The sequence below is a fragment of the Nitrosovibrio tenuis genome (assembly GCF_900109785.1).
Lineage (GTDB): Bacteria > Pseudomonadota > Gammaproteobacteria > Burkholderiales > Nitrosomonadaceae > Nitrosospira > Nitrosospira tenuis_A.
This window is the reverse complement of record NZ_FOBH01000017.1, coordinates 1-44410: the sequence shown is the minus strand read 5'-3', so window position 1 is coordinate 44410 and position 44410 is coordinate 1. Positions and strand designations below refer to the sequence as shown.

Below are 44410 nucleotides of genomic sequence, written 5' to 3'. Positions count from 1 at the left end.
GAGAAGCACCGGAGCCTTAAGTTCTTAAGTTAGCTGCTCTTAAGTTAAGCTCTCTTAAGTTGCGCTTAAGTTCTCTGAGATTCTCTTAAGCTCTGCATCAGGCTCCAACCCTGCATCACTTCAATACAGCGCGGCTTCAACGAAAGTTGAAGCCGCTTTTTTTTAGCCCTGCTTCTCGAAGCGCAAGTTTATTTTCCGGCCCCGAAGCAGGGACAGTTCCCTGAAATTTGTTCCCTCCCATCGTTAATGATATGATGTTATCGAAGTTGGCCAGACAATCGCTGCCTGTCTCTCAGCAATGAAGGGCGGGGAGAGGAAAGTCCGGGCTCCACAGAGCAGGATGCCGGTTAATGGCCGGCCGCCGAAAGGTGAGGAATAGGGCCACAGAGACGAGCGTATTAAGTTACGGTGAAACGCGGTAACCTCCATCCGGAGCAAGACCAAATAGGCAGGCGATGACGCTGCTCGCAGAGCCTGTGGGTAGGTCGCTCGAGCGCATGGGCAACTGTGCGCCTAGAGGAATGATTGTCCACGACAGAACCCGGCTTATCGGCCAGCTTCTTCTCTTTTGAACCTTCCAATAATCCTCATTTTGCCGGACTGGCCGTAAGGCAGCCGTGGAAAGGGCTTGTTCGAATGCCGATTCATAACAATTCGGGATGATTCCGGGTTACAGGTAAAACCAGTCCACAGTATGAATCTCCGCAGGGTGCTGATCTCAGGATTGGTATACATCCTTTTCGGATGTGCGACCTTTACACTGCAAGATCCGCTCCGCATCTCCGTAGCCGGAATGGAGCCGTTGGAGGGGAAGGGCCTGGAGGCGCGTTTCGCGGTCCAGCTCAGGATCCAGAATCATAGTGACCAATCGGTGGACTATGATGGCGTCGCCCTTGATCTGGATTTGCGCGGAATGAGCTTCGCCAGCGGGGTAAGCGATCAGCGCGGTACCATACCGCGCTATGGAGAAACCATAATTACCGTGCCGGTCACAGTTCCCGCGACCGCCATCATTCGTCATGTATTCGGCTTTGCCACCGGGGACCGTACCAGAGCCGATTATCGGCTGCGTGGTCAACTTGGAGGATCAGGATTTGGTGGGGGAAGGAACTTCGACTCGAAGGGAGAAATTACGTTGCCGCCGCTACCGCCAGAGGACAGGCGGATAGAACCATTAACCTTGTAAAATACGCGCCTACGCCTAACGAAGATCACCTGCTTCACTGTGTGAATTCCCTGTACTAACCGATTCCATATCGTTCGCGATAATTCTGCATGGCGCGCAGATTGTGTCCCAGGTCTTCGCTGTCTCGCAGATAATTCATGATGTCGTCAAGATTGACAATACTGATGACCTGAATGCCATACGCATGATGAACTTCTTGCGTCGCCGAAAGTGCCCCATTCCCTCGTTCCATCCGGTCAAGCGCAATACCGACCCCGCAAGGTGTAGCACCCGAAGCATGAATATGGTTAACCGATTCCCGCACTGATGTACCAGCGGAAATGACATCGTCAACGATCAGCACTCTCCCCGCAAGCGGAGCGCCCACGAGGTTTCCTCCTTCACCATGATCCTTCACTTCCTTGCGATTGAAACAGAAAGGGAAGTTATGGCCGCTCTCGGCCAGGGCAATAGCGATAGCGCTCACCAATGGGATGCCTTTATAGGCGGGGCCAAAAAGCATATCAAATGGAAGCTCGGCAGCCTGGATAGCTTTGGCGTAAAATTGTCCGAGCTTTCTGAGAGAGTCGCCATCATTGAATAGCCCTGCATTGAAAAAGTAAGGCGACATCCGCCCTGCCTTGGTCTTGAATTCGCCAAAACACAGCACATGGCGGCTGATGGCGAACTTTATGAACTCCTTCCGGAAATCGGACATCTATATATATGACAAACGGAAAAATTGTTTATGCGAATTATAACGCTTAACGTGAATGGCGTGCGTTCCGCCGCGAGCAAGGGTTTTTTCCGATGGCTTTCGATACAAAACGCAGAGATTGTTTGTGTACAGGAGCTGAAAGCTCAGGTCTGCGATATTGCCGGTGAAATATCATCACCGGGGGGCTATCATGGCTACTTCCACTGTGCTCAGAAGAAGGGCTACAGCGGGGTAGGAATTTATAGCAGGCATAAGCCCGACAATGTAATCGAAGGCATCGGCAATTCAGAGATTGATGTCGAGGGGCGTTATCTGTGTATGAACTTCGGCCGTTTAAGCGTGGTATCGATCTACCTGCCTTCCGGCTCCAGCGGCGAACATCGCCAGGCCGCCAAATTCCATTTCATGGAACAATTTTTTCCCTTCCTCAAAAAACTCGCGGATTGCGGCAGGGACATTGTTTTATGCGGTGACTGGAATATCGCCCACAAGGAGATCGATCTGAAAAACTGGCGCTCCAACCAAAAAAATTCCGGTTTTCTGCCCGAAGAACGGGTATGGCTTACCCGCGTGTTCGATGAGCTTGGATTTGTTGATGTGTTCAGACGGATCAACCAAGAGCCTGAGCAATATACGTGGTGGTCCAATCGGGGGCAGGCCTGGGCCAAAAATGTGGGCTGGCGCATAGATTATCAGATTGCTACGCCGGAAATTGCCGGCAAAGCAACCGGCGTCTCGGTATACAAGACGGATCGCTTCTCTGATCACTCACCGCTCATTATCGACTACGACTATACCTTATGAGTCCGAGCCGGTGGTGGTTGATTTCGTGTCCTTCGCACTACGCGAACCGCCATATTGGCGCTCGAACAGCCACTTCAGAATAAATGTCATCCGCCCTGTCCGGCTGGCTCCATGCTTTTCGCATTTACACGCATCCAAGGGTTCTGGGAATGCTGTCGCTGGGCTTCTCCGCGGGGTTGCCGCTGCTGCTGGTGCTGGGCACACTTTCGTTCTGGTTACGAGAAGCAGGAATCGATCGTGCCACTATCGGCCACTTGAGCTGGATCGGGCTTGCTTATGGTTTCAAATGGATGTGGTCGCCGCTGGTGGATCGTCTGCCCCTGCCGCTACTGACGCCATTGCTGGGCCGCCGGCGTGCCTGGCTGCTGCTGTCGCAAATCCTCATTGCAGTCGCCCTGGTTGGCATGGCGAACAACGATCCGCTTGAGAATCTTACCTATACGGTTTTTTTTGCGTTGACTGTCGCATTTGCCTCGGCTACTCAGGATATCGCGCTCGACGCTTATCGAATCGAAGCCGTAGCACCAAGACTCCAGGGAGCCATGGCTGCCACTTATCAGGCGGGCTATCGCATGGCGATGATCCTGGCCTCCGCGGGAGCCTTATGGATTGCTGCCGCGGTTGATCCGTCGGAGGCTACCTATGACTATGCGCCATGGCGCATTGCCTATTTGACGATGGCCGCATGCATGGCGGTTGGCATCGTTACCACCCTCATCATTCGCGAGCCCGAGGTTCCCCTCGCAGATCTGATCTCGGAGAATGAGACCCGTGCCAGGACAGCCATTGCACACTGGCATCTGAATGAGAAGCTCGAGCAAATAGCGGCCTGGCTGTACGGTGCCATGATAGCCCCCTTTAGAGATTTTATTGTGCGTCATGGAGGGCATGCTTTGCTGATCCTGGCTTTGATTGCGCTTTATCGCATTTCGGATGTTGTAATGGGCGTGATGAGTAACCCCTTTTACGTGGACATGGGTTACACCAAGGACGAGGTGGCAACAGTCTCAAAAGTTTACGGCGTCATCATGACGATTGCCGGCGCAGCCATAGGCGGAGTACTCACCGCAAAACTCGGCATCATGCGAACGCTATTTCTGGGAGCAGTTCTCTCCGCCGCGACCAACCTGCTATTCGTCTGGCTGGCAGGACGCGGTCATGACCTAATGGGGTTGGTATTCACCATTTCTGCCGATAATCTGTCAGCCGGCATCGCCTCTTCCGCGTTCATTGCCTACCTTTCCGGGCTGACCAACTCGGCTTATTCCGCCACTCAGTACGCACTGTTCAGTTCGGTGATGCTGCTGCTGCCCAAATTCATCGCCGGGTTCAGCGGCGAATTCGTCGATGCTTACGGCTATGCGAGCTTTTTTACCGGTACTGCATTACTCGGCCTGCCGGTACTGATTTTAGTATGGCTGGCTGGACGGGCGAAATTTGAAAAGGTGGATTTTCCTCCACCTCATAAGTAACGCGCTGCGTCACTTCTGTTGTTCGAATCGATAAAAGGCAAGCATACCCAGCAGGTTGGGCATAAAAGTGATTGGATGATCTCTATTCATTACCCTGCGTTCGAGAATGCGTGCGCCGTGCTGATGGCAGAACTCTTCAAAGTCGCCCAGCGTACAGTTGTGGATATTAGGAGTGTCGAACCACTGGTAAGGCAGGGTTTCTGAAATGGGCATATGGCCGGCCATAACCTGTAAGCGATTTTTCCAGTAACCAAAATTAGGGAATGACACAATACCTTCGCTACTTACCCGCAGCATCTCCTTGATGATTCTCTCGGTGTTTTTTACGGCCTGCAGGGTTTGTGATAGAACCACGTAATCGAACGATGCCGATTCAAAACTTTGGAGTCCGGATTCCAAGTCGCTCTGAATCACGTTTACGCCGTTATTGAAACACGCCAGAACGTTGACGTCGTCAATTTCTACGCCATAGCCGCGGGTATTCCTGGCGTCGCGCAAGAAACACAATAGTGAGCCATCGCCGCAGCCAAGATCGAGCACCTTGGCGCCTGGCTTCACCCATGCGGCAATGACGGCAAAATCGGGCCGGGAAACGTTTGATGAGGTAGTCATATCAATATGTCACAACGTACGGCTCGTTATCTGTTGGAGTAATGATTGATACAGCGCCAGTTGGTCACGATGATAGCCATCGGTGACAAATAACTTGCAAGAGCAACGTACAAGAGCAAATTACATGAGTCACTGCCACAGCCTGTTTGCCCCGCCGAGAAAGCGTCAATAGCGCAGGCAGCCGATATCCTCATATACCAATATTGTCCATGTAGGCCCGCACCAGCTTATGATAATGGCGATCTTCCATCAGGAAGGAATCATGCCCATGGCTGGAAGTGATTTCCGCATAGCTGACGTTCAGCTCGTTGTCCAGCAGTGCTTTGACAATGGCACGCGAGCGCTCAGGCGAAAAGCGCCAGTCCGTAGTAAAGGACAGCACCAGGTAATTCGCCTTGGCGGCCCGGAACGCGGCGCTTAAATCATTGCTGTGCTGGAATGCGGGATCAAAATAATCCAGCGCCTTGGTCATCAGCAGATAGGTATTGGCGTCGAATTGGTCGGCAAATTTATCCCCCTGATAGCGCAAATATGATTCGATTTCGAACTCGACATCGAAACCGAATGCGAGCGCACCGTTACGCAACTCCCGTCCAAACTTTGCGGCCATCGCGTCATCCGACAAGTAGGTGATGTGCCCAAGCATGCGGGCAAGGCGTAAACCTCGCCGAGGTACCATTCCATGCGAATAGTAATCTCCACCGTAAAAATCCGGGTCGGTAATGATGGCTTGGCGTGCAACGTCGTTGAATGCGATATTCTGCGCGGTTAACTTGGCGGCCGCGGCGATCACCAGCGCATGCCGTACCCTTTCGGGAAAATCGAGCGTCCATTGCAGAGCCTGCATGCCGCCCAGACTGCCGCCAGCCACTGCGGCAAACTGGTCAATGCCTAGGTGGTCCGCCAGCCGTACTTGCGTTTTGACCCAATCTTCCACGGTCACGACTGGGAAGCCCGCACCATAGTATTTACCCGTCCTGGGATTCATGCTGGCAGGCCCGGTAGAACCATGGCAGCCACCAAGATTATTTACGCCGACTACAAAAAACTTTTTGGTATCGATGGACTTGCCGGGGCCGATCATATTGTTCCACCAGCCTCCGCTCTTTGGGTTGTCGTCGTAATACCCCGCGAGATGATGGTTCCCGGACAGCGCATGGCATATCAGTACGCCATTGGATCTGGCCGCGTTGAGTTCGCCATATGTTTCATAGACCAGTTCGTAACTGTCGAGCACCGCTCCACTTTTTAAATGTAGAGGCACATCGAAGCGCGCAACCTGCGGTGTAATGATGCCAAGGGAACCGGAGTCTTGCATCAGGTAACAGCGTTCAGGAATAACTTACAGTCGAACGGGCTGCCACTATGAAGCCCGCCCGTGCGGAAGCGCCCGGCAGAATAAATACCGATTTTGATTCCCTGCATATGGGAAAACGCCTATGGTAGTGACAAGGTTAGCAGAATTACTGTCGCGATCCGTAACCAGTGATTATATTCAAATACGCATCTAAAAATCCAACCTGAACGGTTGCCTGGTTTGCATCTGTTCGTCGCGCATTATTCGACTGAAGAAAATATAATCGGTTTGACAAATCAGCTATTGAGCTTGGTCAATAAGGCGTGGATCTTGTCCGGATCATCGGATTTGAGAATTTTCCGCGTGAACGGCATGATGTCAGGCAGACTGCTCCTCAAAACTTCTCGCTTTACAGTCAGCAGTTGTGCTGGGTGCATGGAAAACAGACGCAGCCCAAAACCCAATAGCAATCGAGTAAATATTATATCGCCGGCAATTTCGCCGCAAACCGCGACAGGTATACCGGTTCGATTGGCGCTGCGGATAATGTGCGCCACTAGCCGCAACACTGCCGGATGCAATGAATCGTAGAGGTGTGCAACAGAATCATCGGCACGGTCTATCGCGAGCGTGTACTGAATCAGATCATTCGTACCGATCGACAGGAAATCCAGCTTGCGCATGAAAACATCGAGGGATAGCGCCGCAGCCGGAATTTCAACCATACCGCCTATCTGTATGCTTTCATCGAAGGAAATTTTTTCCTGGCGCAAGCTCTGCTTGGCGTTTTCAATCAAATGTAATGTCTGAGTGATCTCGGCAACACTGGAGAGCATTGGTACCAGGATTCGAATTTGACCATAACGTGAGGCCCGAAGGATGGCGCGCAATTGCGTATTGAACATTTGTGGTTCAGCCAGACTCAGGCGGATGGCGCGTAGCCCCAACGCCGGGTTGGCGGCCACCCGCTTTGCGCTGTCGAGGTTTTTGTCCGCTCCCAGGTCAAACGTACGTATGGTGACGGGCAGACCCCGCATTTTTCGTGCCACGGTGCGATAAGCTTCGAATTGTTCATCCTCATCAGGCAGGGTACTGCGATTAAGAAACAGAAACTCACTGCGAAACAGACCTATACCTGTAGCGCCATTTTCCTTCACCTGTTCGACGTCCGACGGCAGCTCAATATTTGCGTATAGTTCCACCATCGTCCCATCGAGCGTCGCGGCAACGGTCGTCTTGATGCGTTTGAGCTTTTGCTTTTCCAGTTCAAGCTGACTCTGACGCAACCGGTATTCCGCCAGCACGTGCTCATCAGGATCGACAATTACCACGCCCTGTGTGCCATCTACAATCAGGACGTCATTGTCGCGGATCAACCGGCGCGCATGATGTAGCGCTACGATAGAGGGAATGTTGAGGCTGCGCGCCACGATAGCGGTGTGTGAAGTCAAGCCGCCCAGATCAGTCAGAAACGCGGTAAAGGAATGCTGCCGGTACTGGATCACGTCGGCGGGACTTAAATCATGGGCGACAAGGACGCTGTCGCCATCCCGCTTGAGTATCGGCGGAATATATCCGGGATGACCCAGCAATACTTTCAGCACGCGCTCCACCACTTGAATCACATCAGTTTTGCGCTCTCGAAGATAGACGTCTTCGATTTCCTCAAATTGCGCCATCAGTACATCCATCTGCTGGGTAATAGCCCATTCGGCGTTGCACTGATTTTGCGCAATATAGGCCTTGGCCGCGGTGGAAAGCGTGGGATCGTCCAGAATCATCCGGTGTAAATCCAGAAATGCACCGTATTCCGCGGCTGCAGGGCCGCTGACAACGGATGCATGCAGCGCCTCAAGCTCCTCTCGCACCGCCGTAAACGCGGTATCCAGCCGGGATATCTCATTGCTGACCTGGCCCGGGGGTACGATGTGATGGGCCACCTCCAGCGCGGCGTGCGAAGCAAGATGAGCATGTCCTATGGCGATGCCACTGGAAACGCCCACACCGTGCAGTACGAAGCTCACTCGCTTTCTCCGAAACGCTCGTCGATCAGGTTTACCAGCGCTTGCATTGCTTCGATTTCATCCACGCCAGTTGTTTCGATGCCCAAGATGACGCCTTGACTGGCGGCAAGCATCATGACGCCCATAATGCTCTTCGCATTGACCTTGCGACCGTTACGGGATATCCATACTTCGCTGCGAAATTGTCCTGCCAACTGGGTAAGCTTTGCGGAAGCCCGCGCATGCAATCCCAATTTGTTCAGGATCTTGATCTCTCTCTGTTGCATGATGTTATGGTGAGAAAAGACGAATAACGCCATCTCTACCACCCATCAATGCCTTCTCCGCTGCGACCGCAAGCGACTCGGTGCGGTAAGTGAGCGCTCGCACCAGCATGGGCAGATTGACGCCCGCGAGACATTCCACTCTGCCGGGACTGATCAAGCGACTGGCTATATTGCATGGCGTTGCACCGCATATATCGCACAGTATCAGCACTCCATCCCCCTGATCGAGCTGTTTGATCAATCCCAGCGCTTTGCCAACGGCTTTATCGGGGTCATCTTGAGTGGTGATGCTCAATCCTGTCAGATGTCGCGAGTTGTCGCCCATGACATGGTTGGCGCAATGGATCAGGCTGTCACCCAGATTGCCGTGAGAAACAATTAAAATCCCGATCATGTTTTTTAAATTATTTACGCTGGTTGATATTAATTTTCAGGAACATGTGTTTTCAAGCGCATCCATCATCATTCCAGCTACATTGAAGCCGGTCTGATCCGAGATTTCTCGCATGCAGGTGGGACTGGTGACATTGATCTCGGTGAGATAGTCGCCAATAACGTCCAAACCCACCAGCATTAAGCCATTATCATAGAGTGCGGGCCCGAGTGCTTCGGCGATTTCACGGTCGCGTCTGGTTAGCGGCCTCGCAACGCCCGTACCCCCCGCGGTAAGATTACCACGCGATTCTCCCGGCCTGGGAATGCGTGCGAGCGAGTATGGCACAGCGCTGCCTGCTATCAGCAGAATGCGCTTATCCCCTTCGGAAATCTCGGGAATATATCGCTGAGCCATTACCGTACGGGTACCGTAATGTGTAAGAGTCTCGATGATGACACCTATATTGTGATCATCACGGTGAACGCGAAAAATACTTGCTCCGCCCATGCCATCCAAAGGTTTGAGCACGATATCGTGGTATTCGGCAAGAAATTCCCGGATTAAATGTTCCTGCCTTGTCACCAGCGTAGGTGGGGTATATTGAGCAAACTTCGCTATCGCAAGCTTCTCGTTATGGTCCCGCACAGCGCGCGGACTATTGATAACAGGGGCGCCATGGCTTTCCGCCAACTCCAGCAAATAAGTACTATAGATATATTCCATGTCGAACGGCGGATCCTTGCGCATCATCACCGCATCGAATTCCCGCAATGATACTTCCTCCGGCTCACCTGCACGATACCAGCGATGCGCTTCCCCTTCCTCACCGGTTAACTCCAACGCACGCGCAAACCCGGTGGTCTCGCTTCTCCTCCATACCAGGTCCCCCTGTTGTAAGGAGAATAGTTGATGACCGCGAAAAGCCGCTTCGCGCATCATGGCAAAGCTTGAGTCTTTAGATGTCTTAATTGAATCGAGTTGATCGAGAATAAAGGCAAGTTTCATTAAGAAATCTCTGAATAAGTCCCACGCGGGTGCGACAACGGCTTTCCGGGATGAGACGCGTAAGGCGACGAAGCGAATGGCGCGACTTCGCAGGGCGAAGCAGTGCCATCCGAAGGAAGGTGCGACCTCAAGTACACTGGCCGGCATAAGAGACTTGACAAATACGATCGCGGGCTCAACTGCGACCTCTGCGTCGTGTGCGCCTTGTGATCGTTCCCATTTTACCAGCCATGCCGCTCCGCGAGGGCTTGTCCAGAGATTCCTTAAACCGTAGAGCCAGTGCGTTCACCAGTCTTTTCCAGCTCTTGCGCCGCCGCAAGCAGCGCCAGGCGCGCTATTACCCCATACGCATAAAACCGGTTGGCGCTGCAGCCCGGTCGCGCTTCACGGTCCGGCAACAGACAGGTATCTTCAAAGGCCAGCGGCACAAACTGCATACCCGGAGCATTCAGATTTTCATCGATGCCCCGTCCCGTATGCACACGGTAGAAGCCGCCTACGACATAATGGTCGATCATGTAAATCACCGGTTCCGCCACTGCTTCATTGATACTTTCAAACGTATAAACCCCTTCCTGCACCATGACTTCCGTGACCTGCAAACCTTCCTTCACCACCGCCATCTTGTTGCGCTGCCTGCGGTTAAGGGCTCGAACTTCCGAGCCGTCCTTCACCGTCATGATGCCCATCCCATAAGTACCGGCATCGGCTTTGACAATGACGAACGGATCTTCCCTGACCCCGTATTCAGCATATTTTTCCCGAATGTCATGCAGGATTTCGTCTACGGTGCTTGCGACGCAGTCTTCCCCTTTCTTCTCGCGAAAATTAATTTTCCCGCAGGACGCGAAATATGGATTGATGAGCCACGGGTCGATGCCAATCAGGCCGGCAAATTGTAGCGCGACGTTATCGTAAGCCGCGAAATGCTGAGATTTGCGCCGCGTCGCCCATCCTGCACGAAGAGGCGGAATGATAATCTGCTCAAGATTTTGCAGGATCGGAGGAACACCTGTGGAGAGGTCATTATTCAGGAGCACGGCGCAAGGGTCGAAGTCTTCTGTAACCAACCGATTACCCTTGCGCTGAACTGGCTCGAGGATGAGCTTGACGCCGTCCGGAAGATCAATTGTGGTCGGGGTCGTGATTTCTGGCAGCAGGGTGCCAATGCGAATATTCAGGCCCGCGTGCCGCATGATGGCCTGCAACGTAGCGAGGTTTTGCAGGTAAAAAATGTTGCGTGTATGGCTTTCGGGGATCAGTAGTACGTTGCGCGCGTCGGCGCATATTTTCTCAACGGCCGCCATCATTGCCTGCACGCATAATGGCATGAATTCGGGATTGAGATTATTGAACCCCCCGGGGAACAAATTAGTATCTACCGGCGCGAGCTTGAAGCCGCTGTTGCGTAAATCCACAGAGCAGTAGAAAGGCACAGTATGCGTTTGCCATTGATTTCGCAACCAATGCTCGATAGAGGGCATGGCATTGATGATGCATCGCTCCAGATCGATGATCGGTCCGCTGCGGGCAGCAGCAAGATGGGGTACTGGCATAGAATACTGATCGTATTTATTTAATGTAACAGCATCATTGTAGCATTATGCGTTGCTCACCCCGACATCGGAAGTGCCGTACGAAATAGTGTATGCGGTTACGGAAGCTATCGATAACCGCCGGACATCCCAGCGGTGGATTTGTTCAGATACACCCTAACGACTCAGGTCGCCCCAGGTAGACGGCTCGGGGTGAAAAGAGCTTTGATACTTTTGCGGAAGTTCGTTTATTGCCGCAGCGGCCTGATTGCGATCGGGATAGATGCCGTATGTGACCCTGAATTTCGCTTTTTCTCCGTCGTTTACCGTATGCACATAAAGATCGGATAAATCGACCAGTTTCTGAGCTCGAACCAAAAATCTTTCCATGCGGTCGGGCTGAACGTTATCTGTTGAAAACAGCTGAATCGTATATTGATTTTTATCCACTGTCGCCATGCTCTTCGTCGTTGCCTCGACCCGCTGCTCGAGCAGTGCATAGCCTTCCAGCTTGACTCCGCCAATATAAGACTTGCCAGACCGCTGTTGCATGGCCGCAGTGGCCGGCTGATCCTGCGTGTTTCTCGTTGCCGCAGCAGTTTCGGGAGATGCATGGGGTGAGGATCCAGCCGTTGAAGCTGGGGAAGGAGTGTTCCCGGGCATCGATGCGGCGGTGGGTGGATAAGCCGGCACAGGCGCAGGTACGGGCGCGGGGACGAGTGCCGGTATAGGCGCCGGGGCAGGCGCCATGATGGGAACTTGCGCCGATGGGGCTGCTTCAGACGGCGCTGAAGCGACGACAGAGGAAACCTCCGCAGAAGGAGAGCGAAGGGCAAACCAACCCAGCAGGCCCAGCACTGTCACGGTAATCACAGCGCTCGCGCCGACTGCGCGATGGTTCAGATCGAACCAATCAGACCAGTTCCGCCAGTTGAAACTGTACTGGATTCCGCTATCCTTGATGGCCGCCTTAACGTGGTCCGCAGTTACATCAGGTGAACCCGTGGAAGAGGCTGTCTCGAGCGACCTGTCAGCGAGAATGTTAAGTGAATGGATAAGGCCGCCAGAGGCCATGCTGATCAACTTTATCGCTGGCGGAGTAAACACGACTGGCCCGCGATGGCCGGCTGCGCGCATGCGCGATATCAGATACTCCTCCACCGCTTTGCGATTGAACGGCTTCAACTCAAAATGATGAGTAACGCAACCCTTAAGCTTGCGCATCTGTGGCAAGGTCAGAGTGTGCCCAAGCTCGTTCTGTCCAAGCAAGACAATTTGCAGCAGCTTGTGGTGGGGCGACTCGACCTCATAAAGGGCTCTCAACTCGTCCAGTATCTCGGCTGATAACTCTTGCGTCTCATCGATCAGCAATACTATCCGTTTGCCTGCGGCATATTTTTCGTTCAGCAAACATTGTAGTTCTGCCGCCAAGGCGTCGCGAGGTGCACAGGTACAGTTTTCTTCGACGCCTTTCCCTGCCAGTCCGGCCAGGTCAGACTTTAGCTGACGGCTTATCAAGTTGAGGAATTCTTCCAGCGTTGAAACTGGCTGGGTGAGGTAAATCGTTTGCATCTGCGCAGGCAACCGCTTCATCAACGAGTGACACAATGTTGTTTTGCCGCTGCCACATTCTCCAGTTACCGTGATAATCCCCTCCGCACCCTCACCATGCGTAAGCACATAAATAAGTGCGTCCAGCATCAAGCCCCGGTTAGCTCCTCCGTAAAAAAAATCATTACCCATCGGATCCTGATGGGGGAACGGCTGTTCAGATAACCCGAAGTGGCTCAGATACATATTGCTTAATATTTTTACGAAACGCTGAAGGGGGCAGGCTATAAAGGACCCTATCTCCAAGGGGTCTGAATAAATGATGTGTCAAGCTTCTGCAAGGCTCGACCTGGATGGATGGAATAAGATACCACCATAATTCCGAATCCGGCCGCCGATCGCTTGGGATTGCATGGTAAGCAATGATGTTATTGAAGAAAACACAATTTTACCTTTCAAACTTTTCGTGGCCTACTGTACGTCCAATACTGGAACCGGAATATCGGGAATTCCTTGGCAAATATCCTTTTTTTTAAAAACGGAGACAGGAGCAGCCGCCGCGGCGGCCATGGAACATAGTTATACCTTGTATTGAACCGGTTTGCTGGAGTATAGTTCGAGTTCTGCCATTTATAGTTCAAGCGGAAGAGCGCGTCGATTTCGTCGTCGCGGCCGAAGGCGCAACCCCCCGGAATCGCTTAGGCGTAGATCAAGTTGATTGATCGGTTAAAACCGCTTGCAACAGGCAATCTGGAGAGTGCCGGCGCGCCCGTATCGGGTCTTCGGCCACCGAAGGGGCAATACGGACGATATTCCGTAATCTCTCAGGTAAAAAGGACAGAGGGGTGAGGTCACTAACGTGACTTCACCCCTTTTTTTGAGGTAGCGATCTGTGAAAACAACCTCTCTTAATCAGACCCACCACGACATGAACGCCAAGATGGTCGACTTTGGCGGCTGGGATATGCCTCTGCATTACGGTTCTCAGCTTGACGAGCATCATAAGGTGCGCCGTGATGCGGGCATGTTTGACGTGTCGCATATGTTGGCCGTAGATATAAAAGGCGATGGCGCGCGCGATTTCTTGCGGCGGCTGGTTGCCAACAATGTGGACAAACTTCTGCAGTCGGGTAAAGCACTCTATTCCTGCATGCTTAATCCCCGGGGCGGCGTAATAGATGATCTCATCATTTATTATCTTTCGGAATCGCACTTCCGCATGGTCGTCAATGCTGGTACCGCTGATAAGGACATGGCGTGGATGCTGGCAAAACGCGATGAGCTCGCTCCAGGATTGGAAATTATTCCGCGCCGCGATCTGGCAATGATTGCGGTACAAGGACCTAACGCCCGCGCCAGGGTTTGGGAAGTCATTGCGGGGTCTCAGGCTGTAACCGAGGGGCTGAAGCTGTTCCAGGCCGTACTGTTCGACCAATACTTTATCGCGCGGACCGGCTATACCGGTGAGGACGGCTTTGAAATCATGCTGCCCTCGAGCGATGCCGTAGAGTTCTGGAATGCGCTCTTGGCCGCTGGTGTTGCGCCCGCGGGGCTGGGGGCGCGTGATACGTTACGGCTTGAGGCCGGTATGAATCTTTATGGCCAGGACATGGATGAAACCACTAGCCCGCTGGAATCCGGGCTGGGCTGGACGGTTGATCTGAAAACCGATCGTGAGTTTATCGGCAAGCAGGCGCTTCTTGCGGCACCCGCAAGGCAACAGCTCATAGGTTTGGTCTTGCTGGATCGAGGCGTGCTGCGCAGTCATCAGAAAATTGCCATTCCGGGCGATACGAGCGACGGCGAAATCACCAGCGGAGGCTTTTCTCCGACGCTCAATCAGTCCATCGCGCTCGCGCGTGTGCCGTTGTCAATCAATGCTGGCGATGAAGTTCAGGTAATCGTACGGGACAAGCCGCTGCGAGCAAAAGCGGTGAAATATCCATTCGTCAGAAACGGCAAAATTTTGGTTTGATTTGGACAGCAGAATAATGTCATTCAATTCCGGAGCAAAAACATGAGTATTCCAAGCGATTTAAGATATACCAAATCCCACGAGTGGGTAAGGCTGGAAAACGACGGCACCGCGATGATCGGTATAACCCAGCATGCCCAAGAGCTGCTGGGAGATATGGTATTCGTGGAAACCCCGGCTATAGGACGCAAACTCAAACAGGGGGAAGAATGTGCTGTCGTCGAGTCCGTCAAAGCGGCGGCTGACGTATACTCGCCCATCGCAGGGGAAGTCACTGCGGTTAACCCCGATCTCGAACTGGCCCCTGAGAAAATCAACCAGGACGCCTACGCTGCATGGCTTTTCAAACTAAAACCGGTCAATGCCGCCGATCTGAATCATCTTATGGATGCCGCAGGCTACCAGAAAATGTTGGAAAGCGAGGATCACTGAGTCAACTGGAATAAATAAGGCCCGATGGTATTTCAAGTCTTATTTCTTCCTGCCGTTCAGTATTCGTATTTGTAGAAACCACGGAACAAACCATGCCGTTCATTCCCCATACTGAAGAAGATGTACAGGCGATGCTTGCGAGCATCGGCGCCAATTCTATTGATGATCTGTTCGATGAAATTCCGCCCGCGCTGAAAAGCGCCGGCTTGAAGGGGGTACCGCCCGGCTTAAATGAAATGGAAGTCTCAAGGCTGATGCTGGAGCGGGCCGAGACGGACGGACGCTATCTCAATTTCATCGGGGCGGGTGCCTATGAGCACCACATCCCTGCAGCAGTGTGGCAGATCACTACGCGCGGCGAGTTTTATTCCTCTTATACGCCCTATCAGGCGGAAGCAAGCCAGGGGACGCTGCAACTGTTATATGAATATCAAACCATCATGGCCTCGCTGACCGGAATGGACGTATCCAATGCGAGCATGTACGACGGCGCGTCTGCTCTGGCTGAGGCGGCATTAATGGCCGTGCGCTCGCATAAGTCCTCCCGGCGTATATTAATGCCTGCAACGGTCCATCCTGTATATCGTAGCGTCGTGCGCGCCATTGTTCGGAATCAGGGTATTGAGGTGGTTGAACTCCCCTACTGCCCAAAGTCTGGCCGGACGTTAATGGAAAGCCTGGATGAGTTCGGCAACGAGGAATTCGCTGCACTGGTCATTCCGCAGCCCAACTTTTTTGGGGTACTCGAAGAGGTTGACAGCCTTACCGATTGGGCTCACGGTAAAAACGCACTGGCTATCGGTGTGGTCAATCCCATGGCACTTGCACTCCTCACCCCGCCTGGCGAATGGGGAGAAACGGGCGCGGATGTGGCCGTAGGTGAAGGTCAGCCTTTAGGAATCCCGCTTTCGAGCGGCGGCCCCTATTTCGGCTTCATGGCTTGCAAGCAGGCGCTGGTACGTCAAATGCCGGGGCGTATTATTGGCCGTACGACGGACCAGGATGGCAAATCCGGCTTTGTACTTACGCTTCAGGCGCGCGAACAGCATATCCGCCGCTCCAAGGCGACCTCCAATATCTGCACGAACCAAGGACTGATGGTCACAGCGGCTACCATTTACTTGTCCCTGATGGGCCCGGAGGGCCTGCGTCGGACCGCCGTGCAATCCCATGCAAATACACTGGCATTGTTGGACAAGCTAGAAAGCTTGAAGGGAGTGAGGAGAATTTTTGATGGACCGCTGTTCCACGAAGCAGCGATTTCTCTTCCGATGCCGGTCAAAGATGTGTTGGACAAGCTTAAATCCCGGCGAATTCTCGGTGGGCTGAACCTGGAAGAATATTATCCTGAACTTGGCAGCGCAATGCTGATATGCGCCACCGAAACCAAGACTTCGGCGGATTTGGCGAGCTATGCCGAGCATTTAGGCCAGACGCTCGATCAGCTTTAATTGTTTGATTGATTTTAGTTACTTCGACTACACCCTCAACTTAAGGAGAACGGCATGGTCACTCTCGCAGGCAACCCCATCAAAATCGAAGGAACGTTCCCGAAGGTAGGCGATACGGCGCCCGATTTTTCGCTTGTGAACAGGGATTTAAAAGACGTCACGCTGGCCGATTTTACGGGCAAGAAGAAAGTACTCAACATCGTCCCCAGCCTCGACACACCCGTCTGCGCCCTCTCCACCCGAAAGTTCAATGAGAAAGCGAGCAATATGGAGAATACCGCAGTATTGATAATCGCTGCGGATCTGCCTTTCGCAATGAGCCGCTTCTGCGATATGGAAGGTCTGGATAAGGTGGTGCCGCTTTCAACCATGCGTGGGTCTGAATTCATGAAAAATTATGGCGTTGCCATCACTGATAGCCCGCTGGCAGGCATCACAGCTCGCGCCGTCGTAGTATTGGATGAAAATGATAAAGTAACGTACGCTGAGCTGGTGCCGGAGATCAAGGACGAGCCCAACTACGATGCAGCTTTGGCGGCTCTGGAACGAGCCCATGCTTGAGTTCGATGCGACGGATGTCATTGAAACGGGTATCGTTGAAATCGCAAGCTAAAGTGGTGCGCGTCGTCGCGTAGGCAATTTCCCCGCACAGGTCCCTGAAACCCTTCAATAAATACTGGCAAAGATTCGAATTTATCATGTTGATATTTGAACACTCCCGCCCCGGGCGGCGCAATCATTCCCAATTACCCCCGCAAGCTCCAGAAGTACGGGATATCCCGCCCAATCTGATACGAAAAAAACTGCCGCTTCTGCCGGAAGTATCCGAAATGGATGCGGTGCGCCATTACACGCGGCTGTCGCAAAAGAATTTTTCAATAGACACGCACTTCTATCCGCTGGGCTCATGCACGATGAAGTACAACCCGCGGGCATGCAATTCGCTCGCCATGCTGCCTCAATTTCTGGCTCGGCATCCCCGCGCACCGGAAAGCACAGGACAAGGCTTTCTTGCCTGTATGTATGAGTTGCAGGAGATATTGAAAGATGTAACCGGGATGGCGGGAGTCAGCCTTACGCCAATGGCCGGGGCGCAGGGTGAATTGGTGGGAATATCGATGATACGCGCGTACCATGAGTCGCGCGGCGATACCGCTCGGACCGAAATAATCGTTCCCGATGCGGCTCACGGAACCAACCCGGCCACAGCGGTTATGTGCGGCTATAAAGTCGTGGAAATAGCCACTGACAAAGAAGGTGATGTGGATATGGATGCGCTGAAAGCTGCGGTTGGACCGCAAACGGCGGGGTTGATGCTGACCAATCCCTCGACGCTCGGCGTGTTTGAAAAGAATGTAGCCGAAATGAGCAAAATCGTCCATCAGGCAGGCGGATTGTTATATTACGACGGGGCCAACCTGAACGCTATATTGGGCAAAGTGAAGCCTGGCGATATGGGGTTCGACGTCATTCACATCAATCTGCATAAGACATTTTCGACGCCTCATGGCGGAGGGGGTCCGGGCTCAGCACCGGTGGGTGTGGCGCAGCGCCTGCTGCCGTTCATGCCTGTACCGGTGGTGACGTTCGAAAACGGATCTTACAGCTGGCTGACGGAGAAGGACATACCGCAATCCATCGGCAGACTTTCAGCCCATATGGGAAACGCGGGCGTATTGCTCAGAGCATATGTCTATGTCCGCCTGCTGGGGGCGGAAGGCATGCACCGGGTAGCGGAGTTTGCTGCGCTTAACGCCAACTATTTGATGGCGGAACTCAGCAAAATGGGTTTTGAAATTGCGTATCCGACACGCCGCGCCAGTCATGAGTTTATTGTCACGCTGAAAGATCTGAAGGAAAAGACAGGGGTCACGGCCATGAATGTAGCCAAGCGGCTGCTTGACAAGGGGTACCATGCTCCCACCACCTATTTTCCACTCCTGGTGCCTGAATGTTTGCTGATCGAACCCGCTGAAACCGAATCCAAGGAAACGCTCGACGCATTTGCCGCGGCCATGAAGGAAATTCTGGACGAAGCTTATGCGCAGCCGGAAATGGTTAAAGGCGCACCTCATACGACACCGGTACGCAGGCTTGATGACGTGAAAGCCGCACGTGAACTGGATCTGGTCTGGAAACAGAAGCCAGCCTGACTTAATGGATACGGCGACCATGAATATACTCATCTGCGGCTCGATTGCATACGACACGATCATGGTGTTTAACGATCATTTCAAGAATCACATCCTGCCTGAAAAGATTCATATTCTAAACGTCGCGTTTCTGGTACCGGATATGCGCAGGGAGTTTGGCGGTTGCGCCGGCAATATCGCTTACAATTTGCAGATGATAGGTGGCCAACCGCTCATCATGGCTACCGTTGGCGATGACTACCAGCCATACGCCAACCGGCTGGACAAGCTCAACCTGGCACAAACTCATGTACGTCCGGTTCAGAATACGTTCACGGCGCAAGCTTTTATCACTACTGATCTAACCGATAATCAGATCACCGCCTTTCATCCTGGCGCAATGAACCATTCGCATGAAAACCACGTAGCCGATGCGAAAAACATAAGCCTTGGTATCATTGCTCCGGATGGACGCGATGGTATGGTGCAGCACGCGCACGAGTTCCGTGAAGCTGGTATTCCATTTATATTCGATCCAGGCCAGGGTTTACCCATGTTCGACGGTCAAGAACTGCTGGATTTTATCAATAAAGCGGATTATGTGGCTGTCAACGACTACGAAGGTCAGTTGCTGTGTGAACGTACGAAGCTTGCTCTGGAAGAGCTTGCCAAGCGCGTAAAGGCATTGGTTGTCACAAAAGGCTCGGAAGGGTCAATCATCTATGCTGATGGCCGGCAGATCAATATCCCCAGTGTTAAGGCTGATAAGCTGACTGATCCGACCGGCTGCGGCGATGCGTACCGGGCTGGGCTGCTCTTTGGAATCGCCAATGGCATGGATTGGCAGAGCACCGGACAGCTTGGTGCGTTGATGGGGTCGTTGAAGATCGCGCATCGGGGCGGCCAGAATCATGTTTTTACCCGAGATGAAATCGATCAGCGGTATTTCGACAACTTCGGCTGCCGCATTTTATAGGATATTTGAATAGATCCCCTCTGGCTTTTCTGTTTAGACCTCTTGCCACTTTGAATGTAATAATAGTGGCATGGAACACCCCACCACCAGTCGATTGACACGAACTCTTCGCATTGTACGTTTGGTGCTGCATGTCATTTCCGGCCTGATTCAATCCGCGATTTATCCGCATCTTGATCAGCCTGCACAAAGACGCATGGCACAGAACTGGTCAGCAGGCCTTCTGTCAATTTTATGCATCAGGCTGCGCTACCGCGGTGTTGTGCCCTCCTCCGAGACGGCTCGGGCGATGCTGGCGGCCAATCATGTCTCATGGCTGGATGTCTACTCCATCATTTCGGTTTGCCCCGCGCGTTTCGTAGCCAAGTCTGAAATTCGGGGGTGGCCGCTTTTGGGCTGGTTAAGCCGCAATGCCGGAACGCTTTTTATCGAGCGCTCCAAGCGTAGCGACACCGCGCGAATTAATCAGCATATTGCCGAGGCGTTGATGATCGGGGATCGGGTTGCGGTATTTCCGGAAGGTACTACCAGCGATGGCACCGAACTAAGGCACTTTCATGCATCGCTCTTACAACCAGCGGTATCGGTTGCAGCCATTCTGTATCCGGTCGCAATACGTTATACAGATGTAACAGGACAGATCAGCCGGGCAACGCCATACGTTAATATCTCGCTCATGGAATCGTTACGGCGGATATTAGGCCAGACATGGATTGACGTGGAACTGATCTTTGCTGAACCCATCAGCAGTGGTGGAAAAAACCGCCGGGAACTGGCACGACATGCTGAACAGGCTATTGCCCACGCTTTGTCGCTTCCGCTGCCGCACAAGGCACCTGAAAAACCTTCCGATCCTTCAAACGAACGGCAGTAAGGCACCCGCCCCACAAGCAACCCGTGTCCAGGGCTATCAGGTTAGGTTGAATTCGCAGGCCCAGCGCGGACCAATGTCCACAAATAATGGTCGCTTCCCGGCTGGCGCGGTTTGGTATCTCGAACCATGGCATGTACCCGGATGGCGTGTCCTTCACCAGTCCCTTATGGGTGAAATCCATTTTTCCATCGGGCGTACACACCCGCATGCGTGTCATTGCATTGATCACCACGCGCAAGCGCTCATAACCCTCAAGTCTTTCGTCCCAACGGTCTGGCTGATTGCCATACATATGCAAGCAAAGCTTACTGAAATGCTTGCTGCGCAGTGCATTTTCGACTGCTTCCGCCAGCGTCGAGGCTTTTTCCACCGACCAGGACGGCAACAAGCCCGCATGCACCATCACATAATTCCCATCCACATGCAACAGCTTCCGATGCCGCAACCAATCTAGCAACTCGCTCCTGTCAGGCGCAGCGAGTATATCCTCAAGCGTATCATTGCGATGCATTCTGGCGCAGCCTTCGGCAACCATGAGCAGGTGCAGATCATGGTTTCCCAACACCATTACAGCAGCTTTCCCCAGTTCTTTGACGAAACGAAGGGTCGAAAGAGAATCGGGACCGCGATTGACAATGTCACCCACGAGCCACAGTCTGTCCTTTGTACGATCAAAACAAATCAGCTCAAGGAGCTGCCTGAACTCGCTATAGCAGCCCTGCAAGTCGCCGATTGCGAAAGTGGCCATATTTTTAACCGGCGCTGTTTTTAGAAGTCACCTATTCGCGACACCTGCCAGCGCAAACCGTTTTCCGGTAGCGTCGCTTATCCACATTGCCAGTTTTTATAACGTCACTTTGATTGGCTCACCATATAATCCACGAGCGCTTTGACATCGGTATCAGAGAGGCTGGCATTCCCCCCCTTGGGCGGCATGGCATTCTTCCCCTTGAGAGCGCTGTTATAGAGCGATTCGGCCCCAGCCTTGATGCGCGGCGCCCACGCTGCCTTGTCTCCCAGCTTGGGTGCGCCCGCCGCGCCGGTGGCATGGCATGCGGCACAGCTGGACGTATAGATCGCCGTTATTTTATCGCCCTGGCCAGAGGCCGCCATTGAGGTGGCTGGCGCGGTCATCGCCTGGCCGGCCATTGGCGCCGATTTCACTTCAGCCTGGGGGGAATCCGTTGCGAGCACCAGTGAACCCACCGGCCTCAAGCGTTTCGCCACCGCCTGGTCCGAAAACGCGGGATTATCGCGATCTATCGGCGGATTGCCTGTGGCGAAATGCCCCAGAAGCATAATTATCAGTACTGGAAATACAAAAGCAGCGACAAGGACCGTAATCAACTGTTTCGGCGTTTTGATGGCCGATGAGTGCTCTTCATCTTCTGTGCCGCTCACAATAACCCCCCAAGAAAAAAATGGTTATTGTATAGATTCGTTCCAGTTGAGGCAAAAGAGTCAGCTCATTTCTGTTGGACGGAGGATATAAAAAAAGCTATGCTATGAGCCCTGTTTACCCGGCTAATGTAAACGTTGATGTAAACCGATGTAACGCAAACCCGGAAAACTGGCGCCCATAGCTCAGATGGATAGAGTACCGCCCTCCGAAGGCGGGGGTCACACGTTCGAATCGTGTTGGGCGCGCCAATTGTAAAATAAACTCAACTGCGGCATTTATTTCCAAGATTCCCAAGTATTTGCTGAGCCAAACCCTTCCATCCTAGACAGGGTCGGATCAGATCTCCACCCGCGCGCCCAGCTCCAGAACGCGGTTGGCGGGCAGTTTGAAATATTCAGCTGCATTGCTGGCATTTCGGGCCATGGTGGCAAATAAACGTTCCCTCCATTGTGCCATACCGGTGCCCGGACTCGGGACCACGATTTCGCGGCTAAGAAAATAAGATGTGTTGAGCGGCTCAAACACAAGCCCGTATGGCTTGCATAACTCGAGCGCATAAGGCAGGTTGGGTTGATCCTTGAAGCCGTACCGGACAGTGATCTGGTAGCAATTTTCAATCAATGGCGTTACCGATAGACGCTGGTCTACCGGGATCCGTGGAATTTCCCGATAATCCACGGTTAAAAATACGACGCGTTCATGCAAGACCTGATTATGAGCCAGATTATGCAACAACGCATGGGGCACGCCAGCGGGGTCAGCAGTCAGAAAGACGGAGGTGCCGGACACACGTGCGGGTGGATTCTTGATCAGGGACTCAAGAAAAGGGTGAAGCGGTATCGCCGCGGAGCGCAAATGCTCGAGCAGAAGTAGACGCCCACGATTCCAGGTAATCATGATGAAGAAAATGACTGTGCCAATTGCAAGCGGGAACCAGCCTCCCTCGGCAAGTTTCAGGGTGGTGGCGGCAAAAAAACTGGTATCGATCGCTAAAAAAAACCCAGTTGCGAGCAAGCATAGAAATAACGGGTAGTTCCACGCATAACGAATTACGAAGAAGGTGAGCAGGGTTTCAATCACCATCGTCGCGGTCACGGCAAATCCGTATGCGGACGCCAGGCTGGACGACGAGCCGAATCCCAACACTGCCATGACCACCACTGCCAGCAAGGTCCAGTTGACGAAGGGCATATAGATCTGGCCAATCTTCCGGTCGGATGTGTATTTGATTTGCATGCGCGGCAAAAGTCCCAGCTGAATAGCCTGTTTGGTCATGGAAAAAACACCGGCTATAACGGACTGCGATGCGATGACAGTAGCGACGGTCGCGAGGCCTACAGCTGGATATAGCGCCCAGGCAGGAAACAAGAGATAAAAAGGATTGGAAATTGCTGCCGGGTTAGAGAGAAGCAGAGCGCCCTGCCCGAGATAGTTCAATGTAAGCGCGGGCAGCACACAGGCATACCACGCCAATCGGATCGGTTTCGCACCAAAGTGTCCCATGTCCGCGTAGAGTGCTTCTCCGCCCGTGACGGCCAATACCACAGCGCCCAAGGCAACGAACGCCAGCCAGCCGTTGCTTACGCAAAAGCCAAGGGCATGGATAGGATTGAGGGCTGCCAATATCTGGGGTGCGGCAGTAATATTAATAATGCCGACAAACCCGAGTGTACTGAACCATATCAGCATGACGGGCCCGAATATGGCGCCTATTCCCCCTGTCCCCCGCTGCTGTAGCAGGAAAAGCGCAATCAGTACAATCAACGTGATAGGCACCACATAGGGCTTGAGCAGCGGCGTTGCGACTTCCAACCCTTCCACTGCACTCAATACGGAGATGGCCGGGGTAATAACGCCGTCACCGTAGAATAGTGCCGCGCCAAATGCACCGATGAGAAACAGGATATTGCGCAGTTGGGGGTGGCTTATAACCGAAGAGCTGGCGAGCGACAACAGCGCCATAATTCCCCCCTCGCCGTGATTATCGGCGCGCAGGATCAACGTGATGTACTTCACCGACACCACCATCATGAGCGCCCAGAAAATGAGTGAGATGATGCCGACCACGTTCCCCTCGTTGACTGTGAGCCCATGGACGGGATCAAAAATGGTCTTCATGACATATAACGGACTCGTGCCGATATCTCCGTAGACGACTCCCAGCGCTGCCAGGCTCACTAAGGCCAGAGGCTGGCCGGCGGGGTGGTCTAGTTCAATGTCTGGTCTATCCATGTCGCTCACTTTTGATGATATCGGAGAGTATTTTTCTTACGGATGACTATAAGCGATGTGTCCCTTTGTGAGTTACCGTACCGATGAGGACACTCTCGTCTCTTATGCTTAATGTGTTGTGCTATCGGGAAAATAGCTGATACTCGGACCAATCAGGAAAACCACCAGGAGGTAAACATGAAATGTGAAGATCCCCACGCCCACGACGAGCCTAAAGCTTCCAACGAGGAGGCGCCCACGCCCCCGTTAATGCGCGCCGCTACGCTCATCGGAGAAAATGTCTATAATCTTGAGGGAATCGAGCTCGGCGAGATAAAGGATATCATGCTCGATGCACATGCCGGGAGGATTGCTTATGCGGTCTTGTCTTTTGGCGGATTTCTTGGTATCGCCGACAAACTTTTCGCAGTTCCATGGAAAGCTCTGAAGCCGGATGCCGTACATAAACAATTCTTACTCGATGTGGACAAGAAACAACTTGAATCTGCCCCTGGGTTTGATAAGGATCACTGGCCGGACATGGCGGACCCAACGTGGCAAAATAAGGTGCACTCATACTATCGGATAAAACCCTTTAGGGAACCGGGAGACTCACCGGATATACCCTATGATGATACCCCTTATACCAACCCACCTGTCGAGAAGGAGACACAAGCAAGCAATCCTCATCCGGGACGGGGACGCTGAGCGATGAACCCCGGCCCTTTCCGGCATTGTCAATAAGGGCGGATGACCAAACGGTGGTGTGGTATACCGCTCGTGCCGGTTTTGCGAACTCTCGAATGCAGAATGACTCCCGTGAGTGTTTCTTTTCCCTATGATGTTTTGGGGTTGACAGCTCAGCCGGCCGGTTGGACTCTTGTCTGGCAAGCTCGTCTAGGCCATGTCGGGCGAAATCGCGGCATGTAAAAATATCTCCTCGACCCCGTTCTTTGTCTTATGGGTGAACCACCAAGCAGCGCCCTTCCGGATATCCCACCCGGAGATTTTATTAGACATAATCAACGCCGCTGTTTCTCCTAGCGTAGGCTGATGGCCTACCACGACTACAGTGCCTTTACCGTCGGGCCAATCCGCGGCAACCAGAATTGCTTTTGCAGAGACCCCGGGCCCTATTTCCTCAACGATTTCGAAGTCGTCAGCAAGTGCAGCGGCGGTTTGCTGGGTGCGCCTGGTAGGGCTCACCAGGATGAGCGTATTTTTGGGCAATCTTGGCTTGAGCCATTCCGCCATGGTCTTCGCTTGTTTTTGCCCTTTCTCAGTAAGTTTGCGCTCGCTATCGGGTGCGCCGTCCTCAGCTTCGGCGTGTCGCCATAGTATGAGTTCCATGATCTCCTCCTGCGTGAGTTGCTGGCCCCATGCATCTAAACTGTGTTTAGTATAGTAGATAATGATTAGCCGTGTTCCGCTGGCGCTGCATCGGCATGAGGGGCGCTTCTGCTGTGCTGTGGCGGATGGACTGATGAGCCTCGCCACCTTGATGAATATAAGGCTGAAGCAAGGAGTTGAGCTTAAAGTTCCATAACGAGGCTAAGAGATGGGGCAATTCAAGGCTTGAAATTCAGGTGTCAAATTCAGGTTTGAATTTCGGCTGTCAAATTCGGGTGTCAATTCAGGTTTGAGAAATTCGAAGTTTAAAAATTCGAAGGTGAATAACTTGCGGCCGGGAATTAATTATTGGTAAAACGGCGGGCTATCACCCGCCATTTCAGGGAATTACGATTTCAATGCAGACATCGGAGCACCGAAGTTGATGTGGAAAGGTGCGCCGTTGATTACGAGTGCTGGGACGGACTTAACGCCAGCTGCTTCGGCAGCTGCTATCCGATCCGCATGCTCACCAAGATGCACCAGCTCAACCTCATAACGGTTGGGGTCCAACGCTTCAGCGATCTGGCGCTCGGCATCCACACATACAGGGCAGCCGGCATGGTAAAAGGTAGCAGGTGTTTTCATAGTCGATCTCTCCAATAAATTGATTGTCTGTAGGGGCTTCCCACGTTCGCATTAGCCAGGCAACCTCTGAATGGTTTCGTGGCTTCATGCGACGGGGTATTATAATAGCTACCCCATCCTTATGCTACCCTCTCACCCGTCCCCATGAAGGTTTTACGGTCGCGACCCGCGGAACGCGTGGTTATATATTATGGATTGGCATTGCCATATTTTATGCATCGTCAGGGCTTGTCGTTTCGTTCCTGAGAGACAGCGCGAATGTATAAAGTAGATTTCTGCTTTCGCCAGTTATATCAGCGGCCAGCTTTACCGCCTGCTTTAACGGTAAGGCGTCCATTAACAGCTTCAGTACATGTTGAGCTTCATCACCCAGTTCAGCCTCATTCCGTGTTTTGAAGCCCGTCAACATCAGTACGAATTCGCCCCGCTGGCGATTTGGGTCCTCTTCAAGCCACACCACGGCGTCCTTGAGCGGGCAGACATGAATGGTCTCGAACAACTTGGTCAATTCTCTGGCAATAGTAAGCTCGCGATGATCGCGCATTACCTCGACCAGATCCGTCACGCATTCCAGAATGCGGTGCGGCGCTTCATAAAATATCAGCGTGTATGGAAACAATTTCAGGTTTTGCAGTTCACGCCGCCTTGCGCCAGGATTGGCTGGAAGAAATCCATAAAATAGAAAGTGGGGCGTGATAATACCCGCTGCGGAGAGAGCGCATACCGCGGCGTTCGCGCCCGGTATGGGAATTACTTTATAGCCCATATTCCGGATGTGTTTAACCAGGAGTGCTCCCGGGTCGGATATTCCTGGGGTGCCTGCATCCGTAAGAAGCGCAACCGAATTTCCGTCCGCGAGAGAGCGCTCGATCCTTTTCACCGTAGAGGCTTCGTTATGCCGGTGCATGGATATCATCTTCTTCGTTATCGAATGATACTCAAGCAGGCGAGCGGTCACACGGGTATCCTCGGCTGCGATAAAGTCTACTGCCGCGAGAATGTCCAGCGCTCTGAAGCTGATATCACGCAAGTTTCCTATCGGTGTTCCGACGACGTATAAGCTGCCCGGTAGTGTTGATGTTCCTGCTTGCATTCGTGAAATTCGAGTAACGATCCAGGAAAACGGTATAGCCCGACATCGGCGCCAGGATTATCCGAGGTGATGCATAATGAAAGGATTTTAGTTGCATTGTAGAATATATCACTTACGCCTTCCGTCACGGTCTTCATTCGGGCGAATTGATCGATGGAACACATCGAATATGGATATCAATTGAAAGGTAGTGAAGCTGAGCGATATGTCGAAGGGTATCTTCAGGGTAAGGGCCTTGCTTTAATAGAGAGAAATTATCGCTGTCGCTTTGGCGAGATTGATCTCATCATGCAAGACCAGATGGTAGTGGTATTCGTTGAGGTACGCATGCGTTGCAGTCAGGTTTTTGGAGGCGCGGGGAGTAGCATTACCTTAGTGAAGCAGGGGCGGTTGATACGGACGGCGAAGCATTATCTTGCTTCGTTGAAGTCGATACCACCGTGTCGATTCGACGCGGTATTGCTATCGGGCGTTAAGGGGGAGGGGATGGAATGGATAAAAGATGCCTTTTGTGAATAGCGGAACAGGAATTGGAGGGGCTCAGGGAGCCTGGGGATTGGCGGTGTAAAGTGCCCGGTTGGCTTGTCGGTGTGTATTGCGGTTATTCCGATAGGTGCCTGTTCCTGGAGGCGTTCGGTGGATCCCAGCGGATGTTTAATGATTGTCATATATGCCATATATGCGTTTTAATTTTCGAGGTTATTGATGAAAAGTTTGAGTGTAAATTTGAGTGTAAGGGGCCTATTGCTAGTCATCTTCTGTATTCCGTTTCTCTCCGGCTGCGCCCTGCTGGTTGCGGCCGGCGTTGCAACGGGCGTCGGGGCCGGCGTCGCGATGTCTAATGATCGGCGCACAAGCGGCATGTTCGTTGAAGACGAGGGGATCGAGTTGAAAAGCAGTCGGCGTATTAGTGAAAGATATGGCGATAATGTTCATGTCAATGTTACAAGCTATAACCGGAACGTCCTGCTTACCGGAGAGGCGCCTTCCGAGAGTGCTAAAGCAGAGATTGGGAATCTGGTAAGAAACCTGGATCACGTGCGGACGGTCATCAATGAAATAGACATTGGGCCGCCCAGTACGTATGCTTCACGTAGTAGCGATACGCTGATTACCTCCAAGGTTAAAGGTAGGTTTATGGATGGCGGCAAATTTCAGGTTAACCATGTCAAGGTAGTGACCGAAAACAGCACCGTCTATCTCCTCGGTCTGGTCAACCGCAAGGAGGCGGAGAGCGCGGTGGAGATTGCAGGTTCGACCAATGGGGTGCGCAAGGTCGTGAAGGTATTTGAATATACCAGCTAATATTCAGGCAGGGCTTATTCCCGGCTGGCCTGCGGTAATGCGTGGTCTTTTTGAGGGGGCCCGAACTGATGAGAACCGGGTAACCCGGAGCTCGTTATAGTGACGTCCCATTTTCTTGCTCAGCTCGGCACGCTTCTTCCGCCCGGACGTATTTTGACGGATCCGGTGGATTGTTATGCTTATGCCTATGACAATAGCCGGAAGATTTTTCCGCCGGAGGCGGTGGCGTTTCCGTTGGATGCGGAAGAGATCAAGGCGATTGTCTTGCTTTGTAATGCGCATAACGTTCCGCTCACGCCGCGGGGGCGCGGAACGGGTACCTCAGGCGGAAGCCTCCCTGAGCGAGGCGGCGTGGCGCTTTCGCTTGAGCGCATGACCCGTATCGTCACGATGGACGCGGCGAATCGCGTGGCTGTTGCGGAACCGGGTGTAATTAACCAGTCCCTGCAGGATTCAGCGAAGAGCCATGGTTTTTTTTGGGCGCCTGATCCGTCCAGCGCGGCATACTCGAGTATTGGGGGAAATCTGGCCACCTCTGCGGGAGGGCCTCACGCGGTAAAATATGGGACCACCCGAGACCATGTGTTGGGCCTCAAGGCGGTCACGGGTGAGGGCAGCATGATTACGACCGGCTGCTATACCACCAAAGGAGTGGTGGGTTATGACCTCACGCGTCTCTTGGTAGGCTCGGAGGGGACGCTTGCTGTCATTACCGAAGCAACGCTTAAGCTTACTCCGCTTCCAGAGGCGGTTGGCGGACTTACGGCGCATTATCGCGACATCGCAAGTTGCGCAGAGGCAATAGTGGCGGTTATGGCGCTCCCGCAAACGCCCAGTGCGCTTGAGTTTTTGGATTCGGGGTCGCTCGATCTGATCCGGAGCAGATTTCCTGAGATGGTGCCGGCAGATGCCACGGCGATGCTAATGATCGAGGTGGATGGATCAGAGCGTTATATCTCCGAATCGTGCAATGCGATTCTTTCGGCGTGTCGGAACGACGGACTGATCAATGCGGAAAGAACGGCGGATGCGGCCGCTTTATGGCGGGCCCGCAAAACGTTGTCCCCATTGCTGCGCGACATAGCACCGAAAAAGATCAATGAAGATGTGGTGGTACCGGTGAGTGCGTTACCCGGATTTTTGCAAGAACTCGGCCGGTTAAGTGATAAGTACCGAATAGCCAACGTCAATTTCGGTCATGCGGGAAATGGTAATATTCATGTGAATCTGCTGGTAAATCCCGACAATTTCCCTGAAATGGCGCGCGCGGAACAATGCCTGAATGAGATATTCGATCTGGTCATCCGGTTGAGGGGCACTTTGTCAGGCGAACATGGAGTCGGCAGCGAAAAAAGGGCTTATGTTGGCAAAGAGATTGATATGTCAACAATGGCGCTGATGAAAGGAATCAAGCGAGTCTTCGACCCGAACAACATTCTTAATCCCGGAAAATTGTTTTTGTAGCCATTAATGTGGCTCCACGCCGGGCTTCTTGCTAACCTTTTTGCTTAGCCTGTAGTTCTTAATAATTCCCCGATGTCTCGCGCAAGGATATCTGCACTATTGCCGTTACCGCTTGCATACAGGCGAAGCTGCCCCTTAGTGTCAAAAATGTAGACTCCGGCGGAATGATCCATGGTGTCGTGATCCGATGAATTTCCTGCATGCTTCTGATAAACGATTTTGAATTCATCAGCAATTATTTTCGTAGCTCCGGCGTCTCCGTGCAAACCCAGGAACGCTGGATCGAATGCTGATAAATACTGCTTGAGGGTTTCAGGGGTATCGCGTTCCGGATCAATCGTAACGAACAGTACTTGCACGCGTGCGGCATCCTTACCGAGTTTCTGCACGGCGCTGGCTATCTCCCCCATGGTGGCCGGGCATACATCCGGGCAATGCGTGTAGCCAAAAAACAATACTATGGCCTTTCCCTTGAAGTCAGCAAGCGTGCGAGTGACGCCGTCGTGACCGACGAGCTTGAGCTCCTTACCGAATGTTGCGCCCGTGATGTCTGTCGATAGAAATGTTGGCTTGGCGGTATTACCGCAAGCGGCAAGAGCAAGCATTGCTACCCATGCCGCTACCGCGCAGTAATATCGGTACCGAGGCCGAAACACTTAAAAGCGGATATAGTGATCTATCAGGAGTACCGCAAACAGTGCCGCTAAATACAGGATGGAATAACGAAATGCCTTTTTCGCAAGCTGATCGCTATAATCCAGGTAAATTTTCACCGCGTAATAGAGAAATACGGCATCCAGCACTGCTGCGCCAATCAAATAGATCAGCCCGCTCATTTGGGTGGCATACGGCATCAAAGTCACCGCGATGAGTATCAGGGTGTAGAGCAATACATGCAGGCGGGTAAATTTGTCACCATGCGTGACCGGCAGCATTGGCATACCCACCTTGGCATATTCCAGCTTGCGGTAAAGTGCGAGCGCCCAGAAGTGTGGAGGCGTCCATGCGAAGATGATGAGAAACAGCAAAAGTGCATCGGCGGTGACTTCCCCGGTAACTGCCGCCCAGCCCAGAACGGGAGGCATTGCGCCCGAAGCGCCGCCAATGACAATGTTCTGAGGGGTCATGGGCTTTAAAAGTACGGTATAGATAATCGCATATCCGACGAAAGTGCCAAGAGTAAGCCACATCGTCAAGGGGTTGACCAGCTGATGAAGCATCAACAAACCGCTCCCGCCGATCAACGCGAGGAAGAATAGCGTCTCGGGTGACGTTACGGTGCCCCGTGGTAGCGGTCTGCCGCGCGTCCGTGCCATGACGGCGTCGATCTTTTGTTCAACCAGGCAATTTACCGCCGCAGCGGCGCCGGCCACCAAGGCGATGCCCAATGTGCCGAATACCAACGCATTCAATGGAACGGCACCAGGCACAGCAAGGAACATGCCGATAACCGCCGTGAAAACAATAAGCGATACGACCCTGGGTTTGGTCAACCGGTAGAATTGCTGCAGACGCGACGCGGTTTGCTGCCAAGCGATACTTGTCGTAGCCATAACTTTCATCTCCTTGTTCATTGCAGGCTATTACGCCCACAATTACCGATTTGCCAATTCAAACTATCGTATCTAATCACCGAGAGCCGGCGTCTTAAACAGCCACAGAGCCGGAATCCATCAGTGTTTTTTATCGGTTCCTATTGCATGTTCCAACTGTGACACCTTGAGCAGCCGCTTGATGTCCTTCGCCATCTTTGCTGGATCCGGATTTTTTGGAAAGCGCATCATGAGATTTCCGATTGGATCGATGAGATAAATATGATCGCGGTTAGATTCTTTTGCTGGTATCGCCTTAAGCAAGTCGCTATCTTTCGCATTGATGAGCCAGATACCTTCAACCTCGCTCACGACTTCAGGGGAAGGCGCCTCACCATCATCGATCAACCAAACCCGCTCGATGCGTTCCTTTTCCGTGTTTTGTATCAAACGTACCTGCCGCATGTAATAAAGCTTTTTGCGGCACTGCTCATCACACTTGCCTGCATCTACGGATATAAGCGCCCATTTACCCCGTAACTGGCGCATCCGGAAAATAGTATTGTCGGACTGATTCAGTGCACTGCCCGCCAGGGGCTTAACCTCTAACAACTCACCGTAATTAACGCTTGAAGGTCTTACATTCCAAAAGTAAAGCGTATAAGAAGCGATGATCGGCGCGCACATCAATATCAGCAGTAAAATCAGCGTGCGCCTGCTTGTTCCCTTACTGGGTATGCTCTCGTTTGACACTTAACACCAAATAAATAATCAATACCGCCAGCGCCATAGCAAACCATTGAAGCGCGTAACCAAGGTTCTTACCGATGCCCAGATCCGGCCGCGCCCATTCACGCACCAAACCGTCTTTCACATCGTTCTGCTGCAAGATCATGAGTGGCTGAAGCTGAAGGCCCGTGGTGCTGCGATAACGCTCGAGATCAAGATTTTCCCAAACCTGGCCCGAGACCATTTCTTTTGAAAGTTCCAGCGTTTTCTGCACCGCATTCGCTGCAATGCCTGAGACAACCACGGGGCCATCAGGTGTAATTACGCCCGGTAACTTGCTACGGTCGCGATCCGCAGCCACCCACCCTCGATTTACCAGGACGTGCATGGAACTCGTGCCAATCCTCAACGGTGTGATGATGTGGTAACCCACCATCCCTTTATAAATCTTGTTGTCAAGGTAAACCGTATGCTCCGGCAGATACAAACCGTGCACTTCGATCTTACGATATTGAAAATCTTCAAGCTTGACCGGATCGGCAGGTAACGATACGGGCGACTGCTGCGAAAGCGTATCAAGCTTTTCCTGCCGCGATTCCTTTTCCCGCGCTCGGGAAAGTTGCCAGTTGCCAAGCTGCACCATTATCGCTATGACCACCACCGCGACGACTGTTGACCATAATCGCGGCGTAAATCGCCAGCCTGAAATAGTCATTGGATAGTTATGCAGAACTCAGCTAAACTTTGTTCAGACCTCAATAATTGCTGAATAAAATGTTAAAAATTGCCGCGGTACTATTTCTGTTCTTCATTCTCTCAAGCCTGGCGTCCGCCTTGTATTATATGATCAAGGACAAAGGTCAGGGCACACGCGCCGTGAAATCCCTGACGCTTCGCATCAGCTTATCGGTCCTGCTTTTCATCCTGCTCATGGCGGGAACTTATTTCGGATTCATACCACTCGGCCATTAGCATGATGCACGGATGCTATATCAGCCAATATACGAAAATGAACAGTCCCAGCCAGACCACGTCCACAAAGTGCCAGTACCAGGCCACGCCTTCGAAGCCAAAATGATTCTCGGGTGTGAAGTGACCAGCAAGCACACGGCAATAAATAACCAGTAACATGATGGAACCCAGCGTCACGTGGAAACCGTGAAAGCCGGTCAGCATGAAAAATGATGCGCCGTAAGCTCCAGTCGTGAGCTTGAGGTTGAGATCTGAATAAGCATGACCATATTCGTATGCCTGGAGACCAACAAAGAGAAACCCCAATGCAAAGGTAAGGAACAATCCCAGCTTGAGCTGACCGCGCTTATTCAGCTTGAGCGCCCAGTGAGCCCAGGTTACCGTCACACCCGAGGTAAGCAGTATCAGCGTGTTGATGGCCGGAAGACCCCATGGCCCCATGGGCATGAATTTTTCGGTGATCCCGGGGCCCGCCGTTGGCCAAATGCCTGTGAAATCCGGCCATAAGATCTTATGCTCCAGGTCGGAAAGCCAGGGAATCGAGTAGACCCGCATGTAGAATAGCGCACCGAAAAAGGCGGCAAAAAACATGACTTCTGAAAAAATGAACCAGCTCATCCCCCAGCGAAACGATGTATCCACCTGTTTGTTGAACTTGCCGCTCTCGCTTTCCCGGGCCACCGTGCGGAACCAGACAAAGATCATGTAGAAGAGAATGGCGAAGCCAATTGTCAGCAACCCATAACCAAGCGGGAGTCTGTTGACTGAAAACGCCGCGCCAAAACCCATGAACAACAGCGCTATCGACCCAGTGATGGGGTAAGTCGATGGGGCCGGAACGTAATAGTGACCGTGACCTGCTTCTTGGCTCATGCTCTTTCTCCCGCGTATAATTTAATCAATTTTAACTTGTTACAAATCTGACCAGCAATAATACACCCGCTACAAACAGTGCGGCGCCGAGGATGCCCGCAATTATTACCTGCCCCATCGTCAACGTTTCCGCGTCATGGTCGTGATCGGTATGTTTCCTTACTCCGAAAAAAGCCCAGGATACCGCTTTCATCGCCTGAATAAATGTCCCTTTAGCTGGTTTTTCGCTGTTGTCCTTCAACTCCGGCTCGCGTTGTTATCTATAATTGCAGCGTTGTTACCCAGCTCAAAGAATGTATACGATATCGTCACGGTGTCATAATCAATCGGCAGACCGGGTTCAATCATAAATTGAACGGGCATCTGCCTGGTTTCATTCGGCTTTAAAACCTGTTTACTGAAACAGAAACATTCCAGTTTTTTCAGGTGCTTGGCCAGGAGCTGCGGACTATAGCTCGGTATTGCCTGGCCGTTGACCTCTCTGTCCGAATTGTTCCTGACTTCATACATAACCTGCACCAACTCACCGGGGCGAACGCGCAGGCTGGATTGGAGAGGCTTGAACTGCCAAGGCAGCCCGCGCGTATTTGCATCCAGCTCTACTGTTACCCAGCGACTGGTGTCCACCTGAGTATTAGTCGTCAGAGTATCTGCCTGCAGCAAATTATTAATACCTGCAATCTCGCAGATCTTTTCATAAAACGGTACTAACGCAAAGCCGAAGCCAAACATCACTACGGTAAAAATCAGTAGCTTTCGCATTACTACCGAATTTGCCTGAACTACGCTCATTACCAGTTTTTTATGATAACCGCTAAAAAAAGTGCTACGACGATTGCCAGCAGAATAAGCCCGGTCCTGATTGCTCCGCGCCTTCTTTCGGAATCTTCTGCTGGCATATTGAACCTTCGGTTATTATCTGACGACCGGAGGTGTCTCAAAACTATGATATGGCGCTGGCGATGGCAATGTCCACTCCAGCGTCTTGGCCCCTTCCCAAGGGCTAGCCGGCGCTTTCACTCCGCCACGAATACACTTCAGCACCACGTAGAGGAATAACAACTGGGTAAACCCAAAGCCGAATGCGCCAATGCTGGAAATCATGTTGAAATCTGCAAACTGCAGCGCATAATCGGGAATTCGCCGGGGCATACCCGCTAACCCCAGGAAATGCTGAACGAAGAAGGTGAGGTTGAAGAAGAACATCGACAACCAAAAATGCCACTTGCCCAGCGTCTCGTCATACATGTGACCGGTCCATTTCGGCAGCCAGTAGTAAGCCCCACCGAATATGCCGAACAATGCTCCAGATACAAGCACATAGTGGAAGTGCGCAATCACATAGTACGTATCCTGTACCTGAATATCTATCGGCACGATCGCACAGATGACGCCGCTGAAGCCGCCAACGGTAAATAGAAAAATGAAGCCGATGGCGAACAGCATGGGTGTTTCAAATGTCATTGAGCCGCGCCACATGGTGGCGGTCCAGTTGAAAACCTTCACGCCGGTCGGTATGGCGATCAGCATCGTCGCATACATGAAGAACAACTGACCGGTTACAGGCATGCCCGCCGTGAACATGTGATGCGCCCAGACGATGCAGGAAAGGATGGCAATGGAAGCGGTGGCATATACCATCGACGAATACCCAAACAGCGGCTTACGCGCAAAAGTCGGGATGATTTCCGACACGATGCCGAACGCCGGCAAAATCATGATGTAGACTTCCGGATGCCCGAAGAACCAGAAAATGTGCTGGAACATCACCGGGTCACCGCCCCCCGCCGCATTGAAGAAGTTGGTGCCGAAGTTGCGATCGGTCAGCAGCATGGTCACAGCGCCTGCCAAAACGGGCATCACCATGACCAGCAGGTAGGCGGTAATCAGCCAGGTCCATACGAACAGCGGCATCTTCATCAGCGTCATGCCCGGCGCACGCATGTTGAGTATGGTGGTGATAATGTTGATCGATCCCATGATGGAGGATGCACCCATGATGTGGAGCGCGAATATCGCCATATCCATGCCCATGCCCATCTGTACCGATAGCGGCGGATAAATCGTCCAGCCGCCAGCAGGGGCTCCACCGGGCACGAAGAATGATGCGGTCAGCAGCAGCGCCGCCGGGGGCAGCAGCCAGAAACTCCAATTGTTCATGCGGGCAAACGCCATGTCCGGGGCACCGATCATCATCGGTATCTGCCAATTGGCAAAACCAACAAAGGCGGGCATGATGGCGCCAAACACCATCACCAAACCATGCATCGTGGTCAGTTGATTAAAGAACTCAGGTTGGACGATCTGTATGCCCGGCTGAAACAGTTCGGCGCGGATCGTCAGCGCCATCACACCCCCGGTCAGGAACATAATAAAGCTGAACCAGAGATACATTGAGCCAATGTCTTTATGGTTAGTGGTCATCATCCAGCGCATCATGCCGCTGGGATGATGGTCGTGCGCGTGCCCTACATCGTGATCGTGTACTGCTGCCATGATTTCCTCCTTGATGCTATTTTCTGAATTCGTTGATTTCGGATGGCTGTACTACGTCTCCCGCCGTGTTGCCCCAGGAATTGCGCTCGTAGGTGACCACCGCCGCGATTTGTATGTCCGACAGATGCTTGAATGCAGCCATTGCAGTGCCGTTCTTGCCATTTATTACGATATTGATATGGTCGGCCTTGGGACCTGTGGCGATCTTTGATCCGTCAAGCGCAGCAAACGTCCCGGGAATGCCCTTGCCATTGGCCTGATGGCAGGCAACACAGTTGGCGGTGTAGACTTTCTCGCCCTCGGCTTTCAGCTCTTCCGCCGTGAACACCTTGTTGGCATCCACAGCCGTCGCAGCGGATTTTTTCTTCTGCTCGGCCACCCACTGGGTATATTTCGCCGGCTCCACCGCCTCCACAACGATCGGCATGAATCCGTGTTCCTTGCCGCATAGCTCGGCACACTGACCACGATAGGTGCCGGGCTTGTCCGCGGTGAACCATGTATCGCGTATAAATCCGGGAATGGCGTCCTGCTTGGACCCTAAGGCCGGTACCCACCAGGCGTGGATCACGTCGTTGGCGGTAAGCAGTATCCGCACCTTCTTGCCCACGGGCACTACGAGGGGATTGTCCACTTCCAGAAGGTAGTTCTCGCCCTTGGGCTGCGCATTCTCGATCTGCGCCTTGGGCGTGGCCAATGCGCTCAGGAAACTGATCCCTTCGCCTTCGCCGGTCAGGTAGTCGTAACCCCATTTCCACTGGTAACCCGTCGTCTTGACGGTGATATCGGGACTGGAGGTGTCCTTCATCGCGATGATGGTCTTGGTGGCAGGATAGGCCATGCCGGCCAGAATGAAGAACGGAATGATGGTCCAGATAATCTCGACCGTGGTGCTGTGATGAAAGTTTGCCGCCTTGTAACCCTGAGACTTGCGGTGCTTGAGCACGGAATAAAACATGACGCCAAACACGCCTATGAAAATCGCCAGACAGATCCATAACAGCATCGTGTGCTGATCATATATCTGCCGGGCAATGATCGACTGCGGCTCGGGCAAATTCAACTGGTGTGGATCCGCCGCCGCCATCCCCAACCCGGAATACAAAGCGGCCGTCAGACCCCACACTATGGTTGATGCTGCTTTACTGCTCATATCTCCCCCCCACTTGATTACTGATTACAGTACGACCCATTGATTACAAAATTACGCATTATAGTTGACCCGTTCTGGCGGGCCGCCGCGAATTATTTTTGCTTGCGCCGGCACTATCGATATTCGACTGCAACACCGTTATCGCCAGATTCGGATACGCGAAATAACCCTATTGCTAATGTCAGTAATTGTGTTATTCTTATGGGCTTATATGAACTCCAGACACTAAGAATAACAGCATTTCTATAAGTTCAAAGTCTCAACCAAAAAAATTTTTAATGCGAGACCTGTTTTTCAGGTCAAAACAATAAAATTTCCGGCCAATACCCCCCATCACACAAGAGAGAATAGCGCGGAATCGACAGATCAGTCACATACCAATATCATAATCATGATATGTATTTCGCTTATAAATTTTACGCAAAATACGTTGGATAACCGGTAACCCTATGCGCTGTGATCCAGGCCCGGCGTGGGCCTTCCGGTTTTCGTTGTTGTTCCCCCCCTCGACTAGGCTGATCGGATTTTTTGCAAACCTTCAGATATTCTTCTTATTCATTTCAAATATTTGCGGCATCTGTCGCTACTGAAACGGAGCAAAATTCTACCACAGCAAAATTAGGCGTACAAGGAAGAAACGCGAACTTGTTAATCAAATTTAAATATGACCCTATTCTAAAAAGAGTTATTTTTCCCTCTTTAAAACAGGGTAATTTTACCCTAATGGAATCATGGTAATGATGGCCCGTAAAGATGAAAATCACGCTTCCTTTTTTGGCTCTTTTCCCCTCCCTGCTGATCAGCTCTTTGATCGGCGCTATTGATCAGTTCCGGGGGTAATCCGTAATCCTTTTGTAACCTGTTAATAGACATCGCGACTGGCCGGGATCAATGCGAGTGTTGAAACGGGGGCTGTAAATCCGCCAAAAGCCCCGCAGCCTGCCCGGCTTGGCACGCTTTTTCGAGCGGGGCGGTTAACTCCTCTACCGGCCAGGCGCAGCGAGGAACACGGTCCAGCCGTTTCTGAAATTCACCCTTGACGAAGCAGCCGGGTCTATCTATGATTGCCGCGGTAAGTAAGTGTAACGCGGGTTTTCCTCAATAATTTAAGGAGTTGACATGTCAAAACTACGAACCAAAAAAACATTGCTAAGCGGGCTTCCGGTTTTGCTGCTGTCTGGGGTATTGGGCATGCAAGTTGCGCCAGCCAGTGCGTCAGATCATAGTCATCACAATAAAGAGTACGCCAAATTCAACAAAGCCGGAGAACTGGTGCGTCCAACCGATTACAGAGAATGGATTTTCGTGGGTTCGCCTCTCACTCCCAAAGACATGAATGACGGCAAACCAGCGTTCCCGGAATTTCATAATGTTTATATCGACCCCGCCAGCTGGGCTCACTATAAGAAAACGGGAGAGTTTCGTAGCGGCACGATTATCGTGAAGGAGCTGGTCAGTGTAGGCACGAAGAAGTCAGCGAGCGGGAATGGTTACTTCCAGGGGGATTTTCTCGGTATCGCGGCTACAGTCAAGGACAAGAAGCGGTTCGCAGACAGACCCAACAATTGGGCGTACTTCGGCTTTGGCGATAAAGCCAGCGCGGCGGCGGAACCTGATGAGGCATGCTCGGCTTGTCATAAAGCCAACGCTGCGCAAGACATGGTCTTCACTCAGCACTACCCGGTATTGCGCGCAGCAAAATCGAAGTAAAGAAGGATATACTACAAAATCGGTTTCTTAAGTAGAAGGCACCTGAGCTTGAGAGCGCAAATCGCCTCGAGTCAAGGTGCCATTTTTCTTCCAGGTTTTATAAAATGCAACGACAATGGCGGGATGAGCAGGCCATATTCAAATTCTCATCCTATCGGCCGAGTCAATATTTGGAGGTGCGACAATGGCAGAAACCGGCAACACCAGAGCAATAGTAGCTCCTGAACTTCAAACGTCGGGATGGCTCAACACGCCTCAACCCCTGACGCTGGCCGCGTTGAAAGGAAAAGTGGTTGTGCTGCACACCTTTCAGATTTTCTGCCCAGGTTGTGTTCAGGTGGGAATACCGCAGGCACAAAGAATATACCAGGAGTTCGATCCGAACCGGGTTGCGGTCATAGGCCTGCACACCGTGTTCGAGCATCACCCAGTCATGGGTCCCGATGCACTTGAAGTATTTGTGCACGAGTACCGGCTGCGCTTTCCGATTGGTATTGACAAGTATGACGGCCAGCCGCAAGGCGTACCGTTAACTATGCGGGCTTATCAAATGCAAGGCACTCCGACCCTTATCCTCATCGATAAGAACGGGTATATCCGTCTGCATAAGTTTGGCCACGTCAGTGATCTCACCGTTGGTTTCTCCATCGGGGCTTTACTTTCGGAAGAAACCGACGAATCTGCGCGAGTGCCGGAAGTGGGATCAAATGCTGAAAACGCCGCCTGCAATGCGGACGGATGCAGCGTCTGATCATATTTATTGCTGAGCTCCTGCCTTTGACGCCACCCCAGGCATGCCTACGCGGGTGCTGAATATCCCGCTCCGAGAGGTCAAGCAATAGCCATCACAGATTTATCGTCCTGCTTAACGCGCCCCCGCAACGCAATAATGATGACGGTGCGCTTCGCATGGCTCCTTGATCAGATCGAGCCGTTAGGCTACATTGGACTCCCTCCATTAAATTACCTTAGACTACTTACGCCGTAAGCAGGCGAGGCCTCCCATATAGGGTTGCAGAACTTCAGGAATCGATATGCTACCGTCGGCATTTTGAAAATTTTCCAGAATTGCAACGAGCGTTCGTCCAACCGCCAACCCTGAGCCATTCAAAGTATGCAATAGTTCCGGTTTGCCTTTTTCATTGCGAAAGCGGGCCTGCATGCGCCGCGCTTGAAATGATTCGCAGTTACTGCATGAAGAAACCTCTCGATAGGCTTTTTGCTCCGGCAGCCACACTTCGATGTCATACGTCTTCGCCGCTGAAAAGCCCATATCCCCAGTGCAGAGCAGCATGACGCGATAAGGCAATTCCAGTTTCTGAAGGATCTTCTCGGCGTGCCCGGTAAGCGCTTCCAATGCGTCATAGGAGTGATGTGGGTGCACGATTTGCACTAATTCTACTTTCTCGAACTGGTGCTGGCGAATGATACCGCGTGTATCTCTGCCATAACTACCCGCCTCGGAGCGAAAACAGGGCGTGTGGGCGGTGAGCTTTATGGGAAGTGATTCAAGCGGGACGATCCGATCTTGCACCACATTCGTAAGGGGTACCTCTCCGGTAGGGATCAGGTACAGGCTGTCGTCCTCCAGCTCGAATGCGATATTCCCGGGATGAGGCGCAGCCTCATTTTTTTTTCGCAGAACTTCAAACAAGTCTTCTTTGAATTTGGGCAACTGACCAGTGCCCCGCAAGCTTTCCGCATTGACCAGATAAGGCACGTACGTCTCGTCATAGCCATGCTTACGCGTATGTATGTCCAGCATGAACTGTGAGAGGGCGCGATGCAGCAGTGCGAGTCCGCCTTTCAAAAGGCTGAAACGAGTGCCACTGATTTTTGCCGCGGTTTGAAGGTCAAGGAGCCCGAGCCCCTCGCCAATGGTCACATGGTCTCTCACTGGAAAATCGAACGAGCGCGGGGCTCCCCAACGGCGGACTTCGACATTATCGGCTTCGCTCTTGCCCCTGGGAACGCTATCGTGCGGCAGATTGGGTGTCTGCAGCAATATGTGTTGCAATGCAGTTTGTATTTGATCGAGCTGAGCTTCCGCTTGCTTGAGTTCATCACCAAGATTGGCGACCTCCTCCAGAAGAGCGGAAACATTCTCTCCCCGGCTCTTCGCATTACCAATCTGTTTCGACGCGGCGTTGCGTCGCGCCTGCAGCTCCTGCGTAAGGGTCTGAAGAATCTTGCGTTCCGCTTCCAATGCGGTGAATTCCGCCATGGGAAACGCATAGCCGCGCGTAGCAAGAAGCCGGGCAACATGCTCTACATCGCTACGTAATAACTGAATATCTAACATTCAAACTCCCATAATGTCGCATACGGAAACTGGAGCCAGCTCAGGTCCTTGAATAAGGATGCGACAAATTAAAATGAGTCAGCGCTTTTTTCCCGCCTGCGCCTGCTGGTCCAATTCGCGCAGTTGCTCCAGTCTTTCGGATATTTCAGCCTCAAGTCCACGCCGGGTAGGCTCATAAAATGTCACCTCCGGCATTCCGTCCGGGAAATAATTTTCTCCCGCGGCATAAGCCTCAGGATCATCATGAGCGTATCGGTAGTTACGTCCGAAGCCCAGTTCCTTCATCAGTCTGGTGGGCGCATTGCGTAAATGCTCAGGTACGCGGCGTGACTTGTCGTTGCCGATAAATGACCGAGTTTTATTATAGGCAACGTAGGCGGCGTTGCTTTTGGGCGCGCAGGCAAGATAGAGCGCCGCTTGTGCCAGTGCCAGTTCTCCTTCGGGACTTCCAAGGCGTTCATATGTCTCGGACGCATCCAGTGCTATTCTCAGTGCGCGCGGATCGGCCAGTCCCACATCCTCCACCGATGCACGGATCAGGCGCCGTGCAATATAAAGGGGATCGGCTCCTCCATCCAGCATGCGGCACATCCAATAAAGCGTGGCGTCCGGGTTGGAACCGCGCAGCGATTTGTGAAGTGCGGAAATCTGATCGTAAAACTCATCACCACCCTTGTCGAACCGACGCATTCCGCGGGAAAGTGCGCTGTGCACGTACTCGGCACTGATTTCCACGGTTCCTTCGACGGTCGCCGCGGTTCTTATTTGCTCCAGAAAATTGAGCAACCGCCGCGCATCACCGTCCGCATATCCCACCAACAGCGATCTGGCGCCTTCGGTAAAATTCAGTCCTTGCAATGCCAGTTTTTTTGCCCGCTCGAACAGGACAACAAGCTCATCTTCGGACAAGGCTGTCAATACATAAACCTGCGCCCGTGACAGGAGTGCGCTGTTGACCTCGAACGAAGGATTTTCAGTCGTGGCGCCGATAAACGTAACCAAGCCCTGTTCAACATAAGGCAGGAATGCATCCTGTTGCGACTTGTTGAATCGATGTACTTCGTCGACAAATAGAATGGTGTGGCGACCCGATTGCTGCAGCACAGCCTGTGCACGTTCAATCGCTTCACGGATATCCTTGACCCCCGACAATACCGCTGACAGCGCGATAAATTCTGCGTCAGACGCCGCTGCCATCAACCGCGCCAAAGTCGTCTTGCCCGTGCCCGGGGGCCCCCACAGTATCATCGAGTGAGGCTTGCCGGATTCGAAGGCGAGGCGCAACGGCCTTCCTTCACCGAGCAAATGTGACTGCCCCACCAAGTCTTTCAGCGTCTTCGGACGCAACTGTTCCGCAAGCGGCGCCTGGGGTCGCCGCGGTTTGAAAAGATCACTCACTGATCACATCCGCACCTTCCGGCGGGCTGAATTTAAATAATTCCGGCGCAATTCTGGGGTTTCGTTCCAGCCGGGAAAATGTCAGTACTGTAGTCTGACCAAAATTATCATGCAGCTCCATCGCCTTGAGTATGCCCTCTCGGCTAAATCCCAGGCGCACCCACTCGAACGTGCTTTCCCTGGCTTTGGGTTTCGCTTCGAGCCACTCCGTATCCCCTTCCGAGCCCATTTCACTCAGTTCAAAACTGTTTTCAATATCACTGCTTCCCGCAAGTAATGCGGCGGGGCTGCTGCCAATCGCGACATCGAGATTGCGCATAGTTACCTGATTAAGATCATTATCATAAAACCACACTTTGAGGCCGTCTCCGACTATGAGCTGCTTGTACGGCTTTTCATATACCCATCGGAATTTGCCCGGACGTTCGAATTGCATCGTACCGCCGCCCTTTTGAACCACCTGCATATTTCTATCGAGAACAGTTTGTGAGAATACCGAACGAACAGTGCGCGTTTCGCGGATGAAGTTTTTGAGACTACCGATCGCGGAAGCCTCGGCAGTGGAAGCCATCGAACAGAGCAGCAAGAAAAAACAGGATGAACGTAAAAAATTCATGAGATGCTTCTCAAAAAGCAACACCAGGTGCAATTCATTCGATACAAGTGGAGTTTATTCGACACAAGTGGAGTTTAGATCTATGCTTAATTTCAGCGGAAGCTGCTTCCAGGCCATAAACCGAAATATTACTACGGTTGTGATTCTACCGGCTTCTGCTTCTGCCGGGGAAAAGGAGACGTCTTGCCTGCATCAATTCGATATTAAGTTACGGAGCTGATTTGGTGCGGGGCGTCTAATCACACATCAGGCGATGTCGCATTCTTTTGCGTGATTCTACCGGAGCGTTTTTCGGAACTGACGTTCATGGAGATAGTCTAATTTGCGCTGGCGGAGGTATTCACTACCAAAATGAGTGGTGGTTATTGTCAACTATCTAATATATCTGTAATAGGAGGTAAAGACATGGCAACAACACTAGGAACGTCAAGCCAGGCGAAGTCTGGTGGCCGCGACTATGACATGTCGCTGTGGTACGACTCGAGGTGGTACAAATTCGGACTCATCACCAT

44 protein-coding genes, 1 tRNA gene, 1 other RNA gene and 2 riboswitches are annotated in these 44410 nt (G+C 52.3%); of the genes, 19 read left to right on the top strand and 27 right to left on the bottom strand.

Going from position 1 to position 44410, the window contains the following annotated elements:
• Window positions 1-262 precede the first annotated feature (262 nt).
• Both rnpB and BMX00_RS13605 read left to right on the top strand, forming a co-directional pair.
• Window positions 263-565: RNase P RNA component class A (rnpB, locus tag BMX00_RS13610), an RNA gene on the top strand.
• A gap of 129 nt (window positions 566-694) precedes the next feature.
• The gene (locus BMX00_RS13605) at window positions 695-1186 is read left to right on the top strand and encodes an LEA/WHy family protein (protein ID WP_090829560.1); all 492 of its coding nucleotides are present in this window, start codon (window positions 695-697) and stop codon (window positions 1184-1186) included.
• Between the two features lie 55 nt (window positions 1187-1241).
• On the opposite strand, the gene pyrE is transcribed toward BMX00_RS13605, so the two are convergent.
• Window positions 1242-1883 carry an orotate phosphoribosyltransferase gene (gene pyrE / locus BMX00_RS13600; protein WP_090829559.1) on the bottom strand — a complete coding sequence of 214 codons (642 nt, stop codon included), beginning with the start codon at window positions 1881-1883 and terminating at the stop codon, window positions 1242-1244.
• Between the two features lie 30 nt (window positions 1884-1913).
• Here pyrE and BMX00_RS13595 point away from each other — a divergent pair, with 30 nt between their 5' ends.
• Together BMX00_RS13595 and BMX00_RS13590 are read left to right on the top strand one after the other, a co-directional pair.
• Window positions 1914-2687: an exodeoxyribonuclease III gene (locus tag BMX00_RS13595; protein WP_090829558.1), complete on the top strand. Its 774-nt coding sequence runs from the start codon at window positions 1914-1916 to the stop codon at window positions 2685-2687.
• Window positions 2688-2770: 83 nt separating this feature from the next.
• Window positions 2771-4159, top strand: a complete 1389-nt coding sequence (locus BMX00_RS13590; RefSeq protein ID WP_090829557.1) for an AmpG family muropeptide MFS transporter — start codon at window positions 2771-2773, stop codon at window positions 4157-4159.
• A 9-nt stretch (window positions 4160-4168) separates the two neighbouring features.
• On the opposite strand, the gene metW is transcribed toward BMX00_RS13590, so the two are convergent.
• From metW to BMX00_RS13550, 8 genes are all read right to left on the bottom strand, one after another.
• Window positions 4169-4771: a methionine biosynthesis protein MetW gene (gene metW / locus BMX00_RS13585; protein ID WP_090829556.1), complete on the bottom strand. Its 603-nt coding sequence runs from the start codon at window positions 4769-4771 to the stop codon at window positions 4169-4171.
• Between the two features lie 190 nt (window positions 4772-4961).
• Window positions 4962-6089 (bottom strand): homoserine O-succinyltransferase MetX, encoded by a 1128-nt coding sequence (gene metX / locus BMX00_RS13580; RefSeq protein ID WP_090829555.1) that lies wholly within the window; start codon window positions 6087-6089, stop codon window positions 4962-4964.
• 275 nt (window positions 6090-6364) lie between these two features.
• On the bottom strand, window positions 6365-8092 hold the full coding sequence (ptsP, locus tag BMX00_RS13575) for a phosphoenolpyruvate--protein phosphotransferase (protein ID WP_090829554.1): 1728 nt from the start codon (window positions 8090-8092) through the stop codon (window positions 6365-6367).
• Entirely contained in the window at window positions 8089-8358 is a 270-nt protein-coding gene (locus BMX00_RS13570; protein WP_090829568.1) for an HPr family phosphocarrier protein, read from the bottom strand. Before BMX00_RS13570 ends, ptsP begins: the two co-directional genes overlap by 4 nt.
• 4 nt (window positions 8359-8362) lie before the next feature.
• Window positions 8363-8752, bottom strand: coding sequence for a PTS sugar transporter subunit IIA (locus BMX00_RS13565; RefSeq protein ID WP_090829553.1), 390 nt, complete (start codon window positions 8750-8752; stop codon window positions 8363-8365).
• 36 nt (window positions 8753-8788) lie between these two features.
• Complete coding sequence (gene gshB / locus BMX00_RS13560; protein ID WP_090829552.1) at window positions 8789-9739, bottom strand: glutathione synthase; 951 nt, start codon at window positions 9737-9739, stop codon at window positions 8789-8791.
• A gap of 263 nt (window positions 9740-10002) precedes the next feature.
• A complete protein-coding gene (gene gshA / locus BMX00_RS13555; protein ID WP_090829551.1) occupies window positions 10003-11295 on the bottom strand; it encodes a glutamate--cysteine ligase in 1293 nt (430 codons plus the stop codon).
• Between the two features lie 156 nt (window positions 11296-11451).
• The gene (locus BMX00_RS13550) at window positions 11452-13017 is read right to left on the bottom strand and encodes an AAA family ATPase (RefSeq protein WP_177171871.1); all 1566 of its coding nucleotides are present in this window, start codon (window positions 13015-13017) and stop codon (window positions 11452-11454) included.
• A 440-nt stretch (window positions 13018-13457) separates the two neighbouring features.
• A riboswitch (glycine riboswitch) is annotated at window positions 13458-13556 on the top strand.
• A 9-nt stretch (window positions 13557-13565) separates the two neighbouring features.
• Window positions 13566-13676: riboswitch (glycine riboswitch) on the top strand.
• A gap of 41 nt (window positions 13677-13717) precedes the next feature.
• Here BMX00_RS13550 and gcvT point away from each other — a divergent pair.
• The 7 genes from gcvT to BMX00_RS13510 all read left to right on the top strand — a co-directional run bounded on the left by gcvT (window position 13718) and on the right by BMX00_RS13510 (window position 20665).
• The gene (gcvT, locus tag BMX00_RS13540; RefSeq protein ID WP_090829548.1) at window positions 13718-14800 is read left to right on the top strand and encodes a glycine cleavage system aminomethyltransferase GcvT; all 1083 of its coding nucleotides are present in this window, start codon (window positions 13718-13720) and stop codon (window positions 14798-14800) included.
• A 42-nt stretch (window positions 14801-14842) separates the two neighbouring features.
• Window positions 14843-15232, top strand: a complete 390-nt coding sequence (gcvH, locus tag BMX00_RS13535) for a glycine cleavage system protein GcvH (RefSeq protein ID WP_090829547.1) — start codon at window positions 14843-14845, stop codon at window positions 15230-15232.
• Between the two features lie 92 nt (window positions 15233-15324).
• Window positions 15325-16683, top strand: coding sequence for an aminomethyl-transferring glycine dehydrogenase subunit GcvPA (gcvPA, locus tag BMX00_RS13530; protein ID WP_090829546.1), 1359 nt, complete (start codon window positions 15325-15327; stop codon window positions 16681-16683).
• 54 nt (window positions 16684-16737) lie between these two features.
• A complete protein-coding gene (gene tpx, locus BMX00_RS13525) occupies window positions 16738-17244 on the top strand; it encodes a thiol peroxidase (protein ID WP_090829545.1) in 507 nt (168 codons plus the stop codon).
• 137 nt (window positions 17245-17381) lie between these two features.
• Window positions 17382-18836, top strand: coding sequence for an aminomethyl-transferring glycine dehydrogenase subunit GcvPB (gene gcvPB / locus BMX00_RS13520; RefSeq protein ID WP_090829544.1), 1455 nt, complete (start codon window positions 17382-17384; stop codon window positions 18834-18836).
• A 19-nt stretch (window positions 18837-18855) separates the two neighbouring features.
• Window positions 18856-19791 carry a carbohydrate kinase family protein gene (locus tag BMX00_RS13515; RefSeq protein ID WP_090829567.1) on the top strand — a complete coding sequence of 312 codons (936 nt, stop codon included), beginning with the start codon at window positions 18856-18858 and terminating at the stop codon, window positions 19789-19791.
• A gap of 94 nt (window positions 19792-19885) precedes the next feature.
• A complete protein-coding gene (locus tag BMX00_RS13510; RefSeq protein WP_245728093.1) occupies window positions 19886-20665 on the top strand; it encodes a lysophospholipid acyltransferase family protein in 780 nt (259 codons plus the stop codon).
• On the opposite strand, the gene BMX00_RS13505 is transcribed toward BMX00_RS13510, so the two are convergent.
• Together BMX00_RS13505 and BMX00_RS13500 are read right to left on the bottom strand one after the other, a co-directional pair.
• Window positions 20586-21413 carry a symmetrical bis(5'-nucleosyl)-tetraphosphatase gene (locus BMX00_RS13505; protein WP_090829542.1) on the bottom strand — a complete coding sequence of 276 codons (828 nt, stop codon included), beginning with the start codon at window positions 21411-21413 and terminating at the stop codon, window positions 20586-20588. The genes BMX00_RS13510 and BMX00_RS13505 overlap by 80 nt on opposite strands.
• A 104-nt stretch (window positions 21414-21517) precedes the next feature.
• Window positions 21518-22066 (bottom strand): c-type cytochrome, encoded by a 549-nt coding sequence (locus tag BMX00_RS13500; protein WP_090829541.1) that lies wholly within the window; start codon window positions 22064-22066, stop codon window positions 21518-21520.
• A gap of 172 nt (window positions 22067-22238) precedes the next feature.
• Here BMX00_RS13500 and BMX00_RS13495 point away from each other — a divergent pair.
• Window positions 22239-22315 (top strand) — tRNA-Arg (locus BMX00_RS13495).
• Window positions 22316-22403: 88 nt separating this feature from the next.
• On the opposite strand, the gene BMX00_RS13490 is transcribed toward BMX00_RS13495, so the two are convergent.
• The gene (locus BMX00_RS13490; protein ID WP_090829540.1) at window positions 22404-24299 is read right to left on the bottom strand and encodes a potassium transporter Kup; all 1896 of its coding nucleotides are present in this window, start codon (window positions 24297-24299) and stop codon (window positions 22404-22406) included.
• Window positions 24300-24476: 177 nt separating this feature from the next.
• On the opposite strand from BMX00_RS13490, the gene BMX00_RS13485 reads away from it, so the two are divergent.
• Window positions 24477-24986: a PRC-barrel domain-containing protein gene (locus BMX00_RS13485; RefSeq protein WP_090829566.1), complete on the top strand. Its 510-nt coding sequence runs from the start codon at window positions 24477-24479 to the stop codon at window positions 24984-24986.
• A 189-nt stretch (window positions 24987-25175) separates the two neighbouring features.
• On the opposite strand, the gene sixA is transcribed toward BMX00_RS13485, so the two are convergent.
• From sixA to rsmI, 3 genes are all read right to left on the bottom strand, one after another.
• Entirely contained in the window at window positions 25176-25628 is a 453-nt protein-coding gene (gene sixA / locus BMX00_RS13480; RefSeq protein ID WP_090829539.1) for a phosphohistidine phosphatase SixA, read from the bottom strand.
• A gap of 387 nt (window positions 25629-26015) precedes the next feature.
• On the bottom strand, window positions 26016-26255 hold the full coding sequence (locus tag BMX00_RS13475; RefSeq protein ID WP_090829538.1) for a thioredoxin family protein: 240 nt from the start codon (window positions 26253-26255) through the stop codon (window positions 26016-26018).
• 211 nt (window positions 26256-26466) lie between these two features.
• Complete coding sequence (gene rsmI, locus BMX00_RS13470; RefSeq protein WP_090829537.1) at window positions 26467-27348, bottom strand: 16S rRNA (cytidine(1402)-2'-O)-methyltransferase; 882 nt, start codon at window positions 27346-27348, stop codon at window positions 26467-26469.
• A 153-nt stretch (window positions 27349-27501) separates the two neighbouring features.
• Between rsmI and BMX00_RS13465 the strand changes: the two genes are divergently transcribed.
• The 3 genes from BMX00_RS13465 (at window position 27502) to BMX00_RS13455 (ending at window position 30117) form a co-directional block, all read left to right on the top strand.
• The gene (locus BMX00_RS13465; protein WP_090829536.1) at window positions 27502-27867 is read left to right on the top strand and encodes a YraN family protein; all 366 of its coding nucleotides are present in this window, start codon (window positions 27502-27504) and stop codon (window positions 27865-27867) included.
• A gap of 186 nt (window positions 27868-28053) precedes the next feature.
• Window positions 28054-28653, top strand: coding sequence for a BON domain-containing protein (locus tag BMX00_RS13460; protein WP_090829535.1), 600 nt, complete (start codon window positions 28054-28056; stop codon window positions 28651-28653).
• 96 nt (window positions 28654-28749) lie between these two features.
• Entirely contained in the window at window positions 28750-30117 is a 1368-nt protein-coding gene (locus tag BMX00_RS13455) for an FAD-binding oxidoreductase (protein WP_090829534.1), read from the top strand.
• Window positions 30118-30161: 44 nt separating this feature from the next.
• Here the strand turns inward: BMX00_RS13455 and BMX00_RS13450 are convergent, their stop codons facing one another.
• The 4 genes from BMX00_RS13450 to BMX00_RS13435 all read right to left on the bottom strand — a co-directional run bounded on the left by BMX00_RS13450 (window position 30162) and on the right by BMX00_RS13435 (window position 33093).
• Entirely contained in the window at window positions 30162-30773 is a 612-nt protein-coding gene (locus tag BMX00_RS13450; RefSeq protein ID WP_245728092.1) for an SCO family protein, read from the bottom strand.
• Window positions 30774-31670: a heme o synthase gene (cyoE, locus tag BMX00_RS13445; protein WP_090829565.1), complete on the bottom strand. Its 897-nt coding sequence runs from the start codon at window positions 31668-31670 to the stop codon at window positions 30774-30776.
• 120 nt (window positions 31671-31790) lie between these two features.
• Window positions 31791-32336, bottom strand: coding sequence for an SCO family protein (locus BMX00_RS13440; protein ID WP_245728090.1), 546 nt, complete (start codon window positions 32334-32336; stop codon window positions 31791-31793).
• A 40-nt stretch (window positions 32337-32376) separates the two neighbouring features.
• Window positions 32377-33093 (bottom strand): SURF1 family protein, encoded by a 717-nt coding sequence (locus BMX00_RS13435; RefSeq protein ID WP_245728088.1) that lies wholly within the window; start codon window positions 33091-33093, stop codon window positions 32377-32379.
• A 59-nt stretch (window positions 33094-33152) separates the two neighbouring features.
• On the opposite strand from BMX00_RS13435, the gene BMX00_RS13430 reads away from it, so the two are divergent.
• Complete coding sequence (locus BMX00_RS13430) at window positions 33153-33350, top strand: twin transmembrane helix small protein (protein WP_090829562.1); 198 nt, start codon at window positions 33153-33155, stop codon at window positions 33348-33350.
• 15 nt (window positions 33351-33365) lie between these two features.
• Here the strand turns inward: BMX00_RS13430 and BMX00_RS13425 are convergent, their stop codons facing one another.
• From BMX00_RS13425 to coxB, 5 genes are all read right to left on the bottom strand, one after another.
• Complete coding sequence (locus BMX00_RS13425) at window positions 33366-34223, bottom strand: cytochrome c oxidase subunit 3 (RefSeq protein ID WP_090829532.1); 858 nt, start codon at window positions 34221-34223, stop codon at window positions 33366-33368.
• 31 nt (window positions 34224-34254) lie between these two features.
• The gene (locus tag BMX00_RS13420) at window positions 34255-34416 is read right to left on the bottom strand and encodes a DUF2970 domain-containing protein (RefSeq protein WP_090829561.1); all 162 of its coding nucleotides are present in this window, start codon (window positions 34414-34416) and stop codon (window positions 34255-34257) included.
• A 44-nt stretch (window positions 34417-34460) separates the two neighbouring features.
• On the bottom strand, window positions 34461-35015 hold the full coding sequence (locus tag BMX00_RS13415) for a cytochrome c oxidase assembly protein (protein WP_090829531.1): 555 nt from the start codon (window positions 35013-35015) through the stop codon (window positions 34461-34463).
• A 123-nt stretch (window positions 35016-35138) separates the two neighbouring features.
• On the bottom strand, window positions 35139-36719 hold the full coding sequence (gene ctaD, locus BMX00_RS13410; protein ID WP_090829530.1) for a cytochrome c oxidase subunit I: 1581 nt from the start codon (window positions 36717-36719) through the stop codon (window positions 35139-35141).
• A 16-nt stretch (window positions 36720-36735) separates the two neighbouring features.
• Window positions 36736-37872, bottom strand: coding sequence for a cytochrome c oxidase subunit II (gene coxB, locus BMX00_RS13405; RefSeq protein WP_090829529.1), 1137 nt, complete (start codon window positions 37870-37872; stop codon window positions 36736-36738).
• A gap of 1119 nt (window positions 37873-38991) precedes the next feature.
• Here coxB and BMX00_RS13400 point away from each other — a divergent pair.
• On the top strand, window positions 38992-39582 hold the full coding sequence (locus tag BMX00_RS13400) for a cytochrome P460 family protein (protein ID WP_090829528.1): 591 nt from the start codon (window positions 38992-38994) through the stop codon (window positions 39580-39582).
• Window positions 39583-39766: 184 nt separating this feature from the next.
• Window positions 39767-40333 carry a peroxiredoxin family protein gene (locus BMX00_RS13395; protein ID WP_090829527.1) on the top strand — a complete coding sequence of 189 codons (567 nt, stop codon included), beginning with the start codon at window positions 39767-39769 and terminating at the stop codon, window positions 40331-40333.
• A 222-nt stretch (window positions 40334-40555) separates the two neighbouring features.
• Here BMX00_RS13395 and serS read toward each other — a convergent pair whose 3' ends face one another.
• The 3 genes from serS to lolA form a co-directional block, all read right to left on the bottom strand.
• Complete coding sequence (serS, locus tag BMX00_RS13390) at window positions 40556-41884, bottom strand: serine--tRNA ligase (RefSeq protein ID WP_090829526.1); 1329 nt, start codon at window positions 41882-41884, stop codon at window positions 40556-40558.
• 78 nt (window positions 41885-41962) lie between these two features.
• The gene (locus BMX00_RS13385; protein ID WP_090829525.1) at window positions 41963-43282 is read right to left on the bottom strand and encodes a replication-associated recombination protein A; all 1320 of its coding nucleotides are present in this window, start codon (window positions 43280-43282) and stop codon (window positions 41963-41965) included.
• Window positions 43275-43898 carry an outer membrane lipoprotein periplasmic chaperone LolA gene (lolA, locus tag BMX00_RS13380; protein ID WP_090829524.1) on the bottom strand — a complete coding sequence of 208 codons (624 nt, stop codon included), beginning with the start codon at window positions 43896-43898 and terminating at the stop codon, window positions 43275-43277. Before lolA ends, BMX00_RS13385 begins: the two co-directional genes overlap by 8 nt.
• Between the last annotated feature and the right edge of the window lie 512 nt (window positions 43899-44410).

What these genes read in the sequence shown, in the direction of transcription:
- BMX00_RS13460 (WP_090829535.1), top strand. Translation starts at nt 28,054, where the DNA reads ATGAAAAGTTTGAGTGTAAATTTGAGTGTAAGGGGCCTATTGCTAGTC.
- rsmI (WP_090829537.1), bottom strand. Translation starts at nt 27,348, where the DNA reads ATGCAAGCAGGAACATCAACACTACCGGGCAGCTTATACGTCGTCGGA.
- BMX00_RS13465 (WP_090829536.1), top strand. Translation starts at nt 27,502, where the DNA reads ATGGAACACATCGAATATGGATATCAATTGAAAGGTAGTGAAGCTGAG.
- pyrE (WP_090829559.1), bottom strand. Translation starts at nt 1,883, where the DNA reads ATGTCCGATTTCCGGAAGGAGTTCATAAAGTTCGCCATCAGCCGCCAT.
- lolA (WP_090829524.1), bottom strand. Translation starts at nt 43,898, where the DNA reads ATGAATTTTTTACGTTCATCCTGTTTTTTCTTGCTGCTCTGTTCGATG.
- BMX00_RS13505 (WP_090829542.1), bottom strand. Translation starts at nt 21,413, where the DNA reads ATGGCCACTTTCGCAATCGGCGACTTGCAGGGCTGCTATAGCGAGTTC.
- BMX00_RS13595 (WP_090829558.1), top strand. Translation starts at nt 1,914, where the DNA reads ATGCGAATTATAACGCTTAACGTGAATGGCGTGCGTTCCGCCGCGAGC.
- gshA (WP_090829551.1), bottom strand. Translation starts at nt 11,295, where the DNA reads ATGCCAGTACCCCATCTTGCTGCTGCCCGCAGCGGACCGATCATCGAT.
- BMX00_RS13570 (WP_090829568.1), bottom strand. Translation starts at nt 8,358, where the DNA reads ATGCAACAGAGAGAGATCAAGATCCTGAACAAATTGGGATTGCATGCG.
- BMX00_RS13430 (WP_090829562.1), top strand. Translation starts at nt 33,153, where the DNA reads ATGTTAAAAATTGCCGCGGTACTATTTCTGTTCTTCATTCTCTCAAGC.
- gcvH (WP_090829547.1), top strand. Translation starts at nt 14,843, where the DNA reads ATGAGTATTCCAAGCGATTTAAGATATACCAAATCCCACGAGTGGGTA.
- BMX00_RS13590 (WP_090829557.1), top strand. Translation starts at nt 2,771, where the DNA reads ATGTCATCCGCCCTGTCCGGCTGGCTCCATGCTTTTCGCATTTACACG.
- serS (WP_090829526.1), bottom strand. Translation starts at nt 41,884, where the DNA reads ATGTTAGATATTCAGTTATTACGTAGCGATGTAGAGCATGTTGCCCGG.
- tpx (WP_090829545.1), top strand. Translation starts at nt 16,738, where the DNA reads ATGGTCACTCTCGCAGGCAACCCCATCAAAATCGAAGGAACGTTCCCG.
- BMX00_RS13425 (WP_090829532.1), bottom strand. Translation starts at nt 34,223, where the DNA reads ATGAGCCAAGAAGCAGGTCACGGTCACTATTACGTTCCGGCCCCATCG.
- gshB (WP_090829552.1), bottom strand. Translation starts at nt 9,739, where the DNA reads ATGAAACTTGCCTTTATTCTCGATCAACTCGATTCAATTAAGACATCT.
- metW (WP_090829556.1), bottom strand. Translation starts at nt 4,771, where the DNA reads ATGACTACCTCATCAAACGTTTCCCGGCCCGATTTTGCCGTCATTGCC.
- BMX00_RS13415 (WP_090829531.1), bottom strand. Translation starts at nt 35,015, where the DNA reads ATGAGCGTAGTTCAGGCAAATTCGGTAGTAATGCGAAAGCTACTGATT.
- metX (WP_090829555.1), bottom strand. Translation starts at nt 6,089, where the DNA reads ATGCAAGACTCCGGTTCCCTTGGCATCATTACACCGCAGGTTGCGCGC.
- BMX00_RS13605 (WP_090829560.1), top strand. Translation starts at nt 695, where the DNA reads ATGAATCTCCGCAGGGTGCTGATCTCAGGATTGGTATACATCCTTTTC.
- ctaD (WP_090829530.1), bottom strand. Translation starts at nt 36,719, where the DNA reads ATGGCAGCAGTACACGATCACGATGTAGGGCACGCGCACGACCATCAT.
- BMX00_RS13515 (WP_090829567.1), top strand. Translation starts at nt 18,856, where the DNA reads ATGAATATACTCATCTGCGGCTCGATTGCATACGACACGATCATGGTG.
- BMX00_RS13485 (WP_090829566.1), top strand. Translation starts at nt 24,477, where the DNA reads ATGAAATGTGAAGATCCCCACGCCCACGACGAGCCTAAAGCTTCCAAC.
- BMX00_RS13435 (WP_245728088.1), bottom strand. Translation starts at nt 33,093, where the DNA reads ATGACTATTTCAGGCTGGCGATTTACGCCGCGATTATGGTCAACAGTC.
- BMX00_RS13475 (WP_090829538.1), bottom strand. Translation starts at nt 26,255, where the DNA reads ATGAAAACACCTGCTACCTTTTACCATGCCGGCTGCCCTGTATGTGTG.
- BMX00_RS13490 (WP_090829540.1), bottom strand. Translation starts at nt 24,299, where the DNA reads ATGGATAGACCAGACATTGAACTAGACCACCCCGCCGGCCAGCCTCTG.
- BMX00_RS13420 (WP_090829561.1), bottom strand. Translation starts at nt 34,416, where the DNA reads ATGAAAGCGGTATCCTGGGCTTTTTTCGGAGTAAGGAAACATACCGAT.
- BMX00_RS13550 (WP_177171871.1), bottom strand. Translation starts at nt 13,017, where the DNA reads ATGGGTAATGATTTTTTTTACGGAGGAGCTAACCGGGGCTTGATGCTG.
- gcvPB (WP_090829544.1), top strand. Translation starts at nt 17,382, where the DNA reads ATGTTGATATTTGAACACTCCCGCCCCGGGCGGCGCAATCATTCCCAA.
- BMX00_RS13400 (WP_090829528.1), top strand. Translation starts at nt 38,992, where the DNA reads ATGTCAAAACTACGAACCAAAAAAACATTGCTAAGCGGGCTTCCGGTT.
- cyoE (WP_090829565.1), bottom strand. Translation starts at nt 31,670, where the DNA reads ATGGCTACGACAAGTATCGCTTGGCAGCAAACCGCGTCGCGTCTGCAG.
- gcvPA (WP_090829546.1), top strand. Translation starts at nt 15,325, where the DNA reads ATGCCGTTCATTCCCCATACTGAAGAAGATGTACAGGCGATGCTTGCG.
- BMX00_RS13440 (WP_245728090.1), bottom strand. Translation starts at nt 32,336, where the DNA reads ATGTGCGCGCCGATCATCGCTTCTTATACGCTTTACTTTTGGAATGTA.
- coxB (WP_090829529.1), bottom strand. Translation starts at nt 37,872, where the DNA reads ATGAGCAGTAAAGCAGCATCAACCATAGTGTGGGGTCTGACGGCCGCT.
- sixA (WP_090829539.1), bottom strand. Translation starts at nt 25,628, where the DNA reads ATGGAACTCATACTATGGCGACACGCCGAAGCTGAGGACGGCGCACCC.
- BMX00_RS13565 (WP_090829553.1), bottom strand. Translation starts at nt 8,752, where the DNA reads ATGATCGGGATTTTAATTGTTTCTCACGGCAATCTGGGTGACAGCCTG.
- BMX00_RS13395 (WP_090829527.1), top strand. Translation starts at nt 39,767, where the DNA reads ATGGCAGAAACCGGCAACACCAGAGCAATAGTAGCTCCTGAACTTCAA.